The organism is Paraburkholderia steynii (genome assembly GCF_900100565.1).
In the GTDB taxonomy this organism is placed as follows: Bacteria; Pseudomonadota; Gammaproteobacteria; order Burkholderiales; family Burkholderiaceae; genus Paraburkholderia; species Paraburkholderia terrae.
The window spans coordinates 1-57,671 of record NZ_FNDI01000031.1 but is presented as its reverse complement, the minus strand read 5'-3'; the positions used below and the strand labels follow the sequence as shown (position 1 = coordinate 57,671).

Below are 57,671 nucleotides of genomic sequence, written 5' to 3'. Positions count from 1 at the left end.
GCGGCTGGCGCTCATTCTCGCGCAGGCGAAGCGGCCCCTGAAGGATGCGGCGGCGGTCAATGCGACACGCTGGGCGTTGGCCAATGCGCTCAGGGCAACTGGCTTGCCGGTTGAACTAACCTCGGGTGGCCGTACGAAGTTCAACCGCACGCAGCTCGGCCTGCCGAAGACCCACGCGCTGGATGCCGTGTGCGTCGGTAAGGTGGCGGGCGTGAGCGTCTGGTGCAGGCCGACGCTTGTGGTGAAGTGCACCGGCCGGGGCAGTTACCAGCGCACACGACTTGACCGGTACGGGTTCCCGCGCGGGTATCTGACCCGTTCGCGCCGCATGCACGGGTTCCAGACAGGCGACCTTGTGCGCGCAGATGTGCCCACGGGCAAAAAGGCGGGACGCCACACAGGCCGTGTCGCCGTGCGTGCGACAGGCAGTTTCAACATTCAGGTTGCCGGCGACGTGGTGCAGGGCATTGCGCATCGTCATTGCCGGCTCATTCAACGTAGCGACGGCTACGGATATTCAAGGATAGCTCTGCTCAAAGGAGACGCGAGTGATGGGACAGCTTCGCTGTCCGCGCTATCCCTCCCCGCCGTGAACGACGGGGTTTCTCGCGCAACTGGATGAAAGTCAGCAAGGAAAAAGCGGCGCAAAACCGCGCGGCCCTTGTCGAAACGGCCGCGCGCCTGTTCAGGACACACGGCATCGACGGCGTCGGTGTCGCCGAAATCGGCAAGGCGGCGGGGCTCACGCATGGCGCGCTCTACGCGCACTTCCCGTCGAAGGAAGCGCTCGCGGCGGAAGCGCTCGCGCACGGTCTGCAGATCGGCCACGAACGAATGACCCGAAAGCCCGATGGCCATGCGCCGAGCCTGAGCGAACTGCTCGACAGCTATTTGTCGGAAGAAAAACGCGACGACATCGCGAACGGCTGCGCGATGGCGGCGTCGGCGAGCGAGGTCGGCCGTCAGGACGAAACGATCAGCGCGCGCTACAGCGAAGGTTTCGAACTGATGACGTCTGTGTTCGAAAAGCACCTGCGCGCGCACAAGGTGAAGGGCGACCCGCGCGAGAAGGCGATTGCGATTTCGTCGACGCTGATCGGCGCGATCGCGGCGTCGCGCGCGGTGTTGAAGGCACAGCCGGAACTCGCGAACGACATTCTGCGGGCGGTGCGGCGCGCGGTCGGCGATATTGCGGGCGAGAAAGCCTGAGGGGCGGGCGCGTCGAACGAAGAACTGCTTCAAAAGCGCGACGCAATCCGCACGCGCCGCTGTCCACGCACGTCACGCCTTGAACTCGCGAATGCGATGTCCAATAGTTAGAAGGGAATAAAGAGGACCGCGTCGTAGTTCGTCAAATCATGACGGACGCGCCATTCTTCGAGCAAGGAGTGCATCGTGCGCAAGATCATTGTTTCGCTTCAGTTGACCACCGCTCTCGCGCTGTCTGTCGGCGCCGCGCTATCGAATGCGCAAGGGCTTTCCGCTTACGACGACGTGAACGCGCCCGTCAATAGCACGCGCCTGATGCCCAACGCGCCGCGCGGCAGCGAATATCCGACGCACGGCAACCAGCAGGCGGGCGAAATGAATCTGAATCCCACCGATCCACGCGCGCAACTCGTCACTGGCACGCCTAATAACGCCCAGTCGGGCGGTTATGGGTCGCCGCTGGCGGGTGTGCGCTCTGCTGTTCCGCCGGGCCAATAGCGGTTCCTAGAGGGTTCGTTTTGTGGGTTGATTTTGCTTTCGCTGCCATCCGCGGTTTGGGTTTGTGCTGGCATCCGCGTTATGCCTTCGTGCTTCAAGCGTCGCCCCTGTGCGGGGCAATGCTCTCAACTTAAGCCCCACTGCCATCTCGCGTACAAACTTGCTTGATGGAGTGGGGCTTAAGTTGAGAGCATTGGGGCGCACATACGGGGTACTACGGGGATTTACTGTGTTTGACATGCAACACCTCTGCCAGAAGTATTCGCCCTCTACGTGAGGGGCTTTTTCTTGGTGAAGCACGAATTATGAGACGGGGTTAGGATTGGGATTGTTAGACGGCAAACCGACAATTACCCGGAAGCAGAACCCGCGTTAGAGCATTCCAGAGTGGCGTTGTACGGGTTTTACCCTTTTCCGAGGGGTGAGATTCGTGGCTATGCCAAGCCCGCCACCCTGAAATGTTTCAACGCGGGTTTTTGTTTGGGCAAAGAAAAAAGCCGCGAATCCCTCAGAAGGATTCAACGGCTTTAAAAAAATAATTAGGTGATTGGGATTATAAGTCACCTCACAGACTTCGCAAAGGCGTTTTCCCTTTAACCCATGTCAAAGCATTAGGTGAAGTTATGAATCTCGCAGAACAAAACCATCTCTCTCAGGTGGACAGCAATCCAAATGCTGTCGCGTTAAGCAATGCCACGCCCGTCAAAATATCCCGTCTATTGGTGGGACTTCCGGCAAAATCCCGTCGCACCTATGAGGCCATGTTTTAAAAGCCTGCAATTGGGATGCGATGGCCGCGACCATCGTTGATGATGTTGCTTTCAACACCCGCAGGCACAAACGCCCCAAAGCCGCGAGCCTTGCATACTGGTGCGCGTATTTCGGTCGCTGCCCAGAGCGACGAATGAGAACCGTGATTAAACACGCGATGGATTCGGGTTTGCTGGAAGTCACACAGAAAATGTTCAATGGCAGCTATACCCCGCACTATCGGTACATCGGGACGGATGTTGAAATCAACACCACCATTACAGACAGTATCAGCAGTAGTAACAAGAACCTAAATATACAAAACGGGGAGGCGCTGGCGCTTACCCCTGAAGCCGCAACCCCTGATCGCCTGAAACACGATCAGGGGAAGTCAAACCCCAAAACCTGTGAAGCCTCACCGGCTTTCCTGAAAATCTGTCTTGAAAGAAAATGGGAGTTCACTCCAGCGAATGACAACGGGAAAAACAGCCCTTGTCTGATTCCTGAGCTAACCCCTGATGATGAGCAAACAGCCCAGCGCCTTGAACATGAGATAGCCAAGGCCGGATGCAACCCGGTTAGGTTCATGAACTGGCTAACGCTGTGTCGCTTTCAGCAGAGCGCGATATGCGACTACAGCAATAGCGCGCATTGGTCCCTGTTGTTCATCATGGCGCATCGCGCGACGTTCATCGAACGCTATCGCGCGGACTTCGCAAAGAACAAAACCAGCGAACAGCAATTGACGCTTGCGGCGATGGCCCCCGCTGGCATGAAACTGGATATTCCGCTGTATGAGCGAGACCTAGAAACGGCTATTGGCCTGTTTAGCTGGGACCAGCATTGGCTAGATCATCAACAGGACGGGCAATGGGCAGGACGTACCCGGCTGGAGCATCTACGCAAGTACACGAAGTACCAGCCCGAAATGGAAACGTGGATTGATGACGTACAGGTGAGGGCGCGCGTACTCGAATTGATGGCCCCGGCCCACCAGGATCACGCTGGCTGGCCTGCTGTCCGCTGATTGATACCAACACGGCGCCAGCCGGTAGCGCTTTTCATGCGATGTCCCCGGCTCTCACAGTACAAGACGCCGACGTGCCGCCAACGGCACGCGCGCGATTCGACACTGCATCGTAGCCAGTCGGCCTGCGCGCTTCGGTACGGTATCCCACGGTCGCTGTGGACCAGCGCACGCAACATCACGACGCGCGCCGGCTATGTGCTGTATCGAACAGCGCCTGCATTGACCACTGACTAGTATCGGCGTGCGAGACCGTCTCCGGAGATGGACCCATGAAACGAACATTCGAGTATGCGGCGCTGACGCTCGTCATCGCGTCGATCACGCTGGTCTGGGTGGCCACGATGTCTGAACCGGCGCATCTGAAGTGGAGCACGTGGGCCTATTCAGAGTGGCGCATCAGCTATGACGCAGGCTTCATCCGCCGTGGTCTCGGCGGCTGGGTGATCGACAGGCTGACCAACCGCTTTAGCGGCTCGGGCGACAGCCTGATTGCCGTCAACTATCTGGTGTTCCTGAATTACGTGCTGCTTTACGCCGTATTCCTCGTGCTGTGGCTCCGGTCGCGCGCCCGCAGCGTGATCGCGCTGACGCTCGCTATCCTGATTCCGGGCGGCCTCTTTCAGATGGCACTCGGCAACGCATACTTCTTCCGCAAGGAAATCATCTTCCACGTCGTGCTGGGCATCGATTGCATGTTGTATGGCGCAATCATCAAGGCGCGCCTCGAAACGCAGAAGGTGCGTCTCGCCCTGGCGTTTTTCGCGTTGCTGTTCGTGCAGGGCGCAATTCTGCCGCTCGTTCACGAGTCGTATCTGTTCATGTCGTTCCCGGCCGCGTGGCTGCTCGCACGCAGCATTGCGTCGAGCCTGCCCGGACAGAAGCGCTTTGCGCGCTTCACATGGGCGGCCGTCGTGTTACAGGTGGTGATGTTCGCCATCTGCGCGAAATTCAAGGGCAGCGAACAGGTCGTCGCCCATATGTGGAGCCTGCTCGGTCCCGTCGATCGCGCGCGCATCTCGCCCGAAACACCGGGGGTCGTCACGGGCGGCATGGAGGCAATCGGCTGGACCGTAATGAACAATCTGGGCGGCGTGCTGCACATTTTCACATCGGGACAGTTCTGGATCTGGGGCTTCGCGGGCGCGGGCACGGCAGCCGTGCTCCTGCTGCTGACACTGTGCAATACGCGCGAGCGCGGCGCGCACGCGCCCCTCGATGAGGCGCCCACCAGCGACCTCGATACGGTGCGCTGGCATCTCGCCAAGCTTGCCTTTCTGTTCGTCACCTGCGGGCCGATGTTTGTGCTCGGTGTGGACTGGGGACGCTGGATTTCCTCGGTGACGATCTGCTACCTGTTTCTGATGTTCGTCGACGACGCGCGCCTCATCGCGCCGCCTGACCTGCTTGCCGCCGTGCCAAAGCGCTGGAAGCCAAAGGTCGATGCAGCACGCCATTTCGCGCTGTACGACGCGCTTGGCGTTGTGCGCGGTACAACGGCACGCCATCGCAAGGCGCTGCTGCTGCTTGCGCTGCTTTTCTGCCTGAGCTTCAGAACACCCGAATGCTGCCTTTCAATGGGCTTCAGCCCGTTCCACCGGCTCAAGCCGATACTCACTGAACTGGTGCACATGCCGTGACGGCGCGCGGACTGTGCCGGAATTTGTACGATCAACGTGTGTTTACGAACAGTAACGCATGTGGGTGGTTTGCTTCAATGTATGCAATGGACTGAAGAACGCATGCGGTCGGCGAAGCAGCCGGTGAAGGTGAGAGAGGGTGATTGCGGGTGATCGCGCAGCGAGGGCCTCAGATGAATGCCCGAGCACTCCCGGTTGGTGATAGAGACGTCGCGGGAATCGCGCTCGAACATTGTTTCGACGAGCGGCGCTTCCGCCACGCACTGGGCCGCTTCGCGACGGGCGTCGTGGTGATATCGAGCGGAAGCGGCGAATCATTGCATGCGATGACAGCGAATGCCTTCATGTCGGGCTCGCTGAAACCGCCGCTGTCAGACGGTGAATCACCGCGTGTAGTGCGCAATTGCCTATGCCGTACTCTGCACGCAGGGCCGCATATCCAGCCCCAACGGACTCACGTATAGCCCGTACATCGGCCTCTGTGAGCTTGGCGCACGATGAACAGGGTTTAGCCCTGCCTACACGCCGCACCACGTCCGCACGATTGACGACATACAGCCCTTCATAACCCGGTACATCACGCCATTCTGACGCGGGCAGCGGGGCGGGGACCAGCGGCGCACCATTGATTTTGATAGCCATAATTGTTGATTTCCACCGAATTCTGACCCACCGGGTCAATTCTCAGTGGATATCAACCGCCTTCACCACACACCCGCCAGATCTACCACCCCGCGCCTTGATGGTCATGGACTTCGCGATCATTGCTCGCTCGTCCGGTCGGGTAGGCCTCGTATCTGGTTTCTGTTCGTCAGGTCGTGGCTTTGCTACACGCTTCCTTCAGACCCCGCCTCACGACGACGCCCTTGCGTTTCGCTAGTCCTTCACCACCATCAGGTTGGACAGGGGACTTGCACCCCCAAGCTGTTGCGCATGCTCGGCGCACCAAAAAAAAGCCCGCTTGCGCGGGCAACCTTCTACCAGGAGACAACAGAAAAAAAACCGCATCAACCCTTAGTCGCGCCAAACGTAAGCCCTGCAACGAAGTGCTTCTGCATCGCAAAGAACATCGCAACAGAAGGCAGCGCAGCCAGAATAGAACCGGCCGACACCAGATTCCACGCCGTCGTCCACTGCCCTTTGAGCGCCGCGACCCCAACCGTGATCGGCGCGGCGTCGTCGCCTTGCGTGAGGCACAGCGCCCAGAAATAATCGTTCCAGACGAACGTGAAAACAAGAATGGCGAGCGCAGCAAGCGCAGGGCGAATCAGCGGCAGCACGATGCGGAAGAACACCGTCCACTCACCTGCTCCTTCAATACGCGCCGCCTCGACCAGTTCATACGGCAACTGCTTGATGAAGTTCCGCAGAAAGAGCGCGCAAAACCCCGTCTGAAACGACACGTGAAAAAGAATCAGCGCGCCAAGCGTATTAAACACACCAAGGCTCAACGACAGATCGCGCACGGGAATCATCAGAATCTGGACCGGCACGAAGTTACCCGCAACAAAGGTCGCGAAGAGCGTCGTGTTGCCGCGAAACTTGTAGATGGCCAGTGCGAAACCCGCCATCGCCGCGAGCGCAATCGAACCGACCACGGCAGGAACCGTAATCAGCACGCTGTTCCAGAAGTAATGCAGCATCGGCGACGTGGTGAGCGCTTCGCGATAGTTGTCGATGAGCGTGATGTGCTTCGGCCAGCCCCAGTAATTACCTTCGCTCAGTTCTTCCGTCGAGCGCACCGACGTGACGAGCACGGCGATCATCGGTAATAGCCAGATCAATAGCGCAACCGGCAACGTCAACTTGTACAGCCGCCGGTTGAACGGCTTCCATTTGGCAACGGGCATCGGGTACATATCGTCCGCTCCTTACTGTTCGTTGCGCAGCATACGGCGCAGGTGATAGACGATGTACACGAGCATGATCGCGAACAACACCACGGCGATCGATGCCGAATAGCCGATGCGGTAATACTTGATCGCCTGGTCGTACATGTAATAAGCGAGTACGGTCGAGCTTTCGAATGGCCCGCCGCCCGTCATCACCGAAATCAGGTCGAAGCTGCGCAGTGCGCCGATTATCGTGACGACGATTGCCATAAAGGTGACGGGCCGCAACTGCGGCAGCACCACATGCCACAGCATCGACCAGCCCTTCGCGCCTTCCATGCGCGCGGCTTCGATCTGCTCGCTGTTCAGCGATGTCAGACCCGTCAGATAAAGAATCATGCAATACGCGGTCTGCGGCCATAGCGCGGCGAAGATAATGCCGAAGGTCGCATAGTGCGCGTCGCCGAGCACGGGCACGCCGTGGCCGAGTATCACGGCAAAGAGGCCAAAGGTCGGATCGTAGAACCAAGAGAAGATCAGCCCGACCACGACGCCCGACAACACGAATGGCGCGAAGAACAGCGACTTCACGACGCGTATGCCCGCCACCGCCTGGTTCAGATAGAGCGCGACGGCGAGCCCCATCGGCGGCGCGAGCAGGAACAGCACGAGCCAGATGAGGTTGTTCTTCAGCGCGGTATAGAAAGTCGGCGCCTGAAACAGTTCGATGTAGTTCGCGAGACCGACAAAGACCTTGTCGGTCATGCCGTCCCAGTTGTAAAAGCTGAGCCAGATCGACGACAGGATCGGCCAGACCACATACACCGCGACCATGAAGCACGCGGGCGCGAGAAACAACAGCGCGGCCTTGCGCTGCCGACGCGCGGTGGGTGACGGTCCACGCTTCTTGCGCGTGGCTCGCGGCGCTGGCGACGCCTGCGGCTGCGACGGCGGCGTGCCGTTGATGTCCTGACGTGTAACGGAGTGCGACACGACGATTCTCCATGCAACGAAATTGCTGCTTCGCGCCGGACGCGCATGTCGATGCGCATCCGGCGCCACTGCCTTACATCCTTACTTCTTGTAGATACGCTTGCGCGTCTGCTCGAGCTGCGCAAGGATCGCGTCGATCTTCGTCGGATCGGCGATGAACTGCTGCATGCCCTTCATCCCTTCGTCGGCCATTTCCTTCGTCATGTCGCGATCGTAGAACTGCGCAATGCCGCCCTTCGTATTCGACAAAATCTGGAAACCGATCTTCGAAATGGGATCTTCCGGCTCAGGCGACTTGCTGTTCGCCGACAGCGAGCCAAGACCCGTCGCGAGCTTCGCGCCCTGCTCCGGCGTTTCGACGAACGCGAGGAACGTGTGCGCATCGGCCTTGTTCTTGGCCTTGGCCGGAATATGCAGCGATTCGACGGGACCGTCTTCCGCCGTCGGCACGTTCGAGTCGATGATCGGGAACTGGAAGTAGCTCATGTTCGGCTTCACGTTCGGCGGGAAACCGCCCGTGATGAACGTGCCCATCAGCATCATCGCGGCCTTGCCCTGGAAGATGAACGGTTGCGCTGCGTCCAGATCGTACGACAACGAGTTGTCGATAAAGTCCTTGTCGTCGAGCAACTGCTTCCACGTCGTGTAGACCTTCTTCACGCGCGGATCGGTGTACGGCACTTCGCCCGCCATCAGCTTCTGGTGGAACGCGTTGCCGTTGATGCGCAGGTCGAGATAATCGAACCAGCCGGCAAGCGTCCATGCATCGCGGCCGCCCACTGCGAACGGCGTGATGCCCGCCGCCTTCAGCTTCTTGCACGCGTCCATCAACTGGTCCCACGTCTTCGGCTCGGATGCGATGCCAGCCTTCTGGAACAGGTCCTTGCGATAGAACAGGCCCCACGAGTAGTACACGGTCGGCGCCGCATACTGCTTGCCGTTGTACGTCGACGATTCCTTCGTCGATGCATACATGCTGTCCCAGCCGTTCTTCTTCCAGTCGCCGCTCAGGTCTTCAAACAGCCCGCGACGCGCGTAGTACGCCATGCGCTCGCCGTTGTGCCAGTTCACGACGTCGGGCGCGACGGTCGACAGCCAGCCCGGCAACTGTACCTTGTACGCTTCCTCATCGACGAACGACGCCTTCACGTCGATGTCGGGATGCGCCTTCTTGAAGTCGTCGATCACCGATTGCCACACCGCGCGCTGGCTTGCGCCTTTGAACGCGATGTTGATCGTCATCGTGCCCGCTTCGGCCGTCGTCGCCGCGAACGGCGAGACGGCTGCGGCGACTGCGATGGCTGCCACTGCAATTGCGGTGCGCGCTTTGAGTTTTCCTGCTTTCATCTTCCTGTCTCCTTGTGTCCTGGTTCTAACCTGCTGGGATCACTGCTACGTTGCGAAGTTATTCCGTACATTCAGTACGATAAGCCGCGACGCCTTGCGGCTCGACTTCATGCGCACCGACCACGAAACGCGATGCATCGACACCTTCGATCACGTGCCGTGCATTCGTATAGTTGAACACGTACGTGAGCTTGCCGCGCCGGCTGATACGCACGCTGTCGCCGAGCGGTGTCGGCGTAAGACCCGCTTCCGTCGCGATGCGCGCAAACAGCGACTCCGTCAGACGATCGTCGAACAGGCTCGCGAAGTAGTGAACGGAACCGTGCTGCACATACGCGGGATGACCGTCGGCAAAACGCGCGCGCACACCGAAGCTGCGTTCGTCGGCGGCATCGATCAGATCGCGCCAGTGACGTGCGTGACCTTCGCGCAGTCCATCGCTTGCGCCGTTCACCTGCACGGGCTCAGTTACATTCGGCCGCATCGATTCGACGCGCCACACACGGATCGGCAGCAGCGATGCGAGCGCGCCCGGAGGCAGGTTCGCGGGAATCTGCAGATCAGGCGTCTTCGAGCCGGTACGCGGACCGAGCACGATCTGCGCGCCCGATGCCGCGAGCCGCACCGCGAAGTCGCCAGGCACGACGGGCAACGGCGGGACGACGATCATCGAGTAGCCGTCGAGCGGCGCATCGGCGGGAATCACATCGACGTCGAAGCCCAGCGAACGCAGCGCCGAGTAGTACTCGAACGCGAAGCGCGGGTAATGAAAGTCCGCGCCCTGTGGATGAATTTCAAAGAGCCACTTGGCTTCGTAGTCGTAGATCAGCGCGACCTTGCTGCGCACGTTCGCGTTCGCATCGGCATCAGCCGCCGACACCTTTGCGATCTCGTGCGCGACCTGCTCCGCTTCGCTGCCGCCAATGTCGAGGCGATTGTCGGGCGTATTGAGCCCTGCATGCATCTGTTCCTGCGCGAACGGCGCCTGACGCCATCTGAAGTACGACACGCAGCCCGCACCATGCGCGAACGCTTCCCAGCTCCACAGACGCACCATGCCCGGCAGCGGCGCAGGATTCCAGTGCGCCCAGTTCACAGGACCCGGCTGCTGCTCCATCACCCAGAACGGCAGCTTCGACATACCGCGATACACGTCATGGTTGAACGACGCGAAGTCGGGATGCCCGGTGCGCAGGAACTTCGCCTTGATATCAGGGGCGTACCACTGCTCTTCGAGCGCGCCGAGCGGATAGCTGTCCCACGTGGCTACATCGAGATCGCGCGCGACCTTGTAGTGATCGAACTCGGTAAACAGCTGCATGAAGTTGTGCGCAACAGGCCGGCCCGGCGAATGCGCGCGAATGATCTCGACCTGCATGCGGTTGTAGCGCGCGACTTCATCGGATGCGAAACGCCGGTAATCGAGTCGATGCGAAGGATGCGCTTCCGTGACGGTCGCAATGGGCGCATCGATTTCGTCAAAGCTGCGGTACTCCATGCTCCAGAACACGGTGCCCCACGCTCGGTTCAATGCGTCGACGTTCTGATAACGCTCTTTGAGCCACACGCGAAAACGCGCGACGGCTGCGGGCGAATAGCTGACCACCGTGTTGTGGCAACCGAATTCGTTATCCGTCTGCCAGTACGCGACGGCAGGATGCTTGCCGTAACGCTCCGCGACGGCCTCGCAGATCTTGCGCGACGCTTCGAAATACGAAGGCGACGAGAAATCGTAATGACGGCGCGAGCCGAATGCACGCGGACGTCCATCCGCGCCCACGGGCAGAATGTCGGGATGACGGTCGATCAGCCACTTCGGCGGCGTCGCCGTCGGTGTACACATGACGACCTGCAAACCGGCGTCACCGAGCACGTCGACCGCACGATCGAGCCAGGCCCAATCGTATTCGCCCGGCGACGGCTCCATACGGCTCCACGCGAATTCAGCGATTCGCACCTGCTCGATGCCGAGCGCCTTCATACGGCGCGCGTCGTCTTTCCACATCGATTCCGGCCAGTGCTCCGGGTAGTAACAGACTCCAAGGCGCATGCGCATGTCCCTTATTTATGCGTAGTGTTCGACGGAGTTGAGCGCCTTCACGGCGAATCCGTCTTCGGTGAAAAGATGGCAGGCACGGGCGGGCGCGGCGAATACCACGCGCTCGCCCTGTTCGACGCGAGCGTTGCCCGGCACCTTCGCGATGAGCACGGCGCCGCCCGGTTGTTCGAGATGCACGTAGCTATGCTCGCCGAGATGCTCGATCAGCGAAATGGTGCGTGCGAGCGTTGCATCACGTCGTGATGCATCGTCGGTGACGAGTTCGAGATGTTCCGGGCGCACGCCGAGCGTGACGGGCTGCCCACCTTGCAAGGTGCTGCCGTCGACCTCGACGCGCAGCGTTTCATTCGTGTGATCGAGCGTGACGTCGACGCCTTGTGCGTCGATCGCCGTGACTCTGCCCGGCAGGAAGTTCATGCGCGGCGAGCCGATGAAGCCCGCGACAAAGCGGCTATCGGGCCGGTGATACAGCTCCAGCGGCGCGCCGATCTGCGCAATGCTGCCGTAGCGCTCGGTGTCCTTGCCCGAATGCAGCAGCACGATCTTGTCGGCGAGCGTCATCGCCTCCGTCTGATCGTGCGTCACATAGACGACGCTCGCGGTCGCGAACTGCTTGTGCAGACGCGCAATTTCGATTCGCGTCTGACCACGCAACGTGGCGTCGAGATTGGACAAGGGCTCGTCGAACAGAAACACGCCTGGCTCGCGCACGATCGCGCGGCCAATCGCGACACGCTGCCGCTGCCCGCCCGACAACGCGCGCGGCTTGCGGTCGAGCAGCGCTTCGAGTTGCAGGATGCGTGCCGCTTCCTTCACCTTGCTGTCGATTTCCGCTTTCGGCTTCTTCGCGAGCTTGAGGCCGAAGGCCATGTTCTCGTACACGCTCATGTGCGGAAACAGCGCATAACTCTGGAACACCATCGCGACACCACGCTCGGCAGCGGGCACGTCATTGACGATGCGCCCGCCGATCGACAGGTCGCCGTCCGTCACGTCTTCAAGGCCCGCAATCATGCGCAGTAACGTGGACTTGCCGCAGCCCGACGGGCCGAGGAACACACAAAACTCGTTTTCGCCGATCTCCAGATCGACGTTGCGGATCACGGGCGCGTTGTCTCCATACGCCTTCTGCACGCCCTTCAACGAAATGCTCGCCATCGCTTCGACTCCGTGATTTAATCAGCCCGAAGCGGAGATTAAGCGCTTAATCTGAACGGCCGAAAAAACGACCGCATTGCGATCGCTGGCCCTTCTGAAGGCCATTTGTTGGCCGTGTAAGGCTGTCTCCGATAATTCGTTCTGTCGTTTTGCGCATGGTGCCCCGCCTTCGTAGCCAATGCAAATGATGAACGCCAGTCCCACATATTGAATAAGCGTTGCGAAACATGTCCACCTTGAGCGAAGTCGCGCGGCGCGCCGGCGTCACGTCGGCCACCGTTTCGAACGTGCTGCGCAATCGCGGGCGCGTCGGCGAGCAGACGCGTCAGCGCGTGCTCGAAGCCGTCGAAGCGCTCAACTACCGTCCGCACCTCGCAGCGCGCGCACTTGCCGAAGGACGCGCGCCGACCATTGCGCTGATGGTGTCGAGCATCGCGAACCCGTTCTACCCGGAGTTTGCGCTGGCCGTCGAGCGCGCGGCGCGCACCAGCGGCCACTTCGTCATCATCTGCAACACCAATGAAGATCCGCACGCGGGCCGCGCGTATCTGGAGCAGATTGCGGGCACGCTCTCCGAAGGCGTGCTTGTGATGAACGCCAACCTCGACTTCGACGATCTGCGCAAAACGGAAGCGCGCGGCGCACCCGTGGTGCTGTGCATGTGGGAACGTCCCGACGATCCACCCGGCTTGCCGTGCGTCGCCGTCGATTTCCGTCTTGCGGGCCAGCTTGCCGCGAAGCATCTGATCGAGCTTGGGCACACGCGCATCGGTGCGGTTGTCGGCAGCAAGCCCTCGGGTATTCACGCATCGCGCTATGAAGGCTTTGTCGATGCAATGCGCGAGGCAGGCCTCAAAGTGCCCGCGAAAAACGTGCGTTACGCACCCGATACGACCGAGGGCGGTTATGCCGCAGCGCGCCATCTGCTGGAGCACGACGCAAAACTGACCGCCATCTTCGCGACCAACGACCTGCCCGCGCTCGGCACGATCCACGCGGCGGCTGATCTCGGGCGCGACGTGCCGCGCGATCTATCCGTGGTCGGCATCACCGACATTCAGCTCGCGCAGCAATCGCGCCCGCCTCTCACAACCGTCGCGGTGCCAACCGTCGAAGCCGCCGAGCTCGCCGTGTCGTTGCTGCGCGAGTTGATCGAGCGGCCAGCGGGCAAGCATGGCGCGCACCAGAAAGCACCGCGCGTGTGCGTGACGTCCGCGCCGCAGTTGATCGTGCGCGGCTCCACAAGCAAACGCTGACGCCTACCTGCACCGAAGCTGAGGCTTTCCTCATACATCACACGATCAGGCATGACATATCTCGCATCACTCGATCCTGGTCAAAATCAGTACAAGCGATGTTTGCGTAACGTGCCGCATTGGCGGGACAGAATGAGGACAAGAACCCGCAAAGGCTTGTGTGTCAAAGGCTTGCATTGCGCAAAGCGTTTGTTTATGCGGCTTTGCGCCATCATTGAATAAAAAAATCCGCCTCAAATCATCGTCGCGCTTGTTAGACTCGAATCGACTTTCCCAAGGGTTTTCGATTCATGAACAACACAGTGGATGATCCAGAAGTCGTGCCGCGCTATCGCATCGGGGCCGTCGCCCGCATGGCGAATCTCCCCGTCGGCACGCTGCGTATCTGGGAGCGCCGCTATGGCGTCGTCGCACCGCCCACTACGCAATCGGGGCATCGCCTGTACAGCGAAGCCGACGTGCGGCGCGTCGCGATGATCAAGGGGCTCGTCGATCGCGGCTATTCGATCGGCTCGATCGCCACCTTGCAGACGGGCGAACTCGAACGGCTCGCGTTCATGCATGTCGACAAGACGCCTGTGTCGCCGCTCACGGAGGGGCGGCCGGGCTTGCGGCTGCGCATCGTCGGCACGGCGCTCGCGCAGACCATTCGCCAGCATCTGCACGCGATGCAGGCCGAACTCGCGAGCGAGCCGAAAGTCTTCGAGAACATGACGGCCGCGTTCACCGAGCGCATGAACCAGCCCGCCGATGTGCTGATCATTCATCTGCCGTCGCTGCATGCCGACGATGTCGAGCGCGTGCTCGCGTTGAGCGCGTCGACTCACGCGGAGAACATCGTCGTGGTGTATTCGTTCGCTGCCGCCAACACGATCAATCTGCTGGAGCGCGTCGGCGTGCGCACGATACGCGAGCCGCTCGATCAGGCATCGATCGCGCATATGATGAGCGACATCCAGCGCAAGACGGGACAAGCTGCCACGCAGCCCGACATGCGCGAGCCCGCGCCGCAGCGACACTACTCCGACGAAACCTTGATGGCGATGGCGCATGCGTCGACCACCGTCGCGTGCGAATGCCCGAAGCATCTTGCGAGCATCATCATGCAGCTGAGCGCATTCGAGCAGTACAGCGTCAGCTGCGCGTCGCGCACGCCCGCCGATGCGCTGCTGCATGTCTATCTGGCGAACATCTCGGGCCGTGCGCGCGCGATGTTCGAGCATGCACTGCTGCGGCTCGAACGCGAGGAACGTTGGGCGCTGGAAAAATCGCTGACAGCGCGCTGATACAACAGAAGCGGCTACGCTAAACGTTTGCGCAACCGCCCAGACTTCAGCGTTGCGAGCGCTTGTTCGCGTACATCGCGCCGTCGGCTTGCGCGAGCAGGTCGTCGATGCTCTGCGGGCTGTCCGGCGCATACGTCGCCGTGCCCACGCTGCAATGCAATTGATAAGGCGTTTGCGCGGACTGATTGTGGACATCCAGTTGATGTCTGAGACGTGCGATGGTCTGCGTCGTCCCTTCTTCGTCCGAGTCGCTCAGCAACACGACGAACTCGTCACCGCCTAACCGGCCGATCACATCGCTGTCGCGCAATGCCGTTTGCAATACCGTTGCAAATGCAATCAACGCGCGGTCACCTTCCGCGTGACCGTACACGTCGTTGATATTCTTGAAGCCATTCAGGTCGAAGAACAGCAGCGACGCGGGCTTTTGTGCGCGCTTGCAGAGCCTGATTGCATGCTGCGCGAGTGACTCGAAGCCGCGGCGATTCGACAGGCCTGTCAGTTCATCCGTGGTCGCGAGTTGCACGGCGGAGATTTCCTGCTCGGCCATGCGCGCAAGATCGCGCAACAGCACGCGCTCTTCGTCATCCAATGCGCGTGGCTTCACGTCGATCAGGCATAGCGTGCCCAGCCGGCTGCCGTTGTCGACGGTGAGCGGATAGCCCGCGTAGAAGCGGATATTCGGATCGCCCGTAACAAGCGGATTGTCGGCGAAGCGCACATCGAGCAACGCGTCGTTCACGAGGAACAGTTCGTCGTCGAGAATCGCGTGGCCGCAGAAAGACACATCGCGTGATGTTTCCGAAGCATCGATGCCGGGATGCGACTTGAACCACTGGCGATGGCTGTCGACCAGCGTGACGGCCGCAATGGGCACGCCGAACAGCCGCCGCGCAAGGCGTGTGAGACGGTCGAACCGTTCTTCCGGCGGTGTATCGAGTATGTGAAGCGAACGCAAAGTCTCCACGCGTTCACTTTCGTTATGTGGCATTGATGGTCGCAGCATTCGAGATCCGGATTAAACGCGAACACGCGATACTCCTTTAGCACCGCGCGATCCGCCGCAGGTTGAACGGAACCGGGTACAAATTCTATCCGCAGCCTGCGGTAAATGAAACGATTACGCCCTGCTCAGTTGGCTCAAATGCACGCGTAATTGCCCTGGCTGAAAGCTAACCGACACCTGTCGGCCCGTTCAACACGATGCGAACCTTGCGGGCCAGTTCCACGCGCCGATAGGGCTTGTGAATCATGTCGAACTCGCTGCCGTTCGCATCGGTCCGCTCGAGCGACGCATCGGCATAGCCTGTCGTCAGCAGCACCTTGATCTTCGGTTGCAGGCGCCGCGCCTCGCGCGCGAGCATCACGCCGTTCATGTTGCCCGGCATGATGAGGTCGGTGAACAGCAGGTCGACAGTCGTGCCGTCCTGCAACATCTCCATCGCCTCTTTCGTGTTCAGCACGACACGCGTGCGATAGCCGATCTGCTCGAGCATCGCCTGCGCGACCTCCGCCACTTCGACGCGGTCGTCGACGATCAGAATCATTTCGTTGCCCGCCTTTTCAATCGCCTTCGGTGCGGACGGACGACGCTGCGCATTGCCTTCCACAGCCGGGAAATACAGCCGCAACGTGGTGCCGACGCCCGGTTCCGAATAAAGGTTCACGGCGCCGCCCGATTGCTTCGCGAAGCCATATACCATCGACAACCCGAGGCCCGTTCCCTTGCCTTCGTCCTTGGTCGTGAAGAACGGGTCCATCACCCTGTCGAGAATCTCGGGCGGGATGCCGCAGCCGTTGTCGGAAATCGCAATGCTCACATAGCGGCCGGTCCGCAGGTCGGCGAAGCCGACCATCGCTTGCTGCTCCAGTTCGACCATCTCCGTGCGCACGGTCACGACACCGTCGCGCTGGTTTGCAAGCGCGTCGCGTGCATTGAGCAGCACGTTAAGCAATGCGACTTCGAGCTGGGTCGAATCGACACGGCAATTGCCGAGGCCATCCTCATATTCGGTCTTCAGCGAAACGTTCTCGCCAAGCGTGCGCCGCGCGAGTTCGACCATGCTGTCCGCCAGCGTATTCAGATTGACTGGGCGCCCCACGAGCTTCTGCTTGCGCGCAAACGCGAGCAGCTGTTGCGTCAGCGTCGTGGCTTTGGCGACCGCGCCGCGTATGCGATCGAGGCTTTGTGCCATCACAGGGCCTTGCGCATTACCTTCGATGCCCATTTGCAGCACATCCACATAACCCGCCATCACCTGCAGCAGGTTGTTGAAGTCGTGCGCAATGCCGCCCGTCAACTGCCCGAGCGCCTCCATCTTCTGCGCCTGATGCAGCGCGTCCTCCGCGTCACGGCGGCGGCTCACGTCCAGTTGCGAGCCGAAGAAATACACCAGTTCGCCTTGCTCGTTGAAGACGGGCGAAATGAAGAGCGCGTTCCAGAACGTCGAGCCGTCCTTGCGATAGTTGAGAACCTCCGTCGCGATCTCGCGGCGATGCTCAACGGCGTCCCGCACCTCGTCGATGGTGGCGCGATCCGTCTCCGGCCCTTGTAGAAAGCGGCAGTTGGTACCGATGATCTCCGGCAGCTCATAGCCCGTCATGCGCAAGAACGCGTGGTTCGCGAAGATCACGGGGTTGTCGGGCAGGTTCGGATCGGTGACGACCATCGGCATGCGTGTCGTCGATACGGCGGCGAAGAAGATGTCGTCGCGATGGTCGGTGATCTGATGCGCGCCGCTTCGAATGGTTGTGAGTGTACGGTTGGTATCCATGGCATTTGACGCAATAAGGTGCGACAGCCACGGTTGTTTCGCTCGACTCTTTACGTGGGCAGTCACACTCCGGTTTGAGAAGCCGCATCGGTCTGCGCAGAGCGATGCGGAATTGCATGGCGTCCGTTAATGCGAGATTCATGCCGACACGAAAATGCGGCAGTAATTGCGCAAAAGCTCACCAATAGAAGGGAAGAGTTACCGCGCAAAGCCGCCATGCGTCACTGGAAATGCCGGATAAGCGGTGCGTGATTTCGCAAAAGGAAAGGCGACTAGAAAAATTTTCAAACGATCTTTACTGCTGCGTCCGGCGCAGCATCGACACGTCATAGCCTAATGCGCGCACGCGTTCCAGCAGCGCGCGTTGCAGTTCGACTGCGGGTTTCGCTTCACGCGTGAGTATCCACAGATAGGTGCCGCTCGGTTCCCCGACGATCGACCAGTCATAGTCGTCGGCGTGATCGAGCACCCAGTAGTCGCCGACATAGAACGGCCCGAAGAACGATACTTTCAGCTTTGCGTTGTCCGACTCGGGGACCACCCGCGCCTTGCCACGCGCGATGCGCCGCGGTCCATCAGCACCACCCTCGCGGCCCGTGTTGATCACGCTAATCAAGCCGTCGTCGCGCTTCGCGTAGTCCGCCGTGACGAAATCGCGGCCTCGCTCGAAATGATTGTCGTAGCGCGCGAACTCGTACCAGCGCCCCGCATAGCGGTCCACGTCGACGCGCTTTGCCGGTTCGGGCACGCGCGCATTGCCCTTCTTTCTTCTGATGACGATCGCGCATGCAACCAGCAAACCCACTGCGACGACCCCCGCGCCGGCAATGACAGCACGCGCATGAGAACTGTTGTGCTCGATCTCCTGACTGACGTTTTGTTCGACACTCATCGATATCAACCTCCCGGATAGGAAACCTCGACCCGGCGACAAAGCCGTTTAGACCTTACGCGTCTGAAAAGTTTTCCAGCAAAGCGCAATACGGTGTCAGCGCAATGAATGCTTGACGGCAAGGCCGCGACGCAGATTCGCAATAGCCGCTATGCTCTCTCTTCTGCATTTCCATCCCGCTGCACTCAACCTCTTATAGTTTCCTTCTCGCGGAGTCGATCATGCAATACCGCAAATTCGGCCATACTGGTCTTACTGTCTCGCGTTTGTGTCTCGGTACGATGACTTTCGGCTTGCAAACCGAAGAAAACGTGTCGCATGGCATTCTCGACAAGGCGACGGACGCCGGTGTGAATTTCATCGATACGGCCGATGTCTACCCGCTAGGTGGCGGCGAAAATCTTGCGGGACGCACCGAGGAAATCATCGGACGGTGGCTCAAGGGCAAGCGCGACCGCTTCATTATCGCGACCAAAGCGGTCGGCAAGGTCGGTCCACACGCGTGGAATCAGGGCGCATCGCGCAAGCACCTGCTCGACGCCATCGACGATTCGCTGCGCCGCCTGAACACCGATTACATCGATCTGTACCAGCTGCATTCCGACGACCGCGACACGCCGCTCGACGAAACACTCGAAGCACTCGACGTGATCGTGCGCTCGGGCAAGGCGCGTTATATCGGCGTCTCGAACTATCTCGCGTACCGGCTAGCGCGCATGCTCGGACGCTCGGATGTGCTGCGTACCGCGCGCTTCGTATCGGTGCAGCCGCGCTACAACCTCCTGTTCCGGCAGATCGAACGCGAACTGCTGCCGCTCGCCGACGAAGAAGGCCTGGCCGTGATTCCCTATAACCCGCTTGCGGGCGGCCTGCTGACGGGCAAGCATCGACACGACGCGAAGCCCGCGGAAGGACGCTTCACGGAGACGGTCGGCAAGGCAGGTGAGATGTACTCAGAGCGCTACTGGCACGAGCGCGAATTCAAGACCATCGAGACGCTGCGCGAGATCAACGCGAAAACGGGCGAACCGATGACGAAGACGGCGATTGCATGGGTGCTCGCCAATCCCACCATCACGTCGGCGATCATCGGCGCGAGCCGTGTCGAGCAGTTGAACGACTCGCTCGCCGCTGTCGATCTCGTGCTCGACCCCGAGATCAAGAAGCAACTCGACGAGGCGACCGTCGAATACCGCTGGGGCGATGCGCCGCGCTGAGCGTTGATGCTGCGCTAGCGTCCGTAGCGCAGCACGGTGCTGCTTGCGGCCAGCACGTGATTCGTGACGGCCGCGAGAAACGCGTCGTGATTGAGATTGGGCGGCAGCGCATCGGGCACGAGATCGAGCGCGTAGACCTGCAACACATAGTGATGCGGAACGTCGCCGATGGGCGGGCAAGGTCCGTAATAACCGGGCTTCCCGGTGCGATTGATGCCGCTCACGCTGCCAGCCGGCGCCGACTCACCATGCTGCATCGCGTTCATCGACGCGGGTATCGCGTACAGCACCCAATGAATCACGCCAATGCCCTTGGCGCCGTCGGGATCGAAGAGCGTCACCGCGAAGCTGCGCGTGCCCGATGGCACGTTGCGCCATTGCACGGCGGGCGACTGGTTGCCGCCGCCGCAATTGTTCGCGCTGGCTGCGTGGCTCGAATCGATCGTGCCGCCGTCGGGCGTGCCCGGCGAGATCACTTCGAAAGCGTCGGCCGCCACGGCGTGCGTGACGCCTGACGAGAGCGCCACACATAGCGCAATGGCTGCGAGCCGGGTGTTAGAGATAGTTTTCATTGGACGGCTCCGTCGAAAGGGACGCGGTCACGCGTTCATGACCGCATCGGAGGAAACGAACGGCCATGCCCGTTTATTCCCCCGCCCGCGCTTTCAACGGTACACGCCCGACTTCTGGTTCGCTTCCGGCAACTGCCGCGTTTCCCGCACCGACTTCGGATGCCAGAGCCGCGCGCCGCCTTCGATGCCCGCCGCGTTCGATACGACGGCCGCATTCGACGGCAACTCGAACGTCAGACGCTCCGCATTGCCGCCGCCAATCCACAGCTTGTCGTAGTTGACGAGCGAAGCGAGGATCGCGATCACCTTCTCCACACGCCGGTTCCAGCGCTTGTTACCCACCTTCTCGCGCGCCGCATTGCCGATGTACTCGTCATACGTGCGGTCCTTGCTGACGGGATGATGCGCGAGTTCGAGATGCGGCATCAGCTCGCCGTCGCGAAAGAGCGCGGTGCCCGCGCCCGTGCCCAGCGTCAGCACGAATTCGATGCCGTGCCCTTCGATCGCGGCGAAGCCCTGCATCTCGGCGTCGTTGATCATCCGCACGGGCAAGCCGCCCACGCGCGCCGCGAGTTGTTCCGCGAGCGCGAAGCCGCGCCAGTTCGCATCGCCGATATTCGGTGCCGTCAGCACGTGGTTGTCCCGCACGACACCCGGAAAGCCGATCGACATCAAGGTTGGATGCTGCGCATCGACGAGCGGCTGCACGAGCGTCGCCAGTGTATCGACGAGTTGCTCCGGTGTGCAGGGATGCGGCGTCGCGACGCGCACGCGCTCGCTTTTCATGTCGCCGCCCGCGTCGATCACGGCCGCCTTCAACCCCGTGCCGCCGACGTCGATGGCGAGTATCCGTTCACCTTCGCTTTTGGTGTTACGGCGCGTCTGTACTTTAGCTTTAGCCAAATCGTCCCCCTTTCGTTTTCCGTTGTGACAGGACTACTCTTTGCTCTGCAATGAACGCCACGCGCGGCCATCGCGCGCGAGCAGTTCATCCGCTTGCGCCGGCCCGCTGCTACCCGCTGCATAACCATGCACGGGCAGCGCCCCGCCTTCGGGATGCAGCACGCGGTCGACTGCACACCAGCCCGACTCGATGCTGTCGGCGCGCTGGAACAGCGTCTCGTCGCCGAGCATGCAGTCGTAGAGCAGCGTTTCATAGCCGACGTTCGCGCGTTCGTCGAAGAAGTCGCTGTAGTTGAACGCCGAGCGCACCGCGCCGATCTGCATCGCCGGTCCGGGCACCTTCACGTTGAAGTCAAAGCGCGTGCCATGGGCGGGATCGATGCGCAGGGTGAAGACGTTCGGCGTCAGCGCTTCGACGGGCGTGTCGCGGAACATCAGAAACGGCACGCGCTTCAGTTGCACGGCGATTTCGGTGCGGCGCGCAGCCATGCGCTTACCCGTGCGCAGATAGAACGGCACGCCCGCCCAGCGCCAGTTGTCGATGAACACGCGTGCGGCCGCGTAGGTTTCCGTCGTGCTGTCGCGCGCGACGTCGGGTTCGTCGCGATAGCCGACGCCCGCGTCGCCCTTTTCGTACTGGCCGAAGACGACGTCGTCCCGCTTCAGCGGCTCGATGGCGGCGAACAGTTCAGCTTTCTTGTCGCGCACGGCTTCGGCATCGAATGAATTGGGCGGCTCCAGCGCGACCATTGCGAGCAACTGGAACAGATGGTTCGGCAGCATGTCGCGGAATGCGCCCGTCTGCTCGTAGAACTTGCCGCGCCCTTCGACGCCGAGCGTCTCGGCCGCCGTGATCTGCACACTGTCGATGTACTCGCGCCGCCATACCGGTTCGAACATCGCATTCGCGAAGCGCACGGCAAGGATGCTCTGCACCGTGTCCTTGCCGAGAAAGTGATCGATGCGGTAGACCTGCGATTCGTTTGCGTAACCCAGAATGTGCGCGTTGAGATCGCGCGCGGACGCGAGGTCCGTGCCGAACGGCTTTTCGATCACGAGACGCCGGAAGCTCCCTTTGCGCTGCGCGTCTTCTTTCAGCAAGCCATGCTTGCCCAGACGCTCGACGATCGGCCTGAAAAAGCGCGCGCCCACCGCGAGATAGAAGATCGCATTGCCGTGCGGCGTTTTGTCGATACGCTGCTTGAGCGCCTCGAATACATCGTCGGTTTCGAATTCGCCCGCCATGTACTCCATGCGCGATGAAAGCCACTTCCAGGCTTTCTCGTCGACCTTGCCGGTATGCGCTTCGCTAGCCTTATCGGCGGCGAACTGCTGCAGCGACTTGCCGAGATCGCCGAGCCATTCTTTCGTTTCGCGCTCGCCGTGATTGACGCCGATGATCTGCATGCCGTCGTCGAGCAGGCCGTCGACCGTCAGGTTGTACAGCGACGGCGTCAACAAACGTTTAGTCAGATCGCCGCCCGCGCCGAAGATGACCAGCGTGCATGGCGGCGCAGGCCGCTTGCCTGCGGGACCCGCGGCGGCTGCGTGTGGCCCGGCGCCGATCTTGCAGCTTGCTGACGAGGTAGTCGATGAAGCGTCGTTTGCGTCATTGGACATGGCAGTCTTTCCATGAATGAGCCATACGAGTGGCGATATCTGAAAGACCCGCCGCCATGCCGCGCAGTTCAATCGAACCGCTGCATTAGCCGCGGGCAGCGCGGTCTATTTCACGGAAGCCGCCACCTCGGCATCCTGCGCCTCGCCCGTTTCAGGCACGAAGCCCGAGCTTGCCAGTTCGCGCGGCTGCAACAGCAACGCGACGAGACCCGACCATCCCGTCTGATGCGACGCGCCCACGCCGCGTCCGTTATCGCCGTGAAAGTATTCGTGAAACAGCACGAGATCCTGCGAGCGCGGGTCCGCCTGCAACAACGGATACGCAGCCATCACAGGCCGCTCGTTGTTCTTGTCCTTCAGGAACAGCGTGGTCGTACGCTGCGCGAGTGCATCGGCGATTTCGGACAATGAAAGCTGGTTGCCCGAGCCCGTCGGGTACTCGACGCGAAAATCGTCGCCGTAGTAGCGATGAAATTCATACAGCGACTCGATCAGCAGATAGTTGACGGGCATCCACACCGGCCCGCGCCAGTTCGAATTGCCGCCGAACACACGCGAATCCGATTCGGCGGGCAAGTACTTCACGCAGAAGCTCTGGCCGTTGTGCTGATAGACGTAAGGTTGATCGCGATGCACACGCGACAGCGCGCGCACGCCGTGATCTGACAGGAACTCGGCTTCGTCGAGTGCGCGCTTGAGCAGCGCTTTCATTCGATGCCCGCGCAACAACGAAAGCAGCAAGCTGTTGCCGCGCCCCGGCTCATTCCAGCGCGACACCAGCCTCGCGAGATCGGGCTTGTTGCGCAGGAACCAGACAAGGCGATCGCGCAGACCCGGCAGCGAGCCATGCAGACGCTCTTCGAGCACATGCACGGCGATTAGCGGAATCAGGCCGACAATCGAGCGCACGCGCATCGGCACATTCGAGCCGTCAGGCAAGCGCAGCTTGTCATAGAAGAACTCGTCCTCGCTGTCCCACAGGCCCGTATCGCAGTTGTCTTCGCAACTGACGGCCTGCGCGATATACAGGAAGTGCTCGAAGAACTTCACACCAATATCGACGAACACGTGATTCGCAAACGCGAGTTCAAGCGCGATGCGCATCAGGTCTAGCGCATACGCGGCCATCCATGCCGTGCCGTCTGCCTGATCGATATGGCCGCCCGTCGGCAATGGCGACGAGCGGTCGAAAATGCCAACGTTGTCGAGTCCGAGAAAGCCGCCCTGGAAAATGTTGCGGCCGTCGGCATCCTTGCGGTTCACCCACCACGCGAAGTTGAGCAGCAGCTTGTGGAAGACCAGTTCGAGAAAATCGCGGTCGCCCTTGCCCATCAACGCGCGATCGATTTCATAGACACGCCACGCGGCCCATGCATGCACGGGCGGGTTGGCATCGCTGAACGCCCATTCGTAGGCGGGGATCTGCCCGTTCGGATGCATGTAGCGATCCTTCACGAGCAGCAACAACTGACGCTTCGCAAACGCGGGATCGATCAACGCGAACGCGGCGGCATGAAACGCGAGATCCCAAGACGCATACCACGGGTACTCCCACTTGTCGGGCATCGACACGATGTCCGCGTTGCACAAATGCCGCCAGTCGCGATTGCGTCCCTGTTTGCGCGATGCGGGCGGCGTCGGCTGCGAGGGGTCGCCGTCCATCCAGCGCTCGACGTCGAACTGGTAGTACTGCTTCGACCACAGCATGCCCGCCAGCGCCTGGCGCTGCACGAGCCGCTCGTCCGCGCCTTCGATATGGTGCTGCAATGCCGCATAGAACGCATCGGCTTCAGCGATGCGCTGCGCGAACAGTTGCTCGGCATCGAGCGGCGTTTCATCGGGGCAGAACTCGGGACGCCAGCGCAGATAGACGACGGCCTTCCCATGCGGCGGCAGATTCAGCGGCACGTGCGCGGCCGCCTTGGTGCCCGCGTCGCGCCGGATCGCATCGGCGTCGCCATGCACGAGATAGTCGTTGAAGCCGTCCTTGAACGGACCTTGCGCGTCCATGTTGAAATGGCGCCGGACGTTCGTATCGTTTTCGCAGAACAGCCATTCGAAGACCGTGGTGTCAGGCGACCATGCCGTCACCACCATCGGCTCGTGTCCGGGATGCGCGCCGAGCAGACGCGTGACGCCATGCACCGTTTCCTTCGCGAGCTTCGGGCGCTCGTCCGACTCTTTCCACGACCATTTGTTGCGCGCCCAGATTTGCGGCAGCAGATCGAGAGAGGCCGATTCGTCCGCGCGGTTTTCGACGGTGACCCGCATCACGATGTCTTCGGGCGTGTTCTTTGCGTACTCGACGGTCACGTCGAAATAGCGCAAGTCGTCGAAGACACCTGTATCGAGTACTTCATATTCCGGCAAGTCCGCGCCGCGCCGCCCGTTCTCTTCGACGAGATCCTGATACGGAAACGCGCTATGCGGGTACTTGTACAGCATCCGCATGTACGAATGCGTCGGCGTGCCGTCGAGATAGAAATACAGTTCCTTGACGTCCTCGCCATGGTTGCCTTCCTGGTTCGTAAGGCCGAACAGGCGTTCCTTGAGAATGGGATCGGCGCGGTTCCACATGGCAATCGACACACACCAGTTCAACGTATCGTCGCCGAAACCCGCGATGCCGTCCTCGCCCCAGCGGTAGGCGCGGCTGCGTGCGTGATCGTGCGGGAAATAGTCCCATGCGGTGCCGTTCGGGCTGTAGTCTTCGCGCACCGTGCCCCACTGACGCTCGCTCAGATACGGACCCCAGCGCTGCCATCGCGCGCACTCGCTGGAGTGCAGACGTATTCCTTCGACGGTCGCAAGCAGGTTTCCGGCGCGCAGCGGAGGCATGGCAGCGTCCTCGTCTCTCGTGTGACGGTGGGAGTCACATCGTAGCGCGGTTTGGGGTGTTCGCGTCGGTGAGGTGGGCATGGGCGCTTTCGCCCAGCAACACACCAATACGCAACCGCTCGCCCAGCGACCACGCCTGAAACGGCGTGCCGCCCGGCGTGTGCGGCGCATCGCCGTCCGCGACTTCCGAAATGTGGTCGAGGCCCGCGCGATCCAGATGCGCGTCGAGCGGCGCGAGAAAGCGCGCGAGTGCTGCGCTGCGGGCCGCATCATCGGGACGTTGCACGCGCAGCCATGCTTCGACGAATGGCCCCAGCAGCCATGGCCACACTGTCCCCTGGTGATACGCGCCATCACGCTCGAGCGGCGCGCCCGCATAGCGCCCGCGATAGCCGGGATCTTCCGGCGACAACGTGCGCAAACCCAGAGACGTCAGCAGATGCGCTTCCACCTGCGCAACGACGGCGCGCGCCGTGTCGCCTTCGACCAGCGCAAACGGCAAGCCGCCTGCCGCGAAAATCTGATTGGGCCGGACCGATCTGTCGACCGTGCCGCGCACATGATCGACATCGACGTTATCGAACAGCGCACCTGTTTGCGGATCGACGAAGCGTTGCGCAAACGAAGCCGCCACATGATCGGCAGCATCGCTCCATCGCGCGTTCCACTGTGCTGCAATGCGCAACGCGTTGAACCACAACGCCTGCACTTCAACCGGCTTGCCGATGCGCGGCGTCACCACCCAGTCGCCGACCTTCGCATCCATCCACGTGAGCTGGACGCCAGGCACGCCTGCACGCAGGAGGCCATCGTCGTCGGCCTGGATGCCGTAGCGCGTGCCCTGTGTGTAGCCGGCCAGAATCGTATCGACGGCTGCGTGCAGGCGCTCGCGCGTCGCGTCCGACGCATGCCCCGTCACCAGATAGTCGTGCGCGGCAATCGCGAACCAGAGCGAAGCATCGACCGAGTTGTATTCCGGCTCGTCGCCGTAATCGGGAAAGCGGTTCGGACACATGCCTTGCGAAATCGTCCCCGCCCATGCGAGCAGAATCGCCTCGGCTTCCGCGAGTCGCCCTGTCGCGATCAGCAGACCGCGCATCGCGATGAAGGTGTCGCGGCCCCAGTCGGTGAACCAGGGAAAACCGGCGACGATCGTGCGGCCGGTCGAGCGCGCGACAACGTAGGCATCGGCGGAACGATGCAGGCGCGAAGCGAAAGCAGCGCGACGGTTCGTTTCGGTCTCTGCAAGCGTGTTCGCCAGTTCAATCGCGGCGGCATGCGCAACGGGCGTCGATTGGTTCGACACGTCCGCGCTCAATATCATCACGGCTGCATCCGAACGAAGATCGAACGAGAAGACGCCGGGCGTCGCGAGGTCTTCGGTGAAATCGAGGCCACGCTCACGTTCGCGTACGTAGCAGAAGTTGCGATACCAGTCGGGCACGTGTTCATATGCGCCGTTCGTGATGACGCAGATCGCTGGCAGATCGTGATACGGCTGCCACTGCACACGTTCGCCGTCGACAGAAGCAAAGAAATCGAATGCACCGTTCTCGTGATGCAGCGCGTGATAATCGCGGCCCGAGAGCAACGGACGAATGTGCAGCGTGATCGCGTCATCGTGGCGCGCGTCGCCATCGAATGCCACGCGCCAGCGCAACACCGTCTCGCAAGTTTCTTTCGCGACGAACGTTTCCGCGATCACACACGTCTGCGCATCGATGCGGAAGCGCCATGTCGGCCACGGCGTCGTGTCGAACGCGATCAGACTCGCAGCGATGTCGGGATACACGATATCGGGCGCGTAACGCTGCATCGACAGCGGATAGCGCACGCCCTTCGTCTCGATCCAGGCCTCGATCCCATTCACAAGCACGATACGGCCCGCTGGTGCGCGCGTCGCCGTCAGCAGCAGCGCGTGATATCGCCGCGTGCGCAGCGTGCCGACCGTACCCGACGCAAAGCCGCCAAAGCCGTCGGCCTCGAGCCATTCGTCTTCCAGACGTTCGATATCGAAAGGAGATTCGACGCGTGTCATCGCAGTTGCCGCCGTGCGCCGGCGACGGGATCAAGACAGCCGACAGATTAGCCGCTCGCACATGAAATGTCTTGTGCGTTCAACTGGCCGACTGCGCGGTCGATTGCTCGCCGACACCTGTTGCGCTGGAATCGCGCTGAATCGGCAACACGGCCCACACTTCCAGGCCGCCACCTTCGCGCGCATGGAACTCCAGCGTGCCGCCATGCAGCCGCGCAATGCGTTCGACGATCGCCAGCCCCAACCCCGTGCCGCCCGTTTTGCCATGCGCATTCTTGCCGCGCTGGAACGGCGCCTTGAGCCGTTCGAGTTCTTCCGCGCTCAAGCCTTTGCCGCGATCGGCAACAGCCACATGGATCGCCTGCGCGTCCGCCCACGTCCTCACGGCGAGACCCGTTTGCCCGTACACGACGGCGTTCTGCATCAGGTTCATCACGAGCCGCATCATCGTGATGGGCCGGAACGCGTGCTCAGGCAGCTCGCCCAGTTGCAGATCGAACTCGTGTCCAAGGCCCGCGAAGTCGGCGGCAAGCTGGCTGATCAACGCGTTCAGATCGCCCGATTGCGGCGTCTCGCGCTCGCCGCTGCCCGCGTAGTCCATGAACTGCTGAAGAATCGTATCGATCTGATCCAGATACGATTCCGCCGCGCCGACGAAGGCTTCGTCGCCATTCGTGTCGTTCGCCATGGCCATCGCAAGGCGCAGCTTGGTCAGCGGCGTGCGGATGTCGTGCGAAATGCCCGCGAGCATCAGCGCACGCGTCGCTTCCGCCTGCTGCAACGCCTGCGTCATCTGGTTGAACGCGCCGCTCACCTGGGCGATTTCCGTCGGACCATCGACGGGCAACGGCGGCGGCACTTCGCCCGCGCTCACGCGGCGCGCCGCTTGCGCAAGCTCCCGCAATGGGCGGTTCAGATGCGCCTGCAGCGCAAAACCCGTCAACGCGGCGAGCATCGCCAGCCCGATCGACAGCAGCACTGCCGTCAGCATGCCGCCGCCCTGCGCCTCTTCCGGCACCTGCAAGCCGATCCAATAAGGCGTGCCCGCCACATGCATGCGGATCCACATGCGCGGATGCGGCGCGCCTTGCCAGCGCACTTCGGTGCCCGCTGGCAGATAGCGGTGCAGCGTATCCAGGAACGTCACCAGCTGATAGGTCCGGTAGAACGCGAGCAACCGCACACGCGGCTCGGACACAGCTTCCGTTGGCGGTTCGCTGCGCGCATCGAGCCGCGCGACGAGCGTGTCGCGCGCGTCCTCGGGCGACGCAGCCAGCGCATTGTCCAGCGTCTTGATGTACGTGCCGAACACGGCCGCGGCGCGTTCGACGCGCGGTTTCTGCACGTAATGAATCAGCACACTCAGCGAGCACACCTGAGTGAATGCAACGAGCACGATCAGCAGCGCGATGTTTCGCGCGAGCACGCTGCGCGGCAGCAAGCGGGACATGAAGCGCCGCGACATGGGCGCGCTCATGCGTCGACGTCGGCGGCGAGCATATAGCCGACGCCCCAAACAGTCTTGATGTAGCGCGGCTTCGACGGATCGCTTTCGATCGCCTGGCGCAGACGCAGAATCTGCACGTCGATACTGCGATCAAGCGCATCGTGGTCGCGCCCTCTTGCGCGCGCGATCAGGTTGTCGCGACTCACCGCGCGGTTCGGCGACGCGGCGAGCGCCGTCAGCAGCAGCATCTGCGCCGAATGCAGTTCGAGAAGCTCGTCCTGTTTGTAGAGGCACTGCTTGGCGACATCGAGCCGGAACTCCCCGAAGCGCAGCGTCTGCGTGGTGACGGTCGGATCGTTCGAGGCGATTTTCTGGCGGCGCAGCAACGCATTGATGCGCGCCACCAGTTCGCGCGGCAGGAACGGTTTGGCAAGGTAATCGTCGGCGCCCGTTTCGAGGCCGATCACGCGATCGAGCGGATCGCCTTTGGCCGTGAGCATCAGAATGGGCAGCGTGTGCCCTTCCGCCCGCAGTTTCGCGCAGATCTGCAGGCCGTCTTCTTCGCCGATCATCAGATCGAGCACCAGCAGGTCATACGGCTCACGCTGCAAATAGCGTTCGAGCCGCTTGCTGTTCTCCACGGCGCGGACTTCGAAACCATGTCCGCTCAGAAAGCGCTGCAGCATATTGCGGAGTTCCGCTTCGTCGTCGAGCACGATGATGCGGGCGGGTCGGTCCATGCATGGCTCCTTCGTCGCTTATGGTTTCATTCGTCTTGCAACAGTGTAGCTTCATGCCGACCCGCTTTTCCGTCAGTGCGATCCCGCGCGCTGCGCCATGAACTGCTCGATCTGCGCGAGCGTCACGTAGCCCTGCTTCTGCGTGTCGATCTCGTTGAAATGCTGCGCCACGCGTGGCATGCCCGTCTGAGCCTGGGCAAGCGTCAGCTTGCCGTCGTGCGTCGTGTTGGCGGCGGCAAAGCGCTCCTGCAACTGCTGCATCATGCGCTCCATGCGCGGCGACGCTGCAATCGGTTGCGGCGCCGTCTGGGCCATCACGCCCGTCGATGCAATGCACAAAGCCAGAATAGCGATCAACTTCTTCATTTCCCATCTCCATCATCGGTTCGTTCAACTTCTTCGCTACGTCGTGTTGCGATTCGTCGTTGGCGAAGCGAATTCTGGTTGTCCGGGACGCTCAAGGCAATTTCAAAGTTATGTCGATCCATGTCATGTCAGCGCTGCGCATTTTCACGCACGATGCAACGCGTATTACGCAGCAGACGCTTCAAACATGGGCGTGCTTTTTCCGACATCGAATGAAACAAGTAATCGCTGCCCTTCACCGAAGGCGTTGCGTATCTTTTGCACGTCGGCTGCCACATCAGCATTTCGCATCGCATCCGCCGACATTCGCTTCGGGAGTTTCATGTGAACATTCGCTCTGCTTATACGTCCGCGATCGCCGCCATGGGCATCGCCTGCTCGACTAGCGCCTTTGCCGGCACCGTCTTCATTCATGCGGCCTATGTGCCCGCCGCCGTCTACGCACCGGCGCGCACGCTCTACTACGTGCCGCCGCAACCGCCTGCCGTCGTGCCCATCGTGCCGGTGGCGCCCGTCGTACCCTACGTTGCCGTCGTGCCGCCACCCGCGCCCGCGATACGGCTGCCCTATGCGACGATTCCCGTGCCGGTCGTGATCATCCGCTGACCGCATTCGCGCCGCGATTCACTTGATCTTTGCAGAGGCGAGGCCAACAATGAAAGCCTCTTTCGTCGTCGACGAGTATCGCGGAGCGCCACATGCCAGATATCGAAAAGGACAAGGTCATCGCCGTGCTGAACCAGATTCTCGAATCCGAGCTGGCAGGCGTGGTCCGTTATACGCACTACTCCTTCCTCGTGTTCGGCTTTGGCCGCATTCCGATCGTGTCGTGGCTGCGCCAGCAGGCTGACGAATCGTTGCTGCACGCGCATCAGGCGGGCGAATGGATCACCACGCTCGGCGAGTATCCGTCGCTAGGCATCGGTGCGCTGCTCGATTCGCATACGACGGACATCACGACCATCCTGCGCGAATCGCTCACCGCGGAAGACGTCGCGCTCGGCCTGTATCGCGATCTGCTCGCGCTGGTCAAGGACCGCTCCGTCGCGCTCGAAGAATATGCGCGGCAGATGATTGCCGTCGAAGAGATGCACGCGGGCGAAGTGGACAAGATGCTGCGCAAGCCCGGCACGGTGGGCACATCGGGCGAGCGCGGCGCAGCGCATTGAGTTTGTTTGCCGTGTTGTAAGGGCGCAATCGCAAGCGCCCCGTTCAATTGTCAAATCGCGCGGCGCGCTTAAGGCGGTCCGCTTAGGCCGCGCGTTCAACCGTCCATCTATCCGCCTCTCGACAAGCGCCGCATCTATCACTATGTGATGCATGCGGTGCTTCCGTCCTTTGCATCTCGCGCGCTGCATTTAACGTTTGTCCGCCGTAAAGCGCGTCTATTCCCCTAAAGCTTCTGCAAGCATGATCTCGTTTGCAACGACCCATGCTAGGCTATGCGCGGCATCAGGCTGTTGAATTCTGCATTCGCAATTTCGTTCGTAGTCCGCGCAGGTAATACAGGGTGGATAGATGATCGATGACGTCAAAGGCAGTGTCAGTCGCAGTCGTTTGCATAGACCTTCACGTTTCGCGTTCGACGCTTCGATCAGCGTAGCCGTCGCCATTCTGGGCGCGGCGTTGCTTCCCCTGTCCGGCTGCACGGTCGGCCCCGATTACCGTACGCCCGCACCGCCCGCCACCGAAACCTATACACCCACGCCGCTGCCCGATCAGACGGCGTCGTCGCCAGGCGTGTCGGGTGTGCCTCAGCAATTCATCGCCGGACAGGATATTCCCGCCCAATGGTGGACGCTCTTTCATTGCGAGCCGCTCGACGCGCTGATACGCGAAGCGCTCGCCAATAGCCCGAACGTCGCCGCGGCGCAGGCCGCCCTCAGGCAGGCGGCCGAGAACTATCGCGCGGAAGTGGGCAGCGCGTTGTATCCATCCGTCGATGCGAAGCTCAATGCGACGCGTGAGAAGTTCAACGGCGTCACGTTCGGTCAGCCGGGACTCACGGAAGAGCTGAACCTGTATAACGCGTCAGTGAACGTGTCGTACAACCTCGATGTGTTCGGCGGCTCGCGGCGCGAACTCGAATCGTTGCGCTCGCAAATCGATTACCAGGGCTATCAGTTGCAGGCCGCGTATCTCGCGCTGTCGGCGAACATCGTCACGGCGGCCGTCAAGGAAGCGTCGTTGCGCGAGCAGATCGACTCGACCGAGCGCATCGCCGCCGATGAAGAATCGCAACTCGGCGTACTGCGCAAACAGTTCGAGCTGGGCGGCGTGGGCCGCACTGCCGTGCTCTCGCAGGAAACGTTGCTCGCGCAAACACGCGCGACGCTGCCGCCGCTGCGTCAATCGCTCGATCAGACGCGCCATCAGCTTGCGGTGCTCGCGGGCAAGCCGCCGAGCGATACCGCCGTGCCCGAGTTCAGGCTGTCGATGTTCACGCTGCCGCAGAGCTTGCCCGTGAGTCTGCCTTCGTCGCTCGTCAGGCAGCGGCCCGACATTCTCGCCGCCGACGCTACGCTGCATCAGGCGAGCGCGCAGGTTGGCGTGGCGACGGCGAACATGTATCCGCAGATCACGCTCTCCGCGAGCTATGGCCCGCAGGCGCTAACGCCCGCCGGACTGCTCAAATACGCGGACATGATCTGGAGCATCGGCGCGGGTATCACGCAGCCAATTTTTCATGGCGGCCAGTTAAGCGCACAAAAGCGCGCTGCCGAGGCCGCTTTCGATCAGGCCAACGCGCAATACCGCCAAACCGTGTTGCTCGCGTTCCAGAACGTCGCCGATACGTTGCGCGCGCTCGAACACGATGCGACAGGCCTCGCCGCGCAAACGGACGCGTGGCGCGCGGCGAGTGCTTCGCTCGATCTGACGCGCGGCCAGTTTCGCGTCGGCGGCGTCAGCTATCTGGCGCTGCTCGATGCGCAGCGTCAATACCAGCAGACCGTCGTGAATCTCGCGCAGGCGCAAGCCGCGCGCTATGCGGATACGGCAGCGCTGTTCCAGTCGCTCGGCGGAGGCTGGTGGAACGACGCGACCACGAGCCAGGCGAATCAGGCAAACCCCGCCACGCCGCACTGATTTTTTGCAGTCGCCGCGCGTCGCATGCGATGAGCCCGCAGCGCCGCCGGACGCGTTTCGTGCCTCACCCGTTTGCCGTGCAAGGACCTGACGATGACGACGAAAAGACCGATGACAAAGCGGATGATCATCATGCTGATCTGCGTGGGCGTGCTGCTCGGCGCGCTGGTCGGCTTCAACCTGTTCAAGGCGCACATGATCCGGAAGTTCATGGCGAGCAATGCGGCGCCCGCCGCGACCGTGACGTCCGCTGTCGCGCGCTATCAGAGCTGGCAGCCGCAGCTGTCCGCCGTCGGCAGCCTGCGCGCGGTGCGCGGCGTCGACGTGACGACGGAAGTGCCCGGCCTCGTGCGCGAGATCCCGTTCAACTCGGGGCAGGAAGTGAAAGCGGGCCAGGTGCTGCTGCGCCTGAACGACGATTCGGACCGCGCTCTGCTCGCGTCGCTGCAAGCCGCGGCGGATCTCGCGCAAACCGTCTACAAGCGCGACAAGGCGCAGTACGACATTCAGGCGATCGCGAAGGCGCAACTCGACGCCGATGCCGCCGACCTCAAAAGCAAGCGCGCGCAGGTCGATCAACAGGCCGCGCTCGTCGAAAAGAAAACCATCCGCGCGCCGTTCGCGGGACGCGTCGGCATCACGACCGTCAATCCCGGCCAGTACATCAATCCTGGCGATGCGATCGTCACGTTGCAGGCCATCGATCCGATTTACGCCGACTTCTATCTGCCGCAGCAACAACTCGGGCAATTGCAGGTTGGACAAACCGTCGTCGTCGATACGAACGCGTACAACAGCCGCACCTTCGACGGCAAGATCCGCTCGATCAACCCGCGTGTGGACAACACGACGCGCAACGTGCAGATCGAAGCAACCGTCGACAACCGCGAGCGCAAGCTGCTGCCCGGCATGTATGCGAACGTGAAGATCGACGCGGGTAATGAAGAGCGCTATCTGACGCTGCCGCAAACGGCGATCACCTATAACCCGTACGGCGCGACCGTGTTCGTCGTGAAGGCTGGCGAGCACAAGGACGCGCACGGCAAGGTCATGCCCATCGCGCAACAGGTGTTCATCACACCAGGCCCGACGCGCGGCGACCAGGTGGCGATACTCAAGGGCATCGGCGAAGGCACGCAGGTCGTGACGAGCGGCCAGTTGAAGCTGAAGAACGGCACGCCGCTCGTGATCGACAACCGCGTGTTGCCTTCGGACAGCCCCAACCCGACGCCTCAGGAACAATAAGAGGCCGCCCGATGAAATTCACCGATATCTTTATCGAACGGCCGGTGCTCGCCTCCGTCGTGAGCCTGCTGATTCTCGTGCTCGGCTTGCGCGCGCTGTCGACCCTCAAGGTCAGCGAATATCCGCAGACCGAAAACGGCGTGGTCACGATCCAGACCGCCTATTACGGCGCGAGCGCCGACACGATGGCCGGCTTCATCACGCAGCCGCTCGAATCCGCGATTGCGCAGGCGCAGGGCATCGACTACATGTCGTCGTCGAGCACGACGGGCCTCTCGACGATCACCGCGACGCTGCGCCTGAACTACGATTCGAACCGCGCGCTGACGGAGATCAACACGCAGATCGCGTCGGTGCGCAACCAGTTGCCGCCGCAAGCGCAGCAGCCGGTGCTGACCGTGCAGGTCGGCCAGACCACCGACGCGATGTACATGGGCTTCTACAGCGACGTGCTGCCGAGCAACAACGTCACCGACTATCTGCTGCGCGTCGTGAAGCCGAAGCTCGATTCGGTCCAGGGCGTGCAGACGGCGGAAATTCTCGGCGGCCGTCAGTTTGCGTTGCGCGCGTGGCTCGATTCGACGAAGCTCGCCGCGCACAATGTGACGGCTTCCGACGTGTTCTCGGCGCTCGGCAACAACAACTATCTCGCGACGCTCGGCACGACCAAAGGGCAGATGATCAGCGTCGATCTGAACGCGGGCACCGACCTGCATTCCGTCGAAGACTTCAGGAAGCTGGTGGTCAAGCAGAAGAACGGCGCGATCGTGCGGCTCGAAGATGTCGGCAATGTCGTGCTCGGTGCGGACAGCTACGACTTCAACGTCGCGTTCAGCGGCAAGCGCTCGGTGTTCATCGGCATCAAGGTCGCGCCGGACGCGAACGTGCTCGATGTGGCGAAGCGCGTGAAGGCGATCTTTCCCGATCTGCAGAAGCAGTTCCCGACGGGCATGACGGGCGACATCGTCTACGACGCGACGGACTTCATCAACACCGCCATCGAAGAAGTGGTGAAGACGCTCGTCGAAGCGCTGCTGATCGTGACGGTCGTGATTTTCCTGTTCCTCGGCAGCTTCCGCGCGGTGATCGTGCCCGTGATCGCGATGCCGCTGTCGCTGATCGGCACGTTCTTCGTGATGCAGATGCTCGGCTATTCGATCAATCTGCTGACGCTGCTTGCGCTCGTGCTCGCGATCGGACTCGTGGTCGACGACGCGATCGTCGTGGTCGAGAACGTCGACCGGCATATGAAGGAGGAAGGCAAGCAGCCATTCGAAGCCGCGATGATCGCCGCGCGCGAACTGGGCGGTCCGATTCTCGCGATGACGGTGGTGCTGATCGCCGTGTATCTGCCTATCGGCTTTCAGGGCGGGCTGACGGGTGCGCTCTTCACCGAGTTTGCGTTCACGCTGGCGGGCGCCGTGGCCGTATCGGGTGTGATCGCGCTGAGTCTGTCGCCGATGATGTGCTCGCGCTTTTTCCGCATGGATCAGGAGTCGGGACGCTTCGCGCGTTTCGTCGACAGGCAGTTCGAGCGCGTGCATCACAGGTATCAACGGCTCTTGCATTCGATGCTCGACACGTGGCCCGTGTTCATCGTGATGGGTGCGCTGCTGTTGTGCGGCACGGTGTATCTGTTCATGACATCGCAATCGGAGCTTGCGCCGCAGGAGGACCAGGGCATCGTGCTGTCGCAGATCCAGGGGCCACCGAATGCGACGATCCAGCAGATGCAGACGTACGCGGACCAGGTATTCGACATCTCGAAGGACATGCCTGAGTATTCGCAGATGTTCCAGCTGACGGGCGCGCCGACGCTGAATCAGGGGATTGGCGGCGTGCTGTTCAAGACGTGGGACAAGCGCAAGAAGAACGCCACGCAGTTGCAGCAGGAGTTGCAGGCGAAGTGGAACGGCATCGCGGGCGCGCGCGTGGCGGCGTTCCAGTTTCCGCCGTTGCCGGGCGCGCAGGGCTTGCCGGTGCAGTTCGTGATCAGCACGACGGAGCCGTTCGAGAATCTGAATGAAGTCTCTCAGACCGTGCTGCAGAAGGCGCGTGAAAGCGGCATGTTCTTTTTCGTCGATAGCGATCTGAAGATCGACAAGCCGGAGAGCGTGCTCGTGGTGGATCGCGATAAGGTTGCGTCGCTTGGGCTCACGCAGAGCGATGTCGGGCAGGCGCTGGGCGCGGCGCTGGGTGGCAATTACGTGAACTATTTTTCGATTGCGGGGCGCTCGTATAAGGTGATTCCGCAGGTGCTGCAAACGGATCGTTTGAATCCGTCGCAGGTGCTTGATTATTATTTGCGTACGCCGGATGGCAGTGTGATTCCCGCATCGACTGTGACGCGTTTGAAGCAGAACGTCGTGCCGGAGTCGATCAATCACTTTCAGCAGTTGAACTCGGCGACAATTTCCGGTGTGATCGCGCCGGGGATTTCGCAGGGCGAAGTGCTCGACTTTTTGCGCAAGGCCACCACCGATGCCGCGCCGACTGGCTATAGCGCGGATTACTCCGGGTTGTCGCGACAGTTCGTGCAGGAGTCGGGCGGATTTGTGATTACGCTGATGTTCGCGACGATCATTGTGTTTCTCGCGCTTGCCGCGCAGTTTGAAAGTTTTCGCGATCCTGTGGTCATTCTTGTGTCGGTGCCGATGGCGTTGTTTGGGGCGCTGATCTTTATTAATCTCGGGCTGTCGACGCTTAACATTTATACGCAGGTTGGGCTTGTTACGTTGATGGGGCTTGTCAGCAAGCACGGTATTTTGATTGTGCAGTTTGCTAATGAGCTTCAGCGCGCTGGACGGTCGAAACGCGAGGCGCTCGAGGAGGCTGCTGCTGTGCGGTTGCGGCCTATTCTGATGACTACCGCGGCTATGGTGCTTGGGGTGTTGCCTTTGGTGATTGCGTCGGGGGCTGGTGCCGCCGGGCGGAATGCCATGGGGCTTGTGATCTTCTCTGGGCTTTCTATTGGGACGCTTTTTACGCTGTTTGTTGTGCCTGCGATGTATATGCTTTTGGCCGCTGATCATCATAAGGATCGGAGCCAGCCGGCTGTGGTTTGAGGTTGCAAGGGTTGCTTTTGGGTTTGGTTTTTTGGGCGTCGCCGGGCGGTGTGCTTGCCTTTTCGCTGGCATCCGCGTTCTGTTAGCGTGCTTCACGCGTCGCCCCTGTGCGGGGCGGCACCTACTTTTGGTTGTCTGCGACGCTGGGTTGTTTGCCCGTGTTTTCGCTGGCGTCCGCGTTACGGTGTTTGCCGTTCAGGCGTCGCCCCTGTGCGGGGCGGCACCTACTTTTCTTTGCCGCCGCAAAGAAAAGTAGGCAAAAGAAAGCGGCTCACACCGCCAGCCCGTGTTATTGCCCACGGGCCCCCAACGGCCCCGTCCTTCACACGGCAGCGCACCTGTTCGCGTGCGTTGCCAACGCTCTAAACAAGCTCATCACCCGCTTCGAATTCCCATAAAATAGCCAGCGTCACCAATCACACTCTGCCCAATAGCGGCAAACTGTGTGTAGGTCGTGCCGTCGTACAGGGCAGCGCTCCTACATGAGGGCACATCGCGCGCTATCGGGTCCGAAGTGAGGCGTGTGTGGCACCTCGGCCTACACACAGTTTGCCACCTGGGCGGCGGCGGACTATCTGGCACGGCGTGCCGCAACGCGGGAGCGTGAAGCGGGTGAGGCGCACTGCAAGAGCGCTGGCAACGAGCTTGAATCGAGAAGTTGCCGCGTGAAGTAAGGGACCGGTTGAGGGCCCTCAGGCAGGAAGAAACGTTGGCGGTGTTAGCCGCTTTCTTTTGCCTACTTTTCTTTGCGGCGGCAAAGAAAAGTAGGTGCCGCCCCGCACAGGGGCGACGCGTGCAGCACGCTAACAAAGCGCGGATGCCAGCACAGAGGCAAACACCGTAGCGCGGATGCCAGCGCAAACCCAAAGCAAACCACATAGCGTCGCAGACAAAAAAACCATAGGAGCAAAAATGTTCAGCGCATCACTCTTCCTGACGGCCGCAGGCGTCGGCCTAGCAGTCGCCGCCCCAGTCGGCCCCATGGGCATGCTCTGCATCCGCCGGACGCTGACGGACGGCCCCCGCGCGGGCCTCGCAATCGGCCTGGGCATAGCGGGCGGCGACGCCATCTACGGCCTGATTGCCGCGCTAGGCCTGGTGAGCGTATCGCACTTCATGCTGGCCTACGACAAGCCGCTGCACATCATCGCAGGACTATTCCTGCTCTATCTCGGCATCCGCACGATGCTACAAAAAGTCCCCACCGACAACGGCAACGACGGCAACAACGGCGAAGGCAAGCTCGCCAACATCGGCCACTCAGGCGCAGTAAAGGCCTTCGCCAGCGCCCTGCTGCTTACACTGACCAATCCGCAAACGGTCATCATGTTCGCCGCCCTCTTCACGACGCTCGCGCCGCGCGGACCGTTTTCATCGAGTGTCGCGTTCACGACCGTGCTTGGCGTGTTCTGCGGATCGATCGCGTGGTGGTGCTTCCTGGTGACGGCGGTCTCGCTCGCGCGGCATGCGATCGGCCACAAACTGCGCGTGATCATCGACCGCATCGCGGGGCTGGCACTGGCCGTGTTCGGTATCGTCGAGGTCAAGCGCGCGATCTGACCGCCACAAACGGCACTTTATGCGCGGGCGAGCAGCGCCTTAAGCCCGCGCAAACCGCGCCCGCCACAACCCATCGAGCGAATACAGCGCGAGCGCAATCCAGATCGCGCCATAGCCGATCAGCTGCGCCTGCCCGAACGGCTCGCGATAGATCAGCACGCCAATGAGCAGTTGCAACGACGGCGTCACATACTGGATCAGCCCGAGCATCGACAGCGGAATCCGCCGCGCGCCCGCCGCGAACAGCAACAGCGGCACGGCCGTGATCGGCCCGGCCAGCGCCAGCAGCACCTTCACGCCGAGTGACGCCGCGCCGAAGCCGCTCTCGCCATGCGACGACGCAAAAAACAGATACAGCACGGCGACAGGGAAAAGCAGCACCGTTTCCAGCGTCAGCCCTTCGAGCGCGCCCAACTGCGCCGTCTTGCGCAGCAGGCCATAGCCCGCGAAGCTGAACGCGAGCGCAAGGCTGATCCACGGCGGATGGCCGTTTTCCCACGTGAGCCACAGCACGCCGCACGCGGCGACTGCGACGGAAAGCCACTGCACGCGCCGCAACCGCTCGCCGAGAAACGCAAGGCCAAACAGCACGTTGATCAGCGGATTGACGAAATAGCCGAGACTCGCCTCGACGATATGCCCCGCGTTGACGGCCCAGATATAGATGCCCCAGTTCGTCGACAGCAACAGCGCGCTCGCGGCGAAACGAACCAGCAGCCGGCGATCGCGCAGCACAGGCGCAAGCCACCGCCACTGCTGCCGCACGGTGAGCACGATGAAGAGAAAGAGCATCGACCACACCATCCGGTGCGCCAGCATCTCGACAGGCGAAATCTGATGCAGCGACTTGAAGTAGACGGGGAACAGTCCCCACAAGGTGAACGCGAGCAATGCGTAGGCGACGCCGGGATTCATTTTTATCGGTCTTGCGGATGGGAAGGCACGGGACAGCAGAGGCAGAAGCGGCACGCTGACGTGCCATTCGGCAAACCCTCGGCGCCCGAAACGCTTATTGTAAGCCGTCTGTCGGGACAGCCCGGTACACAGCATCCGCCCGCATTCGTACGCGGCAGCGCCGGTTTTGCGACAATAGCGGTCTTTCGCCGCGCCGCCAGCCAGCATGAACGCTCCGATGGGATCATCTGAAAGGCAGCAAGACGCACGGCCACCGGCAAGCTCGCCCGCAACCCTTTACGACCGTCCGCGGTCCGCGCAATGGCACTTCCCCATATCGATCTCCTGTTTTCCGCGTCGGGTCTGTTCGTCGGCTTTCTGGTCGGACTGACGGGCGTGGGCGGCGGCTCGCTGATGACGCCGATCCTCGTGCTGCTGTTCAACGTCCATCCGGCGACGGCCGTCGGCACGGATCTGCTGTACGCCGCCGCGACCAAGGCGACGGGCACGCTCGTGCATGGGGTGAAGGGTTCGATCGACTGGCAGGTGACCTTGCGCCTCGCCGCGGGTAGCGTGCCCGCAGCCACCATCACGCTGATCCTGCTGCACCGCTATGGGATGACCTCGACGCGCGGCGGACATCTGATCTCCCTCGTGCTCGGCGTGGCGCTGCTGATCACCGCGATCGCGCTGATATTCCGGCCGCAGTTGACGAAGCTCGCTGCTTCGCGCAAGCGTGCGACGGGCCAGGGCAGCACGCTCGGGCTGACGATGCTGACGGGTGCGATCCTCGGCGTGCTGGTGTCGTTGACCTCGGTCGGCGCGGGCGCGATCGGCGTCACCGTGTTGCTGCTGCTCTATCCGATGCTGCCTACCACGCGCATCGTCGGCTCCGATATCGCCCACGCCGTGCCGCTCACGCTGCTGGCGGGCGCGGGGCACTGGCTGCTTGGCTCGATCGACTGGTCGATGCTGCTTTCGCTGCTGGTCGGCTCGCTGCCGGGCATCGTGATCGGCAGCTATCTGTCGTCGAAGGCGCCCGAAAAGTTGCTGCGCAATCTCCTCGCCGCGACGCTGACGCTCGTCGGCGTGAAGCTCGTCCTGTCCTGACGGCGAGCGGGCGTGCATGCCCGCCGCGCGTGGCGGACCACTTGAATCACTTGAAGAAGCGGCAGTTCAGGTCGGTTTCGAACTGCCGGACCCAGTGGCCGGCCGTGTCCTCGTGATAGGACTGCGCCCAGCCGCCGCGCCGGATCGTCAGAAGACGCGAGCGATGCGACGCGTCGTCGGGATCGTCGCTCGCGCTGATGTCGAAATGCGCCGGCGCGAACCCGTGCCGCGCGCACACCAGCTCGAACGCCGCGCGCTCGCCGATGGGAAGGTCGGTGTAGGTGAAGCGGATCGTGTCCATGGCCGTCGCTCCGTGAAGCATCGTCGATAACTTCACAGTACCGCACCCGACGGGTAAATAGTGTGTCACGGCGCACAAGAACGAACGTCCGTCGCGTTCGGGCGTGGGCCGGCGCACAGTCGGTTCCCAGCTGGCGCGATACGCCCCGATTCCTGTCACGCGCATGTCACGTGTATGTCACGCGGCTCGCCGTTTCTCGTGCAACGGATGGCGAGCCGCTTCCTCTATCGCATCACTTCGGCACGTTCACCGCGCCCGCTCCCACCTGAATCGCGTCGGAACCCGGACTCATCGAAATCGCGGGGAGATTGGCTGTCGTCAGCGCGGGCGCGGCGCCTGCCGTGCCGCCGCGCGGCACCGTGCGGATCACCTGCGACGGCGGCAGCGCCGCGCCGCCCTTCAGGTGATTCCACATCAGGTTCAGCGCCTGGATGTTGTAGTAGTGAACCGGGATGAAGCGCGTATCGAAGCCGGCCACGCCCAGGAACGCGTCGAAGTGCTGGCCGTTCAGCACTTCATAGAACACGAGTTGGCTCTTCGAGCCTTCCGTGATGCTGTTCATCGCCAGATACGCGCGCGAGGCGTGGTTCACGGGCACGAGCGCATCGCTGCGCCCCTGCACGATGATGGCCGGTTTGCCGTGCAGATTCGCGTTCACGCGGATAGCGTTGACGTTCTGCTGCATGCGCGCGTCGCCCGTCGTCCACAACGCGCGCAGACACGCGGCGCCCGTGTAGCTGGCGTCGGCGGTGGCAAACCGATGGTCCGCGCCGCCCGCCGGCGAGATGTTGTAGACGAGGTTGATGCCGTTGGTCGGCGGCACGCCGTTGCCGAGGCCGAATAGGGAGGGCATCGGTGCGACGGCTGGCGCGACGCCCGCCGCGCCCGTCGTCGCGTTCGTCGTGCCGAAGCTGAAGTCGCACAGGTTGTCGGTCACGCTCGACTTCGTGTACGCGTTCGCATACGTGACGGCGACGGCAGGCACGGCCTGCGAATCCCACATCGGCGCGTGCAGCAGATCGGAGTCGGTTTCGTAGCCTGCGGCGTGCAGTTTCGCGAGCGCGTCGTTGGCCTGGCTCGTCGCGTCCGCGCCGCTCACGAAGCCGCCCGCCGCCAGCGATGCGCAGCGCGCCGTGCGGATCGCCTGGGTGGTCGCAAGCGGCAGCGCTGTCAGATACGGCGCGCCCGTCGCCGCCGTCGCGGCTGCCGCGCACGGCATCAGCATGTTCGCGTAGGTCATGTAGTCGGCGAGCGGCGCGCCCGCCGTGGGAATCTGCGCACCGCCTTCGAACACCTTAGCCGCCGACGCCATGTTCAGATTGATCTGCGGCTCGCCGACGACGACGGCCGTGATCCACCCTTGCGTGTCCTGCTCGGCGGCCGCGAGCGAAGCGCCGCCGCCATTGCTGACGGAAGCCGCGATCGTCGTGATGCTTCCCGCGCTGTAGCGCACGCCATGCTGCTGCGAATTGTTGTTGACGGTCGGCGCGAACTGCTGGTTGAGCGCCCAATACGCGAACTGGATCGCTTCGAGCGTGTCGTGTCCCCAGTCCTGCTCGGGGTTCTGCTGCGAGTGCGCGTGCTTGAACGCGTAGCGGTTCGGAAAGCCATTGTTGAACGACGCCAGACCCGCCGACGTCACGTTCGCCTTGAAGAGGCTCGCCGTACCCGCGCCCGCTGCCGTCGAAAGCGTGCCGTTCATCAGCGTGACGAGCCCCGTCTGCATTTCTTCCGCGCCGTTGCCGCTGCCCTTGTCGGTGTAGGCGACCGCGCAGCCGCGCTTGAGGCCCCACTCGCCCGCCGCTGATATCGCGCCGTACACGCCGCGCGAACCCGACGACGTCGCCGTGACGATGCACGGATTGTTCGGATCGAACGTGCTGGGCACCTGGACCATCAAGGTCACATTCTGCTGGCCGGTGCCGTTGTCGGCGTACGCGAGGTATTCGGTGCCCGCGATCTTGCCTTCGCCGAGCGTGTCGTTACCGTTCAGGTCGACGTTGGGCCCCCAGAAGCGTCCATATCCGCCGTTCGCCGACATGTCGACGAGCGCACGATAGTTCGACCAGATCGCGAGCCGGCGCAACTCCGCCGCCGTCGGACTCGCCGGATTCGCGATCGAAGGCGCCGTTGCGGAACCGAGGCCCGTCTTGCCGAGCCCGCCCGTCAGCAGATCGTCGCTGTTGCCGTCGTAAGCCGTCGTGGTGACGCTGCTGGATACCACGAACGAGGGCAGCGCGTTGGCGGTCTGGTTGTGATGATCGTCACCGTGGCCACACGCGGCGAGCAGGATCGAACTGATGGTGAAGCAAAGGGCAGTGGCAGCACGTCTGAATAACAGTTTCCCTGTCATTACCGTCTCCATTGTCTTGTTGTCGATGCCGCATCACGCCCATCTGCAACCAGCCGACATGCAGCGAAACACGCAGCGGGCGCGGCTGCGGCGGCTGCTCCATGCAAGTTTCGCGCCGATCTCCTGCTCTTTGCGGCGCTGTCGCTTGATGGCTTGTGTGAGGCCGGTTCGCACGCGATGAAGCACTCGTGGTCAACACGCATGCCGTCCTGATCCAGAGACATTCATAGGCGGGCGCCGCCCGCCGCCGTTACCTTAAAACAGCCGCAAACGCCCGCCACGCGCGGCTCGCCGCGTCCGCACGTGCGATGTCTACGCAACGAGACGCTACATGGGTAGTCCCGTTTCGTAGAGCCAAGGCTGCCTTCGCTTGCGTATTGCCGCGCTCACTTTGACACCCGCGCTGGATGCGCGCGCAACGAAGCGCTGCCCAAAACGAAACGGGCTCCCGTTGAAAACGGGAGCCCGCTTGTCATTCTGACCGGTAAGCACGCCGCAACATTGCAGTGTGCCGTTCGTCAGGTGACCGGCTGGCCGCTGCCCGCGAGCCGGATCATGGTCCGACCCTCACCGGCGCGGCCCTTGCCGCTTATTGCTGCTGGACGTTGATCTTGTTCGACACCGACGTCACGCCAGCCACGCCCTTTGCGACTTCGCCAGCCTTCTGGATCTGGTCGTTGTCGGGGGCCGTGCCCGTCAGCGTGACTGCGCCGCCACGGGCGCGCACGTTGATGTTCGACACGTCGAGGCCTTGCGCCTTCGCGAGGGCCGAGCGGACCTTCTTGCCCAGCGCGCGGTTTTCCGACTTGGCGGCCTTCGAATTGGCGGCGGGTGCAGTTGCCGTCGTGCCGGTGGACGTGGAGTCGCTTGCCTGGGCATACGCGTGGCATGCAACAACCATTGCGACAACACCACCCAGTGCCTTCAGAAAATCGACCGATTTCATACCTTCTCCTTTTTGCTTGGTTTGGACCGCGTTTGACTGCGGCTTGGTTACGACTACGAGTGGCCCGACTGCACGCGCGCGCGAAGGCGCGACGAGGCATGGCGAGCCAGGAGCGTTGTCACGGTCTGCGAGAGAGGCGTTAGAAAGGATGACGGCCGGCGCGATCCAGCGCGCAGCGGTGCATGACACCGGCCGTGCGCCGCGCAGTTGGCAGCGTGCCCTGGTCTCGTCAGTCTCGCCGGGTCGCGCTGCGCCAACGTCGATGCGCGGCAGCGTTGCCAATGTAATCTAGCCGCGCAAGTTCTGCAAAGGATATCGCGCGTTCTGCACGGTTCCTGTTGCAGCCGCCTTCCGCCCGATGCAAAACGGAACGGCCGTGCCAAGCGTGCTTCAACGGTCCGCCGTGTGTGTACCGTAAGCTGTATCCCGTCGTTCCAGGTCACTTTTTGTTACGCGTTTACGACCCCGCGCGCCCGCCGCACGCGCCGCCGCGACATCAATCTCCTGTACCATCGGCGCGAATTCATCCGACCGCACAAGCATTCCCATGAAGCCTTCCGACGGACGTCGCCCGGAACGCCCCTCTGAGCGCAAGCCACCGCCCCGCCTCGTCGCCCGCTTCGTGGCGATCTCCTGGCGCGATCTCGCTGTATCGTTCGGCCCCATCCTGATAATCAGCGCAATTGCGATCTACGTCGCCGTGCGACTGATCCAGCCCGCCCCGCCCAACACGCTGACGATGGCGGCGGGCCCCAAAGGCAGCACCTTCTGGGTGGCCGCGCAGAAGTACAAGGAAATCCTCGCGCGCAACCGCATCACGCTCAACGTGCTGGAGACGGAAGGCTCGCTCGACAACTACCGCCGGCTGACCGACCCGCACGCGGACATCGACGTCGGCTTCGTGCAGGACGGCATCGCGCCGTCGAAATCGACTGACGATCTGATGTCGCTCGGCAGCGTCTCGTATGTGCCCGTGGCGATCTTCTATCGCGGGCCGATGATCACGCTGCTGTCCGAGTTCAAGGGCAAGCGCATCGCGATCGGCGCCGAAGGCAGCGGCACGCGCGAGCTCGCGCTGCAGTTGTTGAAGGCGAACGGCATCACGCCCGACGGCCCGACGAAGCTGCTGCCGCTGTCCGGCGACGACGCCGCCAAAGCGCTGACGGAAGGCAAGATCGACGCGGCGATCCTGACGGGCGACTCCGCGCAGCCGCCCGTGATGGGCAAGCTGTATCGCACGGCGGGCGTGCAGTTCTACGACTTCACGCAGGCCCCGGCCTACGCGAAGCGCTTCCCGTATCTGACGCAGATCGAAATGCCGATGGGATCGTTCGATCTCGGCAAGAACCTGCCGTCGACCACGCTGCACATGATCGCGCCGACGGCCGAACTGGTCGCGCGCGATTCGCTGCATCCCGCGTTGTCGGATCTGCTGATCGACGCGGCGCACGAGGTGCATGGCAAGGCGACGGCGTTGCAGCGGGCGGGCGAATTCCCCGCACCGCTCGCACATGACTTCCCGATCAGCGAGGACGCCGCCCGCTACTACAAGTCGGGCAAGAGCTTCCTGTACCGCGTGCTGCCGTTCTGGCTGGCGAGCCTCGCGGACCGGCTGCTGGTCGTGCTGGTGCCGATCATCGTCGTGCTGATTCCCGGGCTGCGGCTCGTGCCGTCGCTGTATGCGTGGCGCGTGAAGTCGCGCATCTACCGCTGGTACGGCGCGCTGATCGCGATCGAGCGCGAGGCGCTCAACGAAACGTCGGCGGCCGAGCGCGAGGCGCTCATCGTGCGGCTCGACAAGATCGAAGAATCGGTCAACGGTCTGAAGATGCCACTTGCGTATGCGGATCAGTTCTATGTGCTGCGCGAGCATATCGGCTTCGTGCGGGCGCGCCTCACGCGCGATTCGGAAGCGGTCGCGGCGCGCGACGCATCGGACGCAGCAGGTACGCCTGACAAGCCTGCTACGGCTGATGAAGGCCCCGCCGCCGTCGGCCGCGCCGAAGCCCGTGCGGCAATGCACGAGAGCCACGCGGCGCAAGAACATCACGACAATCCCGACAGCCACGAAAGCATAGCCAAGCCCGGCGGCGACCGTCCTGCCCGCACCTCGTGACAGCCTTGGCGCGTGCGCCGAACCCGCGCCGCGGCAACGCTGGCCGCGGCGGCGCCATTTTGTCAAATGATGCGCACGCGGCTTGCTCCGCGTAAGATCGAAACAATCAGAACGGGCCGGTGCGCTGCATCGCCGACGGCCCGCCGACTCCGGTAACCGGGAGACATCATGACCGATGGCATCGACGCCACGCAGCCACTGTGGTTTTACGACTTTGTCTCACCGTTCTCGTATCTGCTGCTCGAACAGCACGACAAATGGCCTGAGCTGCCGTTCGTGCTGACGCCCGTGTTGCTGAACGATCTGTATCGCCACTGGGGCCAGCGGGTCGCCTACGACGTGCCCGCGAAACGCATTTTCACGTACCGGTATGCGCTCTTTCGCGCGGAGCAACTGGGCATTCCGTTCCGCATGCCGCCCGCGCATCCGTTCGATTCGACCAAGCCGATGCTGCTGTCCATTGCGCTCGGCTCGGACCTGCAAACGGTGCGGGAGATTTTCCGCTTCATCTGGCGCGACGGACGCGACCCGTCGAGCGCCGATGGCTTCGCCGCGCTGTGCGAAAAGCTGAACGTGCCGAATGGCCAGGAGCTGATCGAGCGCGAGGAAACGCGCGCGCAGCTGATGCGGCAGAGTACCGACGCCATCGCGATCGGCGTATTCGGCGTGCCGACGTTCTGGCTCAACAAGCAGTTGTTCTGGGGCGAAGACGCGCTGCCCATGGTGCTCTATTGCGCGCGTACGCCGAACTGGCTTGACTCGAAGGAAGTCAAACGGATCACGTCGCTGCCGTCTGCGCTGGCGAAGGCCTGAGCGCCTTTACGTGGTTCGCTGGCCGGCGGCGGGTTCGCCGCCGTTCATGGTGTGACTTGGCGTGGCGGCCAGCAAGTGGGCGGATCGCCGGCCGTGATGCCCGTCATAGGGCCTGCGCTATGGCCCGCGCAGGGCAAAACGGCCTAAGGTTATAGCTTCGCGCGCGCATGCGGCGAGGCGTCGGGCACAAGGACGCCGCTGCATCGCAATGCACCGTTCGACACAAGCATTCGAAAGCCTTCAACGGGCCTTCCCCGCCCCGCCGATTCATGGACGACGACAACGCCGCATCACTCGATATCTGGCTCGTGCGCGTGCTGCGCACGCTGCTCGTCGAGCGCAGCGTCACGCAGACCGCGTTACGGCTGAACCAGACGCAGCCGGCTATCAGCACCGCGCTGCGCAAGCTGCGCGAAACGCTGAACGACCCGATTCTCGTGCGCGGCAAGTCGGGCATGGTGCCGACGGAATACGGTGAATCGCTGCTCGCGTCAGTCCAGAAGGTATTGCGCGATGTCGATTTCGTCGCGACGCCGCATGGCGACTTCGAGCCGGAGCGCTCGCGTCGCACGTTCCGCATCGCCGCGCCCGACTATCTGAACGACTTCTTCATGCCGACGGTGATCGCGCAATTCCGCGAGGCGGCGCCGCATGCGCGGCTCGAGATCGAGTCGCTCGGGCCGCTGCTCGATCATGCGTCCGCGCTCGATGCGGGTGAGCTCGATCTGGTGATCGGCAACTGGCCGAAGCCCGACGAGCGCTTCGAGCGCAGCGACCTGTTCTCCGATACCGTCGTGTGTATGATGCGCGCCGATCATCCGCTCGCGAAAGCGCCGCTCACGCGCGACGCCTATCTCGCCGCGCCACATCTCGCGCCCGCGCACTACAGCGGCGCGCGCGGCGGTGCGATCGATACGGGCTTCGCGCGGGCACATGCGGCGAGGCGTATCGTCGCGACACTTCCGTACTTTGGGCTCGTGCCGCAAGTGCTGCTGCAATCGGATCTCATCTTCACGACGACGCGACGCTTTGCGCTGCATTATGCGGAGATGCTGCCGCTGGCTGTCGTCGACGTGCCGATTCCGTTTCCGCGCATCAAGTGCTATCAGATGTGGCATCCGCAGCCGGACCGGCCTAGCGATATCCAGTGGTTGCGCGGCTTGATGGCGCAGGTGTCGGAGATGTTGGTGGCGAAGAAGGCGAGGCGCGCGCGGGGCGTGGGGAAGGAAATGAGTTTGCCTGCTGCGTCCGCTGGAGAAGTTTAGGAGTGGGTCAAGCGCTCGCCTGATCTTTACAAAACATGACGATTCGTCCGATGGTGATTCGCTACGATGTTTCACCTGCCCAAAAGCGGACGATGGCACATGGCGACAGAACTCAAGACGGATGCATGGCATCGCTACGTGATGTATCGGAGCGATGACACATCGCTTTTACGAATCGCATCGACAGAGGACGGCCGAAAGGCCATCGATGCAGGCAAGACGTTCACCCGTCGAGCCTACGCAGACGTGTGGGCAAAAGACGCGGACCTCGTAGATCGCGTCCGGCGATTCCTCGGCAAGAATTTTCACTGGCACGCGCGCCTCTCTGAGTCAGGTTCAGATCTCGAAGTGGTCGAGATGCTGCAAATGATGGTGCGCGGCGGTTCCATTCATGTGATTGCGCAAGAGCCCGCACGCGTTGGCAGCGCTGCGTCGGAAACGGAAAAGCCGAAGTCGTCGTTCTGGGGCGCGGACCATTACAGTCATATCTTCGACGTGTCTTTCGCCGAGCGCTACCGGGACCAGCTAAAGGCGATGAACGCCGGCGGCCCGACTCTGGCGGATATATGCGCCATGAATGACAGCGTCAACGCAGAGTTCATGCATGCTGCCGTGCTGGCCGATCCGCTCGGGACGTTGTCGGTTTTTGCGCGGGCTGGATGGGTCAGCAGGTACGGATTGCCTGATTTGACTGAATACGGAGTCGATGATAAAGCCGACATTGCAGATCAATATATCGGAGCGCCGACGCAACTCGACAGTGCAGAGCCCTATCGTCTGACGGACGGCGTATTGGTCGATGAGTCTTCGTCAATTCAGCTAGCCGGCCGGCTGACGCCTAACACAGGGGAGCCGGGAACCTGGTACACCAATCCCGGCAGCGGGCAGATGCGCTTATTTGGAGCGGATGGAAAACCCGTCGTCGATTTCGACTTTGATCACGATCATGGGCAAGGCATCCCTCACGCGCACAACTGGAACGACGGTGGTGGTCCTTATCCCGTTCGCGGTCCTGGCATAAGATTTTCGCCGTTGCCTTGATGCGACCACACATCGAACACATGGACTGCCATGAATACGACAAACGTTTACCACGACGCAGAGATCGCCGGAGTCGCTTACTCACGAGCAAGCGGAAGTGCCTTGCTCAATCTCGAACGGGTAATCAGCACCGAGACCCGAATCGGGTTTTCGGGGGTAAAAGCCTTGCGCGTGAGCGACTTCGGATTGCAGAACGTCATCTCTCGCGTACTTATCTCGGGGTCTCACAGGTTCTCGACGGATGAGATCCGAGACCATGTTCAATGGGCGTACAGTCAGCACGACTACAACGCATCGTTAGCGGACGAGAAGATCGCCGAAATCGAAGCAGCTGTTTCCCAAGGCGAACTCGTTTTGTTCGTGATCGAACCGTCCGTCGGAGCGGAGATCGTGATCTTGTGCGTAAGCGTGCAGGTCATCGATGCAGAATCACGAGAATGACCGAGTACGAAGTCCACGCGGCTGATGACTGAATATTTCGTTTCCTATTACGACGCTGAATCCAGAACAATAAAAACGGGATTCGTCGACGCACGCGTTTTCAAGGACGTGCGAATGAATCTGGCTATGGAACATGAGGTCGGAGCGAACAATCCGATCACCGATGAATTCGCCCGCCGGTTTGGCGGAGCCGCGCTGCTCTGGCTTGCAACGCAATACCCGGAGCTTCGTCAATATCTCCAGGTCACCGACGGCAAAGGCGGCAAGATAACCCTCTAGCCGTAAAAAAACGGGCCCAGCAAGTCACCCCGCTGCGCCCGTTGGAGGAACCGCTCAATAAATCACGCGTCGACGCAATCCGCTTCCTGAACCGACGCAAAATCCGCCAACGAAACCTGCTGCGACCTCACCTGCAACAGTTCCGCACACACCGCCACGGCAATCGACGTCGGTGCCTTGTCGACGATCCCTGGCACGCCAATCGGGCACGTCATCTCGAACAGCCGCTGCGGATCGACACCGCGATCGAGCAAACGCCGCTCGAACTTCACGCGCTTCGTCTTCGAGCCGATCATCCCGAAGTAAGCGAAATCGCGCCGCCGCATGATGCGCTCGGTAAGCGTGAAATCCAGCGCGTGGTTGTGCGTCATCACGAGAAAGAACGCGCCTGCAGGCGCTTGGTCGACGATAGCGTCGGGCGTGTCCGTCGCTTCGATCTGAACGTTCGCGGGCACTTCGTCGGGGAACAGTTCGTCGCGTTCGTCGACCCATTGCACGACACACGGCAGCCGGCCAAGCAGCGCGACGAGCGCATGCCCGACATGGCCCGCGCCGAACAGCACGATGTGCATCGGCGGCGGCAACTGCGTCGCGTGGCCGCTGCGCCGGCCAACCTGAACCGGCATCTGCGCGAAAGTGGGAACTTGCATCATGACGAGCGCCCTCTTCTAAAGTTTAGTGTCCAGCAGCGCGAACAGCACGGACGGCCTTGAGGATTTCCTCGCTGGTCGCGGGCGCGTTCAACGGCGGATTCACCTTGTAATCGCCAACCGCAGCGACGGCATCGCGGATCGCGAAGAACACCGAGAACGGCAGCAACAACGGCGGCTCACCCGTTGCCTTCGAACGGTGGATGCTGTCCTCCGCATTGCGGTTCTTGAAGAGCCGCACGCGGAAATCAGGCGGCGTGTCGTTGACGGTCGGGATCTTGTAGGTGGACGGCGCGTGCGTCATCAGCTTGCCGCCCGCGTTCCACCACAACTCTTCCGTCGTCAGCCAGCCCATGCCCTGAATGAAACCGCCTTCGACCTGGCCGACATCGATGGCAGGATTGAGCGACGCACCAACGTCATGCAACGCATCGGCACGCAGCACGCGCATTTCGCCCGTCAGCGTGTCGATCACGACTTCCGACACAGCCGCGCCATACGAGTAATAGAAGAACGGCCGGCCTTGCAGCTTCGCCTGATCCCAGTAAAGTTTCGGCGTCGCGTAGAAACCATCGGACCACAACTGCACGCGCGCGAGATACGCCTTCGCGATCACTTCCTCGAACGGCACGATGGCGTCGCCGACCAGCACACAGTCGCCCGCGAAACGCACCTGTGCCGACGTCACCTCGCCCGCGCCGTACTTCCCGGCGGCGAATGCGGCAAGACGCTCGCGCAACTGACGCGCGGCATCCTGTGCGGCCTTGCCGTTCAGGTCCGAACCCGTCGATGCCGCCGTCGCCGATGTATTCGCCACCTTCGACGTATCCGTCGCCGTCACGCGCACGCGGTTGAAGCTCACACCAAGCTCATGCGCGACGACCTGCGCGACCTTCGTGTTCAAGCCCTGGCCCATTTCCGTGCCACCGTGATTCACGAGCACCGAGCCATCGGTATAGATATGAACGAGCGCGCCCGCCTGATTGAAGTGCGTCACGTTGAACGCGATGCCGAACTTGCAAGGCGTGAGCGCGAGTCCCTTCTTCAGCACTTCGTTGTTGCGGTTGAATTCGAGTATTTCAGCACGGCGCCGACGGTAGTCACTGGTTGCTTCGAGTTCGTCGATGAGTTCGTGAATCACGTTGTCTTCGACGATCTGGCCATACGGCGTCTGGTTGCGCTCGGTCTTGCCGTACAGGTTGCGGCGGCGCACGTCGAGCGAATCCTTGCCGAGCGAACGCGCGACGTCGTCCATGATGTACTCGATCGCGAACGCGCCCTGCGGACCACCGAAGCCGCGAAATGCCGTATTCGACTGCGTGTTCGTCTTGCCGCAGAAGCCGTCGATGGCGACGTCCGACAGGAAGTACGCGTTATCGAAGTGGCACACGGCGCGAGTCATCACGGGGCCGGACAGGTCGGCGGAGAAGCCGCAGCGCGAAGTCATGTCGACGGACACGCCTTCGATCAGGCCTTCATCGTCGTAGCCGACGTCATACGTGTAGTGGAAATCGTGGCGCTTGCCGGTGATCATCATGTCGTCGTCGCGGTCCGGGCGCAGCTTCACGGGGCACAACAACTTCCACGCCGCGAGCGACGCGCAGCACGCGAACATGCTCGATTGCGATTCCTTGCCGCCAAAACCGCCGCCCATGCGCCGGCACTCGACCAGCACATTGTGCGAATGAACGCCGAGCATATGTGAGACAAGGTGCTGCATTTCGGTCGGGTGCTGGGTCGAGCAATACACGAGCATGCCGTCGTCGTCCTTCGGCACAGCGTAGGAAATCTGCCCTTCCAGATAGAACTGTTCCTGGCCGCCAAGCAGCATCTCGCCCGCATCGCGATGCACTGCGCGTTGCAGTTTCGCTGCGGCATCGCCGCGCGCGAGCTTCATCGGCGGAATCACGCTCTGGTTCGCGGCGCGTGCCTGCTGCGCCGTCAGCACGGCGGGCAGTTCCTCGAACTCGATGTCCGCGCGACGCGCGCCGAGGCGCGCCGCATCGTGCGAGGTCGCGACGACGATGAACATCGGCTGCCCGACATACTGGACGATGCCATCCGCGAGGATCGGATCGTCGCCTTTGACGATCGGCGCGCAGTCGTTATGGCCGGGAATATCGCCCGCCGTGAACACGGCGACAACGCCGGGCGTCGCGCGCACTTTATCAAACGACATCGACAGGATTTTCGCGTGCGCTTTCGGCGACGTGCCGAGCGCCGCGTGCAGTGTGCCGGCGAGTTCGGGGATGTCGTCGGTGTAGGTCGCGCGGCCGCTCACATGCAGATGCGCGGATTCATGCGGACGCGACACATGGACTTGCGTGAATTCGGCGAGTTCTTTCGCGTCCTTCAGGAACGGTTCGGCTTGCTGGTTCATTCTGTAGGTTCTCCGTTTCCTTTTTGTCCGTCAGGCCGCAGCGCCTGCTGCCAGTACCGCGCGCACATCGAGCGCGCTCTTTTGCAGCGGATTGTTCGGGCGCGTCTCGAGCCAGAAGCGGTACAGCGTGTTCGTTGCAGCTTCGAGGCGATAGTCGCTGGTCGCGCGCATGTCGCTGAGCGGCTGATAGTCCTTCGCGAGCGCGAGCATTGCGATCTGCGCGGTTGCTTCGTGCCACTCGTTGTCGGCGAGCGCGGCTTCCGCGTGCGCCGCGCGCTTCGGCGTCGCGGCCATGCCGCCAAACGCGATGCGCGGCTCGCGGATCGTCTCGCCATCGGCGATGAACGAGAACGCGGCGCACACGGCGGAAATATCCGAGTCGAAGCGCTTCGAAATCTTGTACGTGCGGAACTGGAAGTGCTTGCGAGCCTCGTTGCGCGCGGGCACCTTCAGACCGACGACGAACTCGTGTTCGGCCATATCCTTCTTCTGATACGCGAGGTACAGGTCTTCGAGCGCCAGTTCGCGTTCGATCTCGCCGCCGCGCAGCACCACGCGCGCGCCCAGCGCGATGAGGCCCGGCATCGAATCGCCGATGGGCGAACCGTTCGCAACATTGCCGCCGATCGTGCCCGCGTTGCGGATCGGCAGCGACGCGAAGCGCTGCCACATTTCAGTGAGTTCGGGATACTGCTTCGCCAGTTCGGCGTACGCGCGCTCGACCGTGACGCCCGCGCCGATCTCGATCCAGTCGTCCGTCACGTTGAGCTTCTGCATTTCCGCGATCTGGCCGACGTACACGATATGGCCGAGGTCGCGCATCATCTTCGTGACCCACAGGCCGATGTCAGTGCTGCCGGCAAGAATGCGTGTGGTGGGCGCGTCGGCCTTGATCTTCGCGAGCGCGGCGACGGTGCGCGGCGCGTCGAACTGCTGGCCGTTGCGTTCGTAGTGGAAGGTTTCGCCGCGTTCGAGCGTGGCGAGCTTGTCGGCGAGCGCCATGACGTCGACGGGTGCTTTCGGCGCGGGCAACTCGAACATGCGCTCGGCCGCTTCGATGATCGGGCGATAGCCGGTGCAGCGGCAAAGGTTGCCCGTCAGCGCGTTGGCGATATCGGCGCGGTTCGGCACGGTCTTGTTCGCGCACGCATGCTCGTGGCCGTGCTTCTCGTACATCGACCACATCGACATCACGAAACCCGGCGTGCAGAACCCGCATTGCGAGCCGTGACACTCGACCATTGCTTCCTGCACGGGATGCAGGCTGCCGTCTGGCTGGCGCAAGTCTTCGACGGTGAAAAGCGCCTTGCCATCGAGCGTCGGCAGAAACTGGATACAGGCGTTGACCGCCTTGAAGCTGACGCCGCCCGCGTCGTCGCGCTCGCCGATCACGACGGTACAGGCGCCGCAGTCGCCTTCCGCGCAGCCTTCCTTGGTGCCCGTGCAGCGCGCGTCTTCGCGCAGGTATTGAAGGACGGTGCGGGTGACGGGTGCGTCGGTGATCTCACGGATCGCGTTGCGATGGTAGAAGCGGATCGGCTGGCTCATGTCTCGTGCTCGTTTCGGTTGTTCGCGTCCGCGTGGGGCGTGCGGACGGTGCGGCTGATGGTTCGAAAAGTAGCATCATCAATATTCACAACCCATAGGTCCGATCGCATGGAGGACATATAGCTGGAGCGATAAATTGAGACGGCGGCGGGAGGATGGGCTTATATCTGAATGTCTGTTTAATTGTATTTTTATCAAATATGGCGTAAATCGGACACCGAATGCTGAACCTGTGTTGTCGGAAAGCGTGTCTGAAGGCCAGAAAAATTGACGGAAAACCGTCAAATGCCCGTTTCAGCCCGTTGTTCAGACCAGAAAATTATTAAGCAAATCCTGCAAGTGAATCGGTTCCATGGGAAAATCACGGCTTCCCGCCAAATTCAAGTCTCGTTTTCCCCATGTCCGCCGACTCCGCTACACCGCGCAGCGAATTTGCGACCACTTTGCAGATCATTCCGGTCGTTTTTTTCACCTTTCTTTGTTACCTGACGATCGGTATTCCGCTCGCGGTGCTGCCGGGTTACGTCCACGACGATCTTGGCTACAGCGCCGTGATCGCGGGCCTGGCGATCAGCGTGCAGTACTTCGCGACGCTTGCTTCGCGTCCGCTTGCTGGACGTTCCGCGGATACGCTCGGGCCGAAGAAGACGGTCACGATTGGTCTGATCGGCTGCGGGGTGAGCGGCGTGCTGTTGCTGGTGGCCGTGCTGCTTGGCCGGTGGCCGACGTTGAGTCTCAGTCTTTTGGTGCTGAGCCGGCTCGTGCTGGGCTTTGGCGAAAGCCTGTGCGGCACGGGTGCGATCCTGTGGGGTATTGGGCGGGTCGGCACGACGAACAATGCGCGGGTGATCTCGTGGAACGGCATCGCGACGTATGGCGCGCTCGCGATTGGGGCGCCGCTGGGCGTCGCGATTGCGCATAGCGTGGGGTTTTTTGCGCTTGGGGTTGTGGTGATTGTGCTGGCGGCGCTGGGTTTCTATCTGGCACGCCCGATTGCCGCTGTGCCCGTTGTGCATGGTGAGCGGATGTCGTATCGCAGTGTGTTTACTCGTGTGCTGCCGCACGGGATCGGGCTTGCGCTTGGGTCGGCCGGGTTTGGGTCAATCGCGACGTTCATCACGCTGTTTTATGCGGCGAATCATTGGCCGAATGCGGCATTGTCGTTGACCGTGTTTGGCACGCTGTTTATCGGTGCGCGGTTGCTGTTTGCCAATACGATCAAGACGTATGGCGGTTTTCGCGTCGCGATTGCTTCGTTTTCTTTTGAGTGCGTTGGGCTGTTGTTGCTGTGGCTCGCGCCTGAGCCGCATGTTGCGCTTGCGGGCGCTGCGTTGACCGGATTTGGTTTTGCGCTGGTGTTTCCGGCGCTCGGCGTCGAGGCGGTTGGGCTTGTGCCGCCCGCTAGCCGGGGCGCGGCGTTGTCGGCTTATTCGGTTTTTCTCGATCTGTCGTTGGGGATTACGGGGCCGCTGGCCGGGTATGTTGCTGGTGAGTTTGGATATGGGTCAGTGTTCCTCTTCGCGGCTGTTGCCGCCGCGGCGGCTGTTGCGCTGTCTACCATGCTTTATTTGCGCAATGCGCGGACGCCGAATGCGCCTGCGGCGGCTTGAGGTTGGCGCTTGCAGCGGGCGTTTAGGTTTTAGGTTTGTGCCTTTGGTGCGGTAGCGGTTTGGTTGTTTTTGGGTTTGCCGCTGGCATATGCGGGTTGTCTTCGTGGCGCGGCCGGGTTGGTTTGCTTTTGTTTTCGCTGGCATCCGCGCTTTGGGGAGTGTCTGAATTTTTGTGTGCAAGGCAGATAAAAGCCTGCCATCTGGCAGGCTCGTCAATTGCATTCTACAAATGATTCCTTGTGAAGCGATCCTCGTAGAGGATCGCGAACTGGTTCATCGCGGCTTTCCAGTCATGCGCGGCACGGCTCCAGTCAGCCGTGATATTGCGCAAGGCCAGCCATAGCAGTTTGGTCGCGGCCTCGTCCGTCGGGAAGTGCCCACGCGTCTTGACGATCTTGCGTAGCCGGGCATTGACACTTTCGATGGCATTGGTCGTGTAGATCACCTTGCGAACCGCTGGCGGAAACGCGAAGAAGGGGATCACGCGATCCCAGGCCCGACGCCA

48 protein-coding genes and 1 pseudogene (1 of these 49 running past the window's edge) are annotated in these 57,671 nt (G+C 62.0%); 24 read left to right on the top strand and 25 right to left on the bottom strand.

Annotation, left to right across the window (positions count from 1 at the left end; genetic code table 11):
* The 7 genes and pseudogenes from iscB to BLT65_RS46790 form a co-directional block, all read left to right on the top strand.
* A protein-coding gene (gene iscB / locus BLT65_RS37620) for an RNA-guided endonuclease IscB (protein ID WP_091788030.1) crosses the window boundary here: on the top strand, positions 1-622 show its final stretch. It extends 788 nt beyond the left edge of the window; only the last 622 of its 1,410 coding nucleotides appear in the window; its start codon lies beyond the left edge, outside the window; the stop codon is at positions 620-622.
* Positions 619-1,209, top strand: coding sequence for a TetR/AcrR family transcriptional regulator (locus BLT65_RS37615; protein WP_091788028.1), 591 nt, complete (start codon positions 619-621; stop codon positions 1,207-1,209). Before iscB ends, BLT65_RS37615 begins: the two co-directional genes overlap by 4 nt.
* Before the next feature lie 195 nt (positions 1,210-1,404).
* On the top strand, positions 1,405-1,707 hold the full coding sequence (locus BLT65_RS37610) for a hypothetical protein (protein WP_425273195.1): 303 nt from the start codon (positions 1,405-1,407) through the stop codon (positions 1,705-1,707).
* A 623-nt stretch (positions 1,708-2,330) separates the two neighbouring features.
* A complete protein-coding gene (locus BLT65_RS47445; protein ID WP_167306613.1) occupies positions 2,331-2,477 on the top strand; it encodes a hypothetical protein in 147 nt (48 codons plus the stop codon).
* A 20-nt stretch (positions 2,478-2,497) separates the two neighbouring features.
* Positions 2,498-3,484 (top strand): hypothetical protein, encoded by a 987-nt coding sequence (locus BLT65_RS37605; protein ID WP_143036637.1) that lies wholly within the window; start codon positions 2,498-2,500, stop codon positions 3,482-3,484.
* Positions 3,485-3,756: 272 nt separating this feature from the next.
* Positions 3,757-5,124: a hypothetical protein gene (locus BLT65_RS37600; RefSeq protein ID WP_091788019.1), complete on the top strand. Its 1,368-nt coding sequence runs from the start codon at positions 3,757-3,759 to the stop codon at positions 5,122-5,124.
* 173 nt (positions 5,125-5,297) lie between these two features.
* Positions 5,298-5,495: pseudogene (locus tag BLT65_RS46790) on the top strand (flavin reductase); the annotation flags it as partial.
* Between the two features lie 636 nt (positions 5,496-6,131).
* On the opposite strand, the gene BLT65_RS37590 reads toward BLT65_RS46790, so the two are convergent.
* From BLT65_RS37590 to BLT65_RS37570, 5 genes are all read right to left on the bottom strand, one after another.
* On the bottom strand, positions 6,132-6,983 hold the full coding sequence (locus BLT65_RS37590) for a carbohydrate ABC transporter permease (protein ID WP_042307357.1): 852 nt from the start codon (positions 6,981-6,983) through the stop codon (positions 6,132-6,134).
* Between the two features lie 12 nt (positions 6,984-6,995).
* Positions 6,996-7,949 carry a carbohydrate ABC transporter permease gene (locus BLT65_RS37585; protein WP_007737738.1) on the bottom strand — a complete coding sequence of 318 codons (954 nt, stop codon included), beginning with the start codon at positions 7,947-7,949 and terminating at the stop codon, positions 6,996-6,998.
* An 81-nt stretch (positions 7,950-8,030) separates the two neighbouring features.
* Positions 8,031-9,296: an ABC transporter substrate-binding protein gene (locus BLT65_RS37580; RefSeq protein ID WP_091788013.1), complete on the bottom strand. Its 1,266-nt coding sequence runs from the start codon at positions 9,294-9,296 to the stop codon at positions 8,031-8,033.
* A 58-nt stretch (positions 9,297-9,354) separates the two neighbouring features.
* Complete coding sequence (locus BLT65_RS37575; RefSeq protein WP_091788116.1) at positions 9,355-11,346, bottom strand: beta-galactosidase; 1,992 nt, start codon at positions 11,344-11,346, stop codon at positions 9,355-9,357.
* A 15-nt stretch (positions 11,347-11,361) separates the two neighbouring features.
* Positions 11,362-12,513: an ABC transporter ATP-binding protein gene (locus tag BLT65_RS37570; RefSeq protein WP_091788010.1), complete on the bottom strand. Its 1,152-nt coding sequence runs from the start codon at positions 12,511-12,513 to the stop codon at positions 11,362-11,364.
* 227 nt (positions 12,514-12,740) lie between these two features.
* Here BLT65_RS37570 and BLT65_RS37565 point away from each other — a divergent pair, with 227 nt between their 5' ends.
* Complete coding sequence (locus BLT65_RS37565) at positions 12,741-13,769, top strand: LacI family DNA-binding transcriptional regulator (protein WP_091788007.1); 1,029 nt, start codon at positions 12,741-12,743, stop codon at positions 13,767-13,769.
* Positions 13,770-14,059: 290 nt separating this feature from the next.
* A complete protein-coding gene (locus tag BLT65_RS37560; RefSeq protein ID WP_007737742.1) occupies positions 14,060-15,055 on the top strand; it encodes a MerR family transcriptional regulator in 996 nt (331 codons plus the stop codon).
* Positions 15,056-15,101: 46 nt separating this feature from the next.
* On the opposite strand, the gene BLT65_RS37555 is transcribed toward BLT65_RS37560, so the two are convergent.
* The 3 genes from BLT65_RS37555 to BLT65_RS37545 form a co-directional block, all read right to left on the bottom strand.
* Entirely contained in the window at positions 15,102-16,061 is a 960-nt protein-coding gene (locus BLT65_RS37555) for a sensor domain-containing diguanylate cyclase (RefSeq protein WP_091788004.1), read from the bottom strand.
* A gap of 166 nt (positions 16,062-16,227) precedes the next feature.
* The gene (locus BLT65_RS37550) at positions 16,228-17,829 is read right to left on the bottom strand and encodes a hybrid sensor histidine kinase/response regulator (protein WP_091788001.1); all 1,602 of its coding nucleotides are present in this window, start codon (positions 17,827-17,829) and stop codon (positions 16,228-16,230) included.
* A 295-nt stretch (positions 17,830-18,124) separates the two neighbouring features.
* The gene (locus tag BLT65_RS37545; protein WP_091787997.1) at positions 18,125-18,721 is read right to left on the bottom strand and encodes a lipocalin family protein; all 597 of its coding nucleotides are present in this window, start codon (positions 18,719-18,721) and stop codon (positions 18,125-18,127) included.
* 221 nt (positions 18,722-18,942) lie between these two features.
* Between BLT65_RS37545 and BLT65_RS37540 the strand changes: the two genes are divergently transcribed.
* A complete protein-coding gene (locus BLT65_RS37540) occupies positions 18,943-19,938 on the top strand; it encodes an aldo/keto reductase (protein WP_091787993.1) in 996 nt (331 codons plus the stop codon).
* 14 nt (positions 19,939-19,952) lie between these two features.
* On the opposite strand, the gene BLT65_RS37535 is transcribed toward BLT65_RS37540, so the two are convergent.
* From BLT65_RS37535 to BLT65_RS47440, 9 genes are all read right to left on the bottom strand, one after another.
* Positions 19,953-20,510, bottom strand: coding sequence for a YbhB/YbcL family Raf kinase inhibitor-like protein (locus BLT65_RS37535; protein WP_091787989.1), 558 nt, complete (start codon positions 20,508-20,510; stop codon positions 19,953-19,955).
* 93 nt (positions 20,511-20,603) lie between these two features.
* Positions 20,604-21,413 carry an ROK family protein gene (locus tag BLT65_RS37530; RefSeq protein WP_091787986.1) on the bottom strand — a complete coding sequence of 270 codons (810 nt, stop codon included), beginning with the start codon at positions 21,411-21,413 and terminating at the stop codon, positions 20,604-20,606.
* A 33-nt stretch (positions 21,414-21,446) separates the two neighbouring features.
* Positions 21,447-23,033, bottom strand: a complete 1,587-nt coding sequence (zwf, locus tag BLT65_RS37525; RefSeq protein WP_091787983.1) for a glucose-6-phosphate dehydrogenase — start codon at positions 23,031-23,033, stop codon at positions 21,447-21,449.
* A gap of 105 nt (positions 23,034-23,138) precedes the next feature.
* On the bottom strand, positions 23,139-25,871 hold the full coding sequence (locus tag BLT65_RS37520; protein WP_091787980.1) for an MGH1-like glycoside hydrolase domain-containing protein: 2,733 nt from the start codon (positions 25,869-25,871) through the stop codon (positions 23,139-23,141).
* Positions 25,872-25,905: 34 nt separating this feature from the next.
* On the bottom strand, positions 25,906-27,909 hold the full coding sequence (locus tag BLT65_RS37515) for an amylo-alpha-1,6-glucosidase (protein ID WP_091787977.1): 2,004 nt from the start codon (positions 27,907-27,909) through the stop codon (positions 25,906-25,908).
* Positions 27,910-27,988: 79 nt separating this feature from the next.
* Positions 27,989-29,374, bottom strand: coding sequence for an ATP-binding protein (locus BLT65_RS37510; protein WP_091787974.1), 1,386 nt, complete (start codon positions 29,372-29,374; stop codon positions 27,989-27,991).
* Between the two features lie 8 nt (positions 29,375-29,382).
* Complete coding sequence (locus tag BLT65_RS37505) at positions 29,383-30,096, bottom strand: response regulator (RefSeq protein ID WP_042307331.1); 714 nt, start codon at positions 30,094-30,096, stop codon at positions 29,383-29,385.
* Positions 30,097-30,168: 72 nt separating this feature from the next.
* Complete coding sequence (locus tag BLT65_RS37500) at positions 30,169-30,462, bottom strand: EF-hand domain-containing protein (RefSeq protein WP_091787971.1); 294 nt, start codon at positions 30,460-30,462, stop codon at positions 30,169-30,171.
* 165 nt (positions 30,463-30,627) lie between these two features.
* Entirely contained in the window at positions 30,628-30,786 is a 159-nt protein-coding gene (locus tag BLT65_RS47440; RefSeq protein WP_167306612.1) for a hypothetical protein, read from the bottom strand.
* Here BLT65_RS47440 and BLT65_RS37495 point away from each other — a divergent pair, their 5' ends adjacent.
* The 6 genes from BLT65_RS37495 (at position 30,787) to BLT65_RS37470 (ending at position 39,419) form a co-directional block, all read left to right on the top strand.
* The gene (locus BLT65_RS37495) at positions 30,787-31,068 is read left to right on the top strand and encodes a hypothetical protein (RefSeq protein ID WP_091787968.1); all 282 of its coding nucleotides are present in this window, start codon (positions 30,787-30,789) and stop codon (positions 31,066-31,068) included.
* Between the two features lie 92 nt (positions 31,069-31,160).
* On the top strand, positions 31,161-31,631 hold the full coding sequence (locus BLT65_RS37490; protein WP_036003064.1) for a ferritin-like domain-containing protein: 471 nt from the start codon (positions 31,161-31,163) through the stop codon (positions 31,629-31,631).
* A gap of 349 nt (positions 31,632-31,980) precedes the next feature.
* A complete protein-coding gene (locus BLT65_RS37485; RefSeq protein ID WP_091787965.1) occupies positions 31,981-33,549 on the top strand; it encodes an efflux transporter outer membrane subunit in 1,569 nt (522 codons plus the stop codon).
* Positions 33,550-33,642: 93 nt separating this feature from the next.
* Positions 33,643-34,794: an efflux RND transporter periplasmic adaptor subunit gene (locus BLT65_RS37480; protein ID WP_091787962.1), complete on the top strand. Its 1,152-nt coding sequence runs from the start codon at positions 33,643-33,645 to the stop codon at positions 34,792-34,794.
* Between the two features lie 11 nt (positions 34,795-34,805).
* The gene (locus BLT65_RS37475) at positions 34,806-37,859 is read left to right on the top strand and encodes an efflux RND transporter permease subunit (RefSeq protein WP_091787960.1); all 3,054 of its coding nucleotides are present in this window, start codon (positions 34,806-34,808) and stop codon (positions 37,857-37,859) included.
* A gap of 912 nt (positions 37,860-38,771) precedes the next feature.
* The gene (locus BLT65_RS37470; protein ID WP_091787958.1) at positions 38,772-39,419 is read left to right on the top strand and encodes a LysE family translocator; all 648 of its coding nucleotides are present in this window, start codon (positions 38,772-38,774) and stop codon (positions 39,417-39,419) included.
* 39 nt (positions 39,420-39,458) lie between these two features.
* On the opposite strand, the gene rarD is transcribed toward BLT65_RS37470, so the two are convergent.
* Positions 39,459-40,334: an EamA family transporter RarD gene (gene rarD / locus BLT65_RS37465; protein ID WP_042307318.1), complete on the bottom strand. Its 876-nt coding sequence runs from the start codon at positions 40,332-40,334 to the stop codon at positions 39,459-39,461.
* Positions 40,335-40,634: 300 nt separating this feature from the next.
* On the opposite strand from rarD, the gene BLT65_RS37460 reads away from it, so the two are divergent.
* Entirely contained in the window at positions 40,635-41,423 is a 789-nt protein-coding gene (locus tag BLT65_RS37460) for a sulfite exporter TauE/SafE family protein (RefSeq protein WP_091787956.1), read from the top strand.
* A gap of 46 nt (positions 41,424-41,469) precedes the next feature.
* Here the strand turns inward: BLT65_RS37460 and BLT65_RS37455 are convergent, their stop codons facing one another.
* The 3 genes from BLT65_RS37455 to BLT65_RS37445 all read right to left on the bottom strand — a co-directional run bounded on the left by BLT65_RS37455 (position 41,470) and on the right by BLT65_RS37445 (position 45,023).
* Positions 41,470-41,724, bottom strand: coding sequence for a hypothetical protein (locus BLT65_RS37455; protein ID WP_007589174.1), 255 nt, complete (start codon positions 41,722-41,724; stop codon positions 41,470-41,472).
* 232 nt (positions 41,725-41,956) lie between these two features.
* Positions 41,957-44,089, bottom strand: coding sequence for a D-(-)-3-hydroxybutyrate oligomer hydrolase (locus BLT65_RS37450; RefSeq protein WP_425273194.1), 2,133 nt, complete (start codon positions 44,087-44,089; stop codon positions 41,957-41,959).
* Positions 44,090-44,666: 577 nt separating this feature from the next.
* Positions 44,667-45,023 carry a BON domain-containing protein gene (locus tag BLT65_RS37445; protein ID WP_042307312.1) on the bottom strand — a complete coding sequence of 119 codons (357 nt, stop codon included), beginning with the start codon at positions 45,021-45,023 and terminating at the stop codon, positions 44,667-44,669.
* Between the two features lie 547 nt (positions 45,024-45,570).
* Here BLT65_RS37445 and BLT65_RS37440 point away from each other — a divergent pair.
* The 6 genes from BLT65_RS37440 to BLT65_RS37415 all read left to right on the top strand — a co-directional run bounded on the left by BLT65_RS37440 (position 45,571) and on the right by BLT65_RS37415 (position 50,978).
* The gene (locus BLT65_RS37440; RefSeq protein WP_091787952.1) at positions 45,571-47,139 is read left to right on the top strand and encodes a TAXI family TRAP transporter solute-binding subunit; all 1,569 of its coding nucleotides are present in this window, start codon (positions 45,571-45,573) and stop codon (positions 47,137-47,139) included.
* A gap of 168 nt (positions 47,140-47,307) precedes the next feature.
* Positions 47,308-47,952 carry a 2-hydroxychromene-2-carboxylate isomerase gene (locus BLT65_RS37435; protein ID WP_042307308.1) on the top strand — a complete coding sequence of 215 codons (645 nt, stop codon included), beginning with the start codon at positions 47,308-47,310 and terminating at the stop codon, positions 47,950-47,952.
* 269 nt (positions 47,953-48,221) lie between these two features.
* Positions 48,222-49,217, top strand: a complete 996-nt coding sequence (locus BLT65_RS37430) for a LysR substrate-binding domain-containing protein (protein WP_091787950.1) — start codon at positions 48,222-48,224, stop codon at positions 49,215-49,217.
* Between the two features lie 99 nt (positions 49,218-49,316).
* Positions 49,317-50,258, top strand: a complete 942-nt coding sequence (locus BLT65_RS48170; protein WP_244186919.1) for a hypothetical protein — start codon at positions 49,317-49,319, stop codon at positions 50,256-50,258.
* 30 nt (positions 50,259-50,288) lie between these two features.
* Positions 50,289-50,699: a hypothetical protein gene (locus BLT65_RS37420; RefSeq protein ID WP_091787948.1), complete on the top strand. Its 411-nt coding sequence runs from the start codon at positions 50,289-50,291 to the stop codon at positions 50,697-50,699.
* Between the two features lie 24 nt (positions 50,700-50,723).
* The gene (locus BLT65_RS37415) at positions 50,724-50,978 is read left to right on the top strand and encodes a hypothetical protein (protein ID WP_091787946.1); all 255 of its coding nucleotides are present in this window, start codon (positions 50,724-50,726) and stop codon (positions 50,976-50,978) included.
* Positions 50,979-51,040: 62 nt separating this feature from the next.
* Here the strand turns inward: BLT65_RS37415 and xdhC are convergent, their stop codons facing one another.
* The 3 genes from xdhC to xdhA are packed head-to-tail and all read right to left on the bottom strand — an operon-like array spanning position 51,041 to position 55,556.
* Positions 51,041-51,631: a xanthine dehydrogenase accessory protein XdhC gene (xdhC, locus tag BLT65_RS37410; protein WP_091787943.1), complete on the bottom strand. Its 591-nt coding sequence runs from the start codon at positions 51,629-51,631 to the stop codon at positions 51,041-51,043.
* Between the two features lie 22 nt (positions 51,632-51,653).
* Complete coding sequence (xdhB, locus tag BLT65_RS37405; RefSeq protein ID WP_091787940.1) at positions 51,654-54,008, bottom strand: xanthine dehydrogenase molybdopterin binding subunit; 2,355 nt, start codon at positions 54,006-54,008, stop codon at positions 51,654-51,656.
* A 30-nt stretch (positions 54,009-54,038) separates the two neighbouring features.
* On the bottom strand, positions 54,039-55,556 hold the full coding sequence (xdhA, locus tag BLT65_RS37400) for a xanthine dehydrogenase small subunit (protein WP_091787935.1): 1,518 nt from the start codon (positions 55,554-55,556) through the stop codon (positions 54,039-54,041).
* Between the two features lie 398 nt (positions 55,557-55,954).
* Between xdhA and BLT65_RS37395 the strand changes: the two genes are divergently transcribed.
* Positions 55,955-57,166, top strand: coding sequence for an MFS transporter (locus BLT65_RS37395; RefSeq protein WP_091787932.1), 1,212 nt, complete (start codon positions 55,955-55,957; stop codon positions 57,164-57,166).
* 223 nt (positions 57,167-57,389) lie between these two features.
* On the opposite strand, the gene BLT65_RS37390 is transcribed toward BLT65_RS37395, so the two are convergent.
* Positions 57,390-57,671, bottom strand: a 282-nt coding sequence (locus BLT65_RS37390) for a transposase (RefSeq protein ID WP_143036541.1), incomplete at its 5' end; no start/stop codon positions are given.

Coding starts and splice junctions, on each gene's coding strand:
- BLT65_RS37455 (WP_007589174.1), bottom strand. CDS start 41,724: ATGGACACGATCCGCTTCACCTACACCGACCTTCCCATCGGCGAGCGC.
- BLT65_RS37430 (WP_091787950.1), top strand. CDS start 48,222: ATGGACGACGACAACGCCGCATCACTCGATATCTGGCTCGTGCGCGTG.
- BLT65_RS37485 (WP_091787965.1), top strand. CDS start 31,981: ATGATCGATGACGTCAAAGGCAGTGTCAGTCGCAGTCGTTTGCATAGA.
- BLT65_RS37510 (WP_091787974.1), bottom strand. CDS start 29,374: ATGTCGCGGCGCTTCATGTCCCGCTTGCTGCCGCGCAGCGTGCTCGCG.
- BLT65_RS37555 (WP_091788004.1), bottom strand. CDS start 16,061: ATGCTGCGACCATCAATGCCACATAACGAAAGTGAACGCGTGGAGACT.
- xdhC (WP_091787943.1), bottom strand. CDS start 51,631: ATGATGCAAGTTCCCACTTTCGCGCAGATGCCGGTTCAGGTTGGCCGG.
- BLT65_RS37470 (WP_091787958.1), top strand. CDS start 38,772: ATGTTCAGCGCATCACTCTTCCTGACGGCCGCAGGCGTCGGCCTAGCA.
- BLT65_RS37605 (WP_143036637.1), top strand. CDS start 2,498: ATGGCCGCGACCATCGTTGATGATGTTGCTTTCAACACCCGCAGGCAC.
- BLT65_RS37545 (WP_091787997.1), bottom strand. CDS start 18,721: ATGAGTGTCGAACAAAACGTCAGTCAGGAGATCGAGCACAACAGTTCT.
- BLT65_RS37615 (WP_091788028.1), top strand. CDS start 619: ATGAAAGTCAGCAAGGAAAAAGCGGCGCAAAACCGCGCGGCCCTTGTC.
- BLT65_RS37475 (WP_091787960.1), top strand. CDS start 34,806: ATGAAATTCACCGATATCTTTATCGAACGGCCGGTGCTCGCCTCCGTC.
- BLT65_RS37415 (WP_091787946.1), top strand. CDS start 50,724: ATGACTGAATATTTCGTTTCCTATTACGACGCTGAATCCAGAACAATA.
- BLT65_RS37480 (WP_091787962.1), top strand. CDS start 33,643: ATGACGACGAAAAGACCGATGACAAAGCGGATGATCATCATGCTGATC.
- BLT65_RS37440 (WP_091787952.1), top strand. CDS start 45,571: ATGAAGCCTTCCGACGGACGTCGCCCGGAACGCCCCTCTGAGCGCAAG.
- BLT65_RS37590 (WP_042307357.1), bottom strand. CDS start 6,983: ATGTACCCGATGCCCGTTGCCAAATGGAAGCCGTTCAACCGGCGGCTG.
- BLT65_RS37535 (WP_091787989.1), bottom strand. CDS start 20,510: ATGAAAACTATCTCTAACACCCGGCTCGCAGCCATTGCGCTATGTGTG.
- BLT65_RS37450 (WP_425273194.1), bottom strand. CDS start 44,089: ATGGAGACGGTAATGACAGGGAAACTGTTATTCAGACGTGCTGCCACT.
- BLT65_RS47440 (WP_167306612.1), bottom strand. CDS start 30,786: ATGAAACTCCCGAAGCGAATGTCGGCGGATGCGATGCGAAATGCTGAT.
- BLT65_RS37520 (WP_091787980.1), bottom strand. CDS start 25,871: ATGCCTCCGCTGCGCGCCGGAAACCTGCTTGCGACCGTCGAAGGAATA.
- BLT65_RS37580 (WP_091788013.1), bottom strand. CDS start 9,296: ATGAAAGCAGGAAAACTCAAAGCGCGCACCGCAATTGCAGTGGCAGCC.
- BLT65_RS37445 (WP_042307312.1), bottom strand. CDS start 45,023: ATGAAATCGGTCGATTTTCTGAAGGCACTGGGTGGTGTTGTCGCAATG.
- BLT65_RS37500 (WP_091787971.1), bottom strand. CDS start 30,462: ATGAAGAAGTTGATCGCTATTCTGGCTTTGTGCATTGCATCGACGGGC.
- BLT65_RS37575 (WP_091788116.1), bottom strand. CDS start 11,346: ATGCGCCTTGGAGTCTGTTACTACCCGGAGCACTGGCCGGAATCGATG.
- zwf (WP_091787983.1), bottom strand. CDS start 23,033: ATGTCCAATGACGCAAACGACGCTTCATCGACTACCTCGTCAGCAAGC.
- BLT65_RS37540 (WP_091787993.1), top strand. CDS start 18,943: ATGCAATACCGCAAATTCGGCCATACTGGTCTTACTGTCTCGCGTTTG.
- BLT65_RS37600 (WP_091788019.1), top strand. CDS start 3,757: ATGAAACGAACATTCGAGTATGCGGCGCTGACGCTCGTCATCGCGTCG.
- BLT65_RS37560 (WP_007737742.1), top strand. CDS start 14,060: ATGAACAACACAGTGGATGATCCAGAAGTCGTGCCGCGCTATCGCATC.
- BLT65_RS37490 (WP_036003064.1), top strand. CDS start 31,161: ATGCCAGATATCGAAAAGGACAAGGTCATCGCCGTGCTGAACCAGATT.
- BLT65_RS37570 (WP_091788010.1), bottom strand. CDS start 12,513: ATGGCGAGCATTTCGTTGAAGGGCGTGCAGAAGGCGTATGGAGACAAC.
- BLT65_RS37395 (WP_091787932.1), top strand. CDS start 55,955: ATGTCCGCCGACTCCGCTACACCGCGCAGCGAATTTGCGACCACTTTG.
- xdhB (WP_091787940.1), bottom strand. CDS start 54,008: ATGAACCAGCAAGCCGAACCGTTCCTGAAGGACGCGAAAGAACTCGCC.
- BLT65_RS37460 (WP_091787956.1), top strand. CDS start 40,635: ATGGCACTTCCCCATATCGATCTCCTGTTTTCCGCGTCGGGTCTGTTC.
- BLT65_RS37550 (WP_091788001.1), bottom strand. CDS start 17,829: ATGGATACCAACCGTACACTCACAACCATTCGAAGCGGCGCGCATCAG.
- BLT65_RS37505 (WP_042307331.1), bottom strand. CDS start 30,096: ATGGACCGACCCGCCCGCATCATCGTGCTCGACGACGAAGCGGAACTC.
- BLT65_RS47445 (WP_167306613.1), top strand. CDS start 2,331: ATGAATCTCGCAGAACAAAACCATCTCTCTCAGGTGGACAGCAATCCA.
- BLT65_RS37420 (WP_091787948.1), top strand. CDS start 50,289: ATGAATACGACAAACGTTTACCACGACGCAGAGATCGCCGGAGTCGCT.
- BLT65_RS37565 (WP_091788007.1), top strand. CDS start 12,741: ATGTCCACCTTGAGCGAAGTCGCGCGGCGCGCCGGCGTCACGTCGGCC.
- BLT65_RS48170 (WP_244186919.1), top strand. CDS start 49,317: ATGGCGACAGAACTCAAGACGGATGCATGGCATCGCTACGTGATGTAT.
- rarD (WP_042307318.1), bottom strand. CDS start 40,334: ATGAATCCCGGCGTCGCCTACGCATTGCTCGCGTTCACCTTGTGGGGA.
- BLT65_RS37515 (WP_091787977.1), bottom strand. CDS start 27,909: ATGACACGCGTCGAATCTCCTTTCGATATCGAACGTCTGGAAGACGAA.
- BLT65_RS37435 (WP_042307308.1), top strand. CDS start 47,308: ATGACCGATGGCATCGACGCCACGCAGCCACTGTGGTTTTACGACTTT.
- xdhA (WP_091787935.1), bottom strand. CDS start 55,556: ATGAGCCAGCCGATCCGCTTCTACCATCGCAACGCGATCCGTGAGATC.